This window comes from Pseudomonas caricapapayae (assembly GCF_001400735.1).
GTDB classification, from domain to species: domain Bacteria; phylum Pseudomonadota; class Gammaproteobacteria; order Pseudomonadales; family Pseudomonadaceae; genus Aquipseudomonas; species Aquipseudomonas caricapapayae.
Map to the genome: position 1 here is coordinate 1 of NZ_LJPW01000147.1, position 57,671 is coordinate 57,671.

Genomic DNA, 57,671 nt, shown 5'->3' on the forward strand with positions numbered 1-57,671 from the left:
GTATGTGGTCGTGCCCAAGACTTTTCTGCCACAGCAGGACACTGGGCAACTGATGGGTTTCGTGCGCGGTGACGACGGTCTTTCATTTTCGATCATGCAACCGAAGATGGAAATCTTCCGCCGCTCGATTCTGGCAGACCCTGCGGTGGAAAGCGTTGCCGGCTTTATCGGGGGCAGCGGTGGCACCAACAACGCATTCAAGATCGTGCGCCTGAAGCCTGTTGCCGAGCGCAAGCTGTCCGCTGAGAAAGTGGTCGAACGCCTGCGCAAGAACATGCCGCATGTGCCGGGCGGCCGTCTGTTCCTGGCTCCGGATCAGGACCTGCAACTGGGCGGTGGTCGCGAGCAGACCAGCTCGCAGTACCAATACATTGTGCAAAGCGCAGACCTGGGCAGCCTGCGACTGTGGTATCCGAAAATCGTCGCAGCGCTCAAATCGATACCGGAGCTGACCGCCATCGACGCCCGGGAAGGGCGTGGGGCGCAGCAGGTAACGCTGGTGGTTGACCGTGATACCGCCAAACGGCTGGGTATCGATATGAACATGGTTACGGCTGTGCTCAACAATGCCTACAGCCAGCGTCAGGTATCGACCATCTATGACAGCCTCAACCAGTACAAGGTGGTGATGGAGGTCAATCCCAAATACGCTCAGGATCCGGTGACGCTGGAACAGGTCCAGGTGATTACAGCCGACGGTCAGCGCGTACCGCTGTCGAGCATCGCTCATTACGAGCGAAGTCTGGCGAATGACCGGGTATCGCATGACGGCCAGTTCGCTGCCGAAAACATCTCTTTCGATCTGGCCGAAGGTGCCAGCCTGGATAAAGCAACGGTGGCGATCGAGCGCGCCATTGCCGCCATCGGGCTGCCGTCCGACATCATTTCAAAAATGGCCGGGACCGCCAACGCTTTTGCCTCCACCCAGAAAAGCCAGCCTTGGATGATTCTCGGGGCGCTGCTGGCGGTGTATCTGGTACTGGGGATTCTTTATGAAAGCTACATTCATCCTCTGACGATCCTGTCGACGCTGCCTTCGGCAGGCGTGGGCGCGCTGCTGACGATCTACATACTGGGTAGCGAATTCAGCCTGATTTCCCTCCTGGGGCTGTTTTTGTTGATTGGTGTGGTGAAGAAAAACGCAATCATGATGATCGATCTGGCCCTGCACCTTGAGCGCGATCAGGGGATGACGCCGCAAGAGTCGATCCGCAGCGCCTGTCTGCAACGTCTGCGCCCCATTCTGATGACAACGATGGCCGCCATTCTGGGTGCCTTACCGCTGCTTTTGAGCACAGCAGAAGGCGCTGAAATGCGCAAGCCGCTGGGCCTGACCATCATCGGCGGGCTGATCTTCAGCCAGGTCCTGACCCTCTACACCACCCCGGTGGTTTACCTTTATCTCGACCGTCTGCGCCATCGCTACAATAAATGGCGTGGCGTGCGCACCGATGCTGCTCTGGAGACTCCGCTATGACCGAACGCCTGGTTTTTACATCCCGCCCGACAGGGCTGATTCGTCCACTCGCGTTGGGACTCTGCATTGTGCTGCTGAGCGCCTGCGCCGTTGGTCCGGACTATCAGAAGCCGCCCATGGCCGCGCCTTCCCAGTTCAAGGCTGCCGCAGGCTGGCGCGCGGCCACACCAAGTGACGCGATGGCCAAGGGCGCATGGTGGGAGGTGTACAGGGACCCGCAACTGAATTCGCTGGTCGAGCGGCTTAATACCTCCAACCAGACCGTTGCCCAATACGATGCGCAGTACCGGCAGGCACAAGCGCTGGTGCGCAGTTCCAGAGGCGCATTTCTGCCGACACTGGACCTCACCACCGGCAAGACCCGCTCGGGGCAGGGCACCGGTACGTCGAACACCGGGACGGGTAACAGCGTCTCGGGGATCCGAAACAGCTATAACGCGCAGCTGGGTGTCAGTTGGGAAGCGGATGTATGGGGCAAATTGCGTCGTGGGCTGGAGGCCGACACTGCCAATGCGCAGGCGAGCCTTGCCGATCTGGCAGCGATGCGCCTTAGTCTGCAATCGGAGCTGGTGCAGAATTATCTGCAATTGCGGGTTATCGACGAACAAAAACGCTTGTTGGAATCCACTGTGGAGGCCTACCAGCGCTCACTGACGTTGACCCAGAATCAATACCGCGCCGGTATCTCCGGTAGTGACGCTGTCGCGCAGGCGCAGACACAGTTGAAAGGCACTCAGGCCGACCTGATCGATTTGGCCTGGCAGCGTGCGCAATTCGAAAATGCAATCGCCGTGCTGATGGGCATGGCTCCCGCAGACTTCAACCTGCCCGTCAGCACTTCGATTCCGCAACTGCCACAGGTCCCGCCAGGCCTGCCATCACAATTGCTCGAGCGCCGCCCGGACATTGCTGCGGCAGAGCGTTCGGTAATGGGTGCCAATGCCAACATCGGCGTTGCCAGGGCAGCCTACTATCCAGATTTCACGCTGAGCATGAGCGGGGGGTACAACAGCAGTACATTCGCCAACTGGATCAGCCTGCCCAACCGCTTCTGGTCGGTAGGGCCTCAACTCGCATTGACGCTGTTCGACGGTGGCAGGCGTTCGGCCGAGGTCGAACGCACCGAGGCGGTGTATGACCAGACTGTCGCCCAGTATCGGCAGACTGTGTTGAATGGTTTCCAGGAAGTCGAGAACTACCTCATTCAACTCAAGGTGTACGAGCAGGAGGCCGCTGTGCGCCAGGAAGCGCTGGTATCGGCTCGTGATTCGCTGCGTTTGACCAATAATCAATACAAGGCAGGGTTGATCGGCTATCTGGACGTCGTCAACGTACAGGCCACCGCGCTGAGCAACGAGCGCAGTGTGTTGAATGTACTGCAAAGCCGGTTGGTTGCCAGCGTTCAATTGATTGCTGCACTGGGCGGGGGCTGGAACGCCGACACCGGTCTGGCGCTCAGGGAGTAAAGGTTTCAAGCGGCCAGTGCAGTTTTCCCTCAGTGGGGCGTGATAAAAGAAAAACATAGCTAGTTGCCATCTTTTCGACCAAGTGCCGAGACATTTGCCAGCTATTGGGTACAATCACCCACGCAGTATCGGCATGGACGCGCTCATTGGGCTCCAGGTGCGTTTATGTTGATTGGCAGCTATACCCCCTCGCTCGTCGTGATCTCCGTTATCGTCGCAATTCTTGCTGCCTACACCGCTCTCGATCTGGTGGGCCGTATCATTTCGGCGAAAGGGCGCGCTGTTCATGTATGGATCGCTGGAGGAGCGCTGGCGATGGGCGTTGGCAGTTGGTCGACGCATTTTATCGGTATGCTGGCTTTCGTGCTGCCCATCGATCTCGGCTATGACGTGCCGCTGGTAATGCTGTCGCTGCTGATTGCAATCCTGTCGGCGGGTTTCGCCCTGTGGCTGGTCACCCAGCCGCAATTGCCTGCAGTGCAGCTAGGCCTGGGCGCTTTGTTGCTGGGCCTTGGCATCAGTGCCATGCATTACACCGGCATGGCGGCAATGCGCATGCAGCCGGGCATCGAATACACGCCATGGCTGGTCGCTTGCTCCCTGATCATCGGCATTGCAGCATCTGCTGCGGCATTGTGGATAGCATTCCGTCTTCGTCAGCAACGTTCCAGGATATACCTGACGCGCGCTTCAGCGGCGCTCATGCTGGGCATGGCCGTCATCGGCATGCATTACACCGGCATGGCGGCGGCCGGTTTCGTCGACGGCAGCGTTTGTGGTTCTCTGCCCGCAGGGCTGAGCAGCAATGGACTGGACAGAATCGTTGTGGTCGCCAGTCTGTCGATTCTGGGTATCGCGCTGCTTAGCTGTATTCTCGACTCTCACCTCGAAACGCGTACCGCTGTGTTGGCCAACTCCCTGACTGAAGCCAACCGGGAGCTTACCCATCTCGCTCTGCATGACAACCTGACCGGGCTGCCGAACCGCGCGCTGTTGACGGATCGCATCGAGCAGGCGATGAAGAAGGTCCGCGAGAACGGTGGATGTTTTGCGTTGATGTTCATGGACCTTGATGGCTTCAAGCCAGTCAATGACGCATTCGGTCACCACACGGGTGACCTGCTGTTACGCCAGGTCGCCTTGCGCCTTCGCCAGAATCTGCACCGGTACGATACTCTGGCAAGAGTCGGTGGTGATGAGTTTGTGCTTTTGGTCGAACTGCATGATCCCCAGGATGCAGTGACTGTCGCAACGCGTCAGGTCAACGAAATAGGCAATCCGTTTACCATAGGCGAGCATCAGTTGCAGATTTCGCTCAGTCTCGGCATCTGCATGTACCCCGGTAATGGCAGCTCTCAGCACGAGCTTCTGATCAATGCCGATGCCGCCATGTACCACACCAAGGCGGCTGGCAAGAACGGCTACAGTTTTTTCGATGCGTCGATGAACAGCAACGCACGTAATCAGTTACAAATGTCGCAGGACTTGCGCAAGGCTATCAAGCAACGGCAGTTCTGTATTTACTACCAGCCCAAGTTCGACGCATTGACGGGCCTGCCCTTGGGCGCAGAAGCCTTGTTGCGCTGGAATCATCCGGAACAAGGCGTTCTGGGTCCCGATCTGTTCATTGCCATGGCAGAGAAAACCGGCCTGATCATTCAGATCGGCGAGTGGGTGCTGGACGAGGCGTGCCGGCAGATGCGCGAGTGGTACACCCAGGGCTACCCGCACTGGCGCATTGCAGTCAACCTCTCGGCATTGCAGTTCTGCCATTCCGGGCTGGTCACTGCGGTGGCCGATACCCTGGCCAGGCATCAGCTTCCGGCGAACTGCCTGACTCTTGAAATCACCGAGACCACGGCCATGCATGATGCCGATGCCAGTCTGGCTGTCCTGCAGAAGCTTTCCGAAATGGGCGTGGATCTTTCGATTGACGACTTTGGCACCGGCTACTCCAGCCTGATGTACCTCAAGCGCCTGCCAGCCAATGAAATCAAGATTGATCGAGGTTTCGTGCGTGACCTGGAACATGACACCGATGATGCCGCAATCGTGTCGGCCATCGTGGCGGTAGGGCAGGCGTTGAACCTGCGGATTGTTGCTGAAGGGGTTGAGACCGCTGTTCAGCAGCGCTTTCTGACGCACCTTGGATGCCACTCGCTGCAAGGCTTCCTGCTCGGTTACCCTTTGCCTGCTCAGCAGTTTCTCGACGAAATCCGGGCTGCCGAAGCTAAAGCCGCAGCCAACCTTCCCGATACCGGACAACCGGCTTTCTGAAACGCATGGATGGCGCTGGACGATAAAGGCTGGCACGATCAGAAGTGTCTGGCTACCTTGCGTGTGGTAGCTGCACTTCGATGCTGGCTTCTGAGAAAAATCATGGAAAAAGTCCTCATTATCACGGGTGGCTCACGCGGAATAGGCGCCGCCACTGCGCGTCTGGCTGCGTCACAGGGCTATCGGATCTGTATCAATTATCTGTCCGATCATGGCGCAGCGGAAAAAACGGCCGGACAGGTCAGGGCGCTGGGGGCTCAGGCAATTACCCTGCAGGCCGATGTCAGCAACGAAGACGAGATCATGCGGCTGTTCTCCCGAGTCGATTCCGAACTCGGCCGGGTCACTCATCTGGTCAACAATGCGGGCACCCTGGCTCAGGCTTCGAGAGTCGAGGACATGTCGGAGTTTCGCATGCTCAAAATGATGATGACCAACGTGGTCGGGCCTATGTTGTGCAGCAAACATGCTTTGCTGCGCATGCTGCCCAGTCATGGAGGGCACGGTGGCAGCATCGTCAACGTGTCTTCCCTGGCCGCCCGGCTGGGTTCGGCGGGCGAATACGTGGACTACGCGGCATCCAAAGGCGCGCTGGACACGTTTACCATAGGGCTTTCCAAGGAAGTAGCCGGGGAGAACATTCGCGTCAACGCGGTTCGGCCAGGCTTCATCTTCACCGATTTCCACGCCTTGAGCGGCGACCCTTTCCGCGTCAGCAAGCTTGAAGGCGCATTGCCCATGGGCCGCGGAGGCACTGCCGAGGAAGTGGCTGAAGCGATTCTCTGGTTACTCTCGGACAATGCCTCATACGCTACGGGGACATTCATTGATCTGGCAGGCGGGCGCTGAAGGCGTTCACGGGTTGGCGGACACCTTCAGTTCCCCTTGCTGAGACGTTACCCGTTCACCGGTGGGGCGTCGGGTGGCGGGTCACCTATCGGCTTTTCATTGGGGGGTGGTGTTGTTGGGGGTGGTTCCTGCTCGGGCACAGGTTCGGGCAGGGCAGGGTCATCGATGTTCGGATCGGGTACTTCTACCGGATTGGGTAACGTCATGGTTGCAGCCTCCTTGTCGACCTTTTTTACGACCCGCCGAACTGACCGATGATTCAATTGATTTGCGTCACGCAGCGTCACGTAACGACGTCCTCATCGATCTCCCCATCGCTGCGCTCGGCATTTGGCGCATCTTCATATGTGCATCCAACAACCGCAAAACCTTTGAACTTTACCTTCGTTGACCGCTCGGAACCTAGGCAGCCGAATTCGACGAGCCTTCTGCATTTTTTTGCTCGTCCGCTGCCATACCGTCAATTTTTCCATTGCATGGAATGCACAGGAGCGTCCCTGGGGCGTGAGGAGTGATGCTCGATGAATGAACAGCCATACGGTCCGGATTCCCTGGCCACCGATGTCCCGCACCCAACCCTTCCGCTGTCACTGACCCAGGCGCTGCAATTGCCCCGCATCGTAATCGAAGACACGTTGCCGGTGATTGACGGTGGACTGTTTGCGGCCAAGGCGATCATCGGGCAACCGGTCACCGTGACCAGCAAGGTCTACGCCGACGGGCATGACAAGATGGCGGTAAACATTCGCTGGCGTGCTGCCGATGAAGAAACCTGGCACAGCGCGCCGATGCGTGAATTGGGCAATGACAGCTGGGTCGGTGAGTTCACCCCGACTTCTGTCAGCCGTTACGTGTTTCGCCTGGAAGCCTGGATTGATCAGTTCGGCAGCTACCGTTATGAGCTGGAGAAAAAGTTCGGAGCCGGCGTGCCTGTGGACCTGGAGCTGGAAGAAGGGCGCATTCATCTGGTACACGCAGCAGAACGTAGCAAGGACGAGCAGCGCCAGCAGATTGAAGGCCTGTTGGGCCAATTGGCGCAGGGCGATAAAGACGAGAAAGTTGCGTTGCTGTTGCACAGCGAGACCGCCAACCTGATGAAGCTGGCGGACAATCAGGCATTCCTGAGTCGTAGTGTGGAGTTTCCGCTGGACGTCGAGCGTGAGCTGGCGCAGTTCGCCAGCTGGTACGAGCTGTTTCCTCGCTCTATCACCGACGACCCGTCGCGCCATGGCACGTTCAACGATGTCCATTCGCGCCTGCCGATCATTCGCGACATGGGTTTCGACGTATTGTATTTCCCGCCAATTCACCCCATTGGTCGCGCGCATCGCAAGGGACCCAATAACTCCCTGACTGCCGGGCCGGATGATCCGGGCAGCCCATATGCAATCGGCAGCGAAGATGGAGGCCATGAGGCCATTCATCCGCAGCTGGGCAGTCGTGAGGATTTCCGTAATCTGGTGAAGGCTGCTGCCGACCACGGACTTGAAATTGCGCTGGATTTCGCCATTCAGTGTTCACAGGATCATCCGTGGCTCAAGCAGCATCCGGGCTGGTTCTCGTGGCGCCCGGACGGCACGATCCGTTACGCAGAAAACCCGCCGAAGAAGTATCAGGACATCGTCAATGTCGATTTCTACGCGCCAGATGCCATCCCCGGGCTGTGGCTGGAGTTGCGTGACATCGTTCTGGGCTGGGTCAGCGAAGGTGTGAAGATTTTTCGCGTCGACAACCCGCATACCAAGCCGTTGCCGTTCTGGCAGTGGATGATCGGCGAGGTGCGCAGTCAGCACCCCGAAGTGATGTTCCTTGCCGAAGCCTTCACCAAGCCTGCCATGATGGCGCGCCTAGGCAAGGTCGGTTACAGCCAGAGCTACACCTACTTCACCTGGCGCAATACCAAGGCAGAGTTGTCGGAGTACTTCACCCAGCTCAACGAAGTGCCTTGGCGTGATTGTTATCGCCCGAATTTTTTCGTCAATACACCAGACATCAACCCGCGCTTCCTGCATGAGTCCGGGCGTCCCGGATTTCTGATCCGTGCTGCGCTGGCGACTATGGGCTCCGGGCTGTGGGGCATGTATTCAGGATTCGAATTGTGTGAGGCAGCACCGATCCCCGGCAAGGAAGAGTACCTGGACTCCGAGAAGTATGAGATTCGCGTCCGGAACTATGCAGCACCGGGCAACATCATTGCCGAAATTGCCCAGCTCAATCGCATTCGCCGGCAGAACCCGGCACTGCAAACGCACCTGGGGCTGAAGTTGTACAACGCGTGGAATGACAACATTCTGTACTTTGGCAAGCGTTCGGCGGATGGCAGCAATTTCATTCTGATAGCTGTCAATCTGGACCCTTACAACGCACAGGAAGCCGATTTCGAGCTGCCGCTTTGGGAAATGGGCCTGCCGGATGACGCAGCGACTTCGGGTGAAGACCTGATGACCGGGCACCGCTGGACCTGGTACGGCAAGTATCAGCACACGCGTCTCGATCCATCACAACCGTTTGGAATCTGGCGTATCCAGGCTGCGCAATAACACTCCCAAGGAGTCAGTAATGGCCAAGAAGCCCGGTGACGCGACGTTTATCAAAGACCCGCTCTGGTACAAGGATGCGGTGATTTATCAGGTTCATGTGAAATCGTTTTTCGATTCCAACAATGATGGGATCGGTGATTTCGCTGGCCTGATCGAAAAGCTCGACTACATTGCTGCGCTGGGGGTCAACACCATCTGGCTGCTGCCGTTTTACCCGTCGCCACGCCGGGACGATGGCTACGACATCTCCGAGTACCGTGATGTGCACAGCGATTACGGCACGATGGCCGATGCCAAGCGCTTCATCGCTCAGGCGCACAAGCGAGGCTTGCGAGTCATCAGCGAGCTGGTCATCAATCACACGTCAGACCAGCATCCGTGGTTTCAGAAAGCGCGCAATGCCAAGCCCGGTTCCAAGGCACGGGATTTCTATGTCTGGTCAGATACGGACCAGAAGTACGATGGTACGCGGATCATCTTTCTTGATACCGAAACTTCCAACTGGACCTGGGACCCGGTTGCCGGTCAGTATTTCTGGCACCGCTTTTACTCCCACCAGCCAGACCTTAACTTCGATAACCCGCATGTGCTTGATGCCGTGCTCGAAGTCATGCGTTTCTGGCTGGATCTGGGCATCGATGGTTTGCGCCTGGACGCTATCCCGTACCTCATCGAGCGCGATGGCACCAATAACGAGAACCTCCCCGAGACCCATCAGGTGCTCAAGCGTATCCGGGCCGAAATCGACGCAAATTACCCGGACCGTATGCTGCTGGCTGAGGCCAACCAATGGCCTGAAGACACCCAGCTGTATTTCGGCGACAGTAAAGGTCCGGATGGCGACGAGTGTCACATGGCGTTTCACTTCCCGTTGATGCCACGCATGTACATGGCGCTGGCGCAGGAAGACCGCTTCCCGATCACCGATATTCTGCGCCAGACCCCGGAGATTCCGGAGAACTGCCAATGGGCGATTTTCCTGCGCAACCACGATGAACTGACCCTGGAAATGGTCACTGATCGTGAGCGCGATTATCTCTGGAACTACTATGCCGCCGACCGCCGCGCACGGATCAACCTGGGCATCCGTCGACGCCTCGCGCCGCTGGTTGATCGGGATCGGCGACGGGTTGAGTTGCTTAACAGCATGCTGTTGTCGATGCCCGGCACGCCGACGTTGTACTACGGCGACGAGATCGGCATGGGCGATAACATCTATCTCGGCGACCGCGACGGTGTTCGTACACCCATGCAGTGGTCGATCGATCGCAACGGTGGCTTTTCGCGGGCCGACCCGGCCAGCCTGGTGCTGCCACCGATCATGGACCCCATGTACGGCTTCCAGTCGGTCAATGTCGAAATCCAGGAGCGCGACCCACACTCGCTGCTGAACTGGAACCGACGCATGCTGGCTGTGCGTAAGCAGCAGAAAGCATTCGGCCGTGGCACGCTGAAGATGCTGTCGCCGTCGAACCGTCGCATTCTCGCCTATACCCGCGAGTACACGGCACCTGACGGTCACAGTGAAGTGGTGTTGTGTGTGGCCAACGTTTCCAGTGCCGCCCAGGCTGCAGAGCTTGAGCTGTCGGCTTACGCGGGCACAGTGCCGGTGGAAATGCTGGGCGGTAGTGCATTCCCGCCTATCGGCCAGTTGAGCTATCTGCTGACGCTTCCGCCGTATGGTTTTTATTGGTTTTTACTGGCTTCGGAGAATCAAATGCCCAGCTGGCACGTTGAACCTGCGCAAAGCATGCCGGACTTCCCGACCCTGGTGCTCAAGAAGCGTCTTGAGGAATTGCTCGAAGAGCCGCTGCGCAGCACTATGGAAAACACGTCACTGGCCGTCTATTTGCCCAAGCGCCGCTGGTTTGCGGGCAAGGACAAAGCCATCGAACAGGTCAACATCGCTTACGCAGTACGTTTCGGTGACGATGCGCATCCCGTATTGCTCAGCGAAGTAGAAGTGACTGCAGGTGGTCAGACTGACCGTTATCAGCTGCCGTTCGGGTTGCTGGCCGAAGACGACATCAGCAGTGCATTGCCACAGCAACTGGCGCTTGCCAGAGTGCGTCGCAGCCGTGACGTCGGACTGATCACTGACGCGTTTACCCTGGAAACCTTTATTCGCGCAGTGATTCAGGGCATGCAGGCGGATACGGTCATTCCGTGTGCCGACGGCGAGTTGCGTTTCGAACAGAGCTCGCAGCTTGCGCCACTTGCCCTGAGCAATGAGTCGGAAGTACGCTACCTGTCTGCCGAGCAGTCGAACAGTTCGGTGGTCGTTGGTGGGAGTCTGGTGCTCAAGCTGATTCGAAAAGTCAGCGCCGGCACGCATCCGGAACTGGAAATGGGCGCATTTCTTACCCATGCCGGTTTCAAGAATATCTCGCCGTTGCTCGGTTCTGTAGTGCGCGTCGGCAAGGATGGACAGCCGAACCTGCTGATGATTGCCCAAGGCTATCTGAGCAATCAGGGTGACGCCTGGGAATGGACGCAGAATAATCTGGAACGCGCCGTGCGTGATGAGTTGGCGCACGGCGTCTCCGGTCAGGAACAGCACTACAATGCGCTGCTGGAACTGGCGGATTTTTCCCGCAGTCTTGGTCAGCGCCTGGGTGAAATGCACCAGATTCTGGCATCGCCGACCGATAATGCGGATTTTGCCGTTGAAGTCACCAGCAGCCAGGACAGCAAAGCTTCTGCCGTCAGTGTCAACGCTCAGCTCGAGCGCGCCATGCAGCTGCTTGAACAGCGCAAGGGCGATCTGGACAAGGACGATCAGCAACTGGTCAGCGACTTGCTTGCGCAACGCAAACAGATTCGTCAGCGTGTCGATGGTCTGGCCAAGCGTTCGGCAGGTGGCCTGCGTATCCGCGTGCATGGTGACTTGCACCTGGGCCAGGTGCTGGTGGTCAAGGGCGATGCTTATCTGATCGATTTCGAGGGTGAGCCGGCTCGCGCACTTGAAGAGCGCCGTGCCAAGCACAGTCCGTTCAAGGATGTCAGCGGTGTTTTGCGCTCGTTCGACTACGCTGCCGCGATGGCGGTACGCAGCGCACAAAGCGTCGATACATCCCCGGAAGCTGCCGGTGCTCGCAAACGTGTCGCCGATACTTACCTTGCGCAGGCGCGGGAGGCCTTTATCGAAGGCTACCGCTCGGCAACTGCCGGGATCGCCCACAGCTGGAAAGATGCAAAAGGGGAGGACGCCGCACTGGAACTGTTCACCCTTGAAAAAGCTGCCTATGAAGTGATCTACGAAGCCGAGAATCGTCCAGCCTGGTTGGCCGTTCCCTTGCAAGGCTTGCGTGGATTGCTGCAACCGTCTGATGGAGAACCTGTATGAATGTGCCTGACAAAACCGGCACAGGTCGCCGCGCGATTCCCGCTGCCGTGGACCTGGACGCGCTGATCCGCGCTGAACACCGTGATCCGTTCTCGATCCTCGGGCCGCACGGTGATGGCGGCAGCGGGCAGTACGTTCGCGCCTATCTGCCTGCTGCGCTGAGTGTACGCCTGCTGGCCAAAGACGATGGTCGCGAGCTGGGCGAGATGGAAATGAGCGAGGTGCCGGGTTTTTTTGTCGGTCATCTTGAGCAGCCACAGCCCTATCTGTTGAAAATCAACTGGGCTGGCGGTGAACAGATCACCGAGGACCCCTACAGCTTTGGTCCACTGCTGGGCGAGATGGACCTTTACCTGTTTGCCGAGGGTAATCATCGCGATTTGAGCAGTTGCCTGGGCGCACAAGTCACCAGCGTCGATGGCGTGGACGGTGTGCGTTTTGCGGTCTGGGCGCCCAATGCGCGTCGTGTTTCGGTGGTCGGCAGCTTCAACAGTTGGGATGGTCGTCGCCATCCGATGCGCCTGCGTCACCCGACCGGCGTATGGGAAGTGTTCGTCCCGCGCCTGCAGCCAGGTGAGCTCTACAAGTACGAGATTCTCGGTGCTCACGGCATTCTGCCGCTTAAAAGCGACCCAATGGCCTTGGCCACCACATTGCCGCCCGATACCTCGTCGAAGATCTCTGCGCCGCTGCAATTCGAGTGGAACGACCAGGAGTGGCTGCAATCAAGGGCAGGGCGCCACGAAGTCACTGCACCGCTGTCGATCTATGAGCTGCACGCAGGCTCCTGGCAAATGGAGCAGGTCGACGACAACCAATGGCGGCAGTACAACTGGCGTGAACTGGCTGACCGCCTGATTCCTTACGTCAAGGAACTTGGCTTCACGCACATCGAGCTGATGCCGATCATGGAGCACCCGTTCGGTGGTTCATGGGGCTATCAGTTGCTGGCCCAGTTCGCGCCAACTGCGCGTTATGGTTCGCCGGAAGATTTCGCCTTCTTCGTCGATGCCTGTCACCGGGCTGAAATCGGCGTCATTCTCGACTGGGTTCCGGCGCATTTCCCGACCGATACCCATGGCCTGGCGCAGTTCGACGGTACTTGCCTGTACGAGTACGCCGACCCCAAGGAAGGCTTCCATCAGGACTGGAACACGCTGATCTACAACCTGGGACGCACCGAAGTTCATGGCTTCATGCTGGCCTCGGCACTGCATTGGCTCAAGCATTACCACATCGACGGGCTGCGCGTGGATGCTGTGGCGTCAATGCTGTATCGCGACTATTCGCGTAATGCGGGTGAGTGGGTGCCGAATCGCTTCGGCGGCCGCGAAAACCTCGAGGCCATCGACTTCCTGCGTCATTTGAACGACGTGGTCGCGCTGGAAGCCCCCGGGACCATGGTGATTGCCGAAGAGTCGACTGCATGGCCGGGTGTCAGCGAGCCGACCCAGCAGGGTGGGCTTGGCTTCAATTACAAATGGAACATGGGCTGGATGCATGACTCGCTGCAGTACATGGAAGAGGACCCGATCAACCGCGGGCATCACCATGGCAAGTTGAGCTTCAGCCTGGTGTATGCGTGGTCTGAGCGTTTTGTACTGCCTATTTCCCACGACGAAGTGGTGCACGGCAAACATTCGCTGATCGACAAGATGCCAGGCGATCGCTGGCAAAAATTTGCCAACCTGCGCGCCTACCTGTCCTTCATGTGGACGCACCCCGGCAAGAAGCTGCTGTTCATGGGCTGCGAATTCGGTCAATGGCGCGAGTGGAACCACGACAGGGAGCTGGACTGGTACTTGATGCAATATGCCGAGCACGTGGGTGTGAAGAAACTGGTCGGCGACCTGAACCGCCTTTATCGACAAGAGAAGGCGTTGCACGAGCGCGACGCAAACCCTGCCGGCTTCCAGTGGCTGGTCGGCGATGACAGTGGCAACAGCGTGTTTGCGTACCTGCGTTGGAGTAACGACGGCGAACCGCTGCTGGTGGTCGCCAACATGACCCCGGTGCCGCGCCTGGACTATCGTCTTGGACTGCCGATGCGAGGTGCCTGGACGGAGCTGCTGAACAGTGACGCGGAAACCTACGCGGGCTCTAACTTTGGCAATGGTGGCGAGGCCCTGACTGAAGCCGAGCCGGCGCATGGGATGGAGGATTCGCTGGTACTGAATCTGCCACCACTCGCGGTGCTGATCCTCAAACCGAAGAAACACTGATCAAGGCGCGTCTCTGCGCTGACGGTTGCGTTACCACGCCAGCCTGAACCCCAGGCTGGTGTTCACCCCCTGCGCTCCGTGGTCGTCCAGATCACCGAGGTAATCAGCGCTCCAGTGCAGACTGGCGTTGCTGCCCAATGTGGCTACCATCCCTGCGCCAATACTGCCCGTCGTTGATCGATGCTCGGTCCTTGTCTGCTCTGCATGATTGAAGGTCAGCGTGTCTTGGCCCTCAGTGGTGTGCCAGAGGTTGCCCCTCAGATAGGGCTCTATCGGTACGCTGCTCAATTGATAGCGGCCCTTGAAGCGCAAGCCGATGCGCCCTGTGCGGTAAGCCTGACTGTCGAACCCGAGTTGGGCAATGCCGTCATGCTGATCCTGCAGATTTACGCGCTGGTAGATGATCTGTACCTGAGGCTCTGCAACCCAGCGTTGTGAGAGCGCCAGCGAGTAACCTGCCTCGACAGACAGGCTCATGACGTGGCCTTCAGTGTCGACACCTATCGCCCTGACAGAGCGGCTACGGCCATCCAGGCGTGTGCTCATCGCTACTGCGTCGACGTAGCCGCCGCTCGGTGTGGTCAGCGTCCAATACGCGCCCAGGCTCTCGCCCTGCAGTTTCAGGCGCCCTGTCTGATAGTCGCTGAAACCTTCTGCAAAACCCTGCACCTTGCCCTCCAGACGGTTATGCGCGACGAACAGGCCAAGGCGCTGAGTCTGCCCGCTGTCCCGTTGCCAGGCATACAGGTCATGGCCTATCTGATAACCCTTGAATGAAGCGTCCAGGCCAGGGCTCACGTCTCCCGACCAACGTTGCCTGAAGTCGCTGCCGAACACGCGTGCCCAGCCAGCCGACGTCGTGCCGTTTTGCGTCAGCAAGGCTTGATCTCCCTGACGCTCATGAAAAGTGCCCAGTGAGCTCAAGGCCAGGACCGCAGCGGCAGGTGCCACGACGGAGTAATTGGCGACCTCGGGGCGGTACAGCGCGATGTTCGCGGCTCCGCGAACGGGTTCGGGCAGTGGCGGGGTTCCTATCGCCGGGACTGGCAGTGTGGCTGCTGGCGTGACAGGGGGCGGGGTGTCTGGTTCAGGGTTTGGAGGCGGGGGAGGCACAGGTTGCGGTGTCGGTGCCGGCTCGGGAACAGGAACAGGTACGGGCAGCGGCGTTGGCTGTGCAGGTTCTGGGACGGGCTCGACAGGGAGCGGCGCTGGGGTTGGCGGAGCAATCACCGCAGAGCGCAGAAACCAACTGTTCTCAGAGCCGGCAGTAGCGCCGCCCTTGAACAGGTAATACTGATAAGCGCCTGCAGACAGCGGATCTTGCAACGAGAAGGCTGTGTTGTCGCTGGCTGCACCGTTGATGGCTTGCACCACTTCGATGCCATTGCCACGGGTCAGGGCACCCAGCCCACCCGAGTTGCTGACGATCATACGTGTAGAACCACTGATACGACCCTGTGCCACCACCAGTCGGTCGCTGGCGGATGCATCATCGCCCAGCGCCGAGAGCAACAGCAGCCGCCCGTTCTGGCCGGTGTAATCGCCGGTTACGGTCAATGTGCCAGCGGTTGATGTTCCTGCATCGCTCAAGTCCAGCGTTCCGGCATTCTGCATTGAGGCAAGGAATCCAGCGCTGAAGGGGACAACGCTGCCCGAGGTCGAGATCAGCCTGCTGCTGGAGTCTATGTTCAGCACGCCGGTATTAGTCACACTGTCGCCGAGCACAAGCGTACCGGTCAGACCTAGCTGCGAGCCGTTGCTCACGTTGACTGTCTCCCAGTTGGCATAACGACCCGGCCGCGAAGATACGGTGTTGTCAAAGGTCAATACGTCGTTGCCTGGGCCACCGTCAAGCAGTGGGTTGGCGCTCAGGTAGTATTCGCTCAGGTTATACAGGCGAGCCGTGTCATTACCTTCGGCCATCAACACACTGTTGCGTACATAGCCTCCGGTAAGCCAGTTGAAGGTGTCATTGCCTGCGCTGGCACGGACTTCGCCGCGAATTTCGCCGCCGCTGAGGCTGATCTGGTCGTCGCCGCCACTGACACTGACGTTGCCGCCTACAATGCCGCCCGACAGCCTGATCGTATCCCTGCCAAAGCCGGTTACCAGGTTGTTGATGACAGTGCCGCCTGACATGTCGAACACATTATTGTCCAGTTTCATGTCTACGCGGCCGATGCTGCCACCGGTCATCACTGCTCGATCCCCGTCCTCGAAAGCGCGGGTGATGGTGCCTCCTGTCATCAGAAAGGTGTCCTGCCCATCGCCTTGAGCCAGCGAGCCCAGCGTGCCACCGGTCATGACAAAGTCGTCCGGGTCGTCGCCCTGGCTCAGGTCGCCGCTGATCTCGCCCGCCGACAACGTGAATTGGTCGACTCCGGCACCTTGCGAGATGTTGCCTAAAACACGGCCCGACTGCAGGTCGACGTTGTCCATTCCTGTACCGTAAGTGATGTTGCCGGAAACAATGCCTGTTCCGCTTGCCGGGAATACAAGCATGTGATCGCCGCTCAGGCCGATAAAAGACCCGCTGATACCGCTGTCGCAGACTTGAACACCGGATGATGCCGAGGAAGACAGCACACAGGCTCCGTCGGCACAGGACGGGATGATGGCCAGCATCACGACCGGCAGGACACTATGGGGACGGTAAAAATGAATACAGCGAATTTTCATGAAAGCTCTCCCGGCCAGATGGGCAGCAGGGAGGCAATCGAAACGGATCAAGGCGCCAGACTGCCACGCTCGGTGACGTCGCACCAACGCTGGCGACGGTCGGATTGCACACCTGTTTCAAGGCCTGCAGGATCAAGTCAAGAGGTCATTGATTGATGCGTCAAGAAGTTGACCGACCAATGGAAGGCTTTCAGTATTTTCTGCTAACTATTGGAACTACAAGATAAAAGCTTATGCAGTAAAGGCAGTGCTCATGCTGAATTTGGTTGATGAACGGCGCGGCGTGATAACCAGATTGTCAGGGCCAATGCGCAGACTGATAGCAACGCCGCGTAAAAGAAGATCCAGTCATAGCCCTGACCTGAAGCGATAGCGCCCATCACCGGACCTGCGATCGCCAGAGCCAGATCGAAGAACACGGCGTAGGCACTCAGTCCCGCACCGCGGCTGGGCGTCGGCACGCTTTTGATCGCTTCTACGCCCAGGGCGGGGTAGACCAGTGACAGGCCGACGCCGGTCAGCCCGGCACCTGCCAGAGCGATGCCGCTGCTGGGCGAAAGCCAGAGCATCAACAATCCACAGATTTCCACCGCCATGCAGAGCATGGCCGCGTGGTAGCCGCCGAGCCGGTTGATGGCACCGATGAACAGCAGGCGAGCAAGGATAAAGCACACGCCAAACACGCTCAGGCAATAGGCCGCGCCTTCCCAGCCACGGTTCAGATAAAACAGGGTGATGAACGTGGTAAGCGTACCGTAGCCGATAGAGGATAGCGTCAGTCCCAGACCGTAAGGCGCGATTCGACCGAACACCGACCAGTAGGGCAGGCGCTCACCGACAATGATCGGCACCGATGGTTTGTTGCGGATCAGCCACAGCGCCAGTCCTGCCATGGCGGTCAAGGCGACTCCCAGGCTGTTGAAGCCCACGGCATCAATGACAACTACGCCGAGTGGCGCACCAATCGCTATCGCACCATAGGAAGCTATACCATTCCACGAAATCGAGCGGGCAGTGTGTTCCGGGCCCAGCTTGCCGATGCACCAACTGATGGTGCCGACCCCGATCAGTCCTTGAGAGACCCCCAGAAACAGCCGCGCGACGATCAGAATCGACAGGCTCAGCGTGGCAACTTCCTGAAGCAGTGTTGCCAGCAGCGTCATGCTGCCGCTGATGACGATGCCCCAGAGTCCGAACACGATAGAGCGCTTGCTGCCCAGCGTATCGGTCGCCCGGCCGGCAAACGGTCGGCTGAGCAACGTCGCAAGGTATTGCGAGGCGATCGTGAGGCCCGCAATCAATGGGCTGAAACCCAACTGGTCATGAACATAACCGGGCAATACGGCAATGGGCAGGCCAATGCACAGGAACGCGATGAACGTGTAGAAGACGATGGAAACGATCTGCAAGGTGATCGTCATGGAACCGGAGTGTGCGGCAGGCATTGGGCTCTTCGCTGGCAGGCGGTGGGAGTGCCTCATCATGGCGTGCGCGGTGGATAAAAGAAAGCAGGCTAACGGTTTTACGTGGATGGGTTTATCAGGCAGTTGCTGTTAGGCGAAGTTGGTCATAGGATGACTGATCACAACACAATAATAAAAAGGTTCATCATGAAAAATACCTGGTTACTGGCTGCTGCAGTCGGTTGTTCAGTTGGCATGCCCGTCCAGGCAGCCACCTTCGCCTACATTTCCAGTCCCGTGGATGGACTCATTTCCCAATACCGCCTGGACGAGCAGAGCGGCGCGCTCAGTCTGGTCGAGCAGACAAGGGCCGGGGAGCAGGTCAATCCGATGGCCATCTCACCGGACGGCAAAGCTTTATTCGCAGCGTTGCGCTCCAAGCCTTATCAGGTGCTGAGTTTCAGCATCGAGCCTGCAACAGGGCATCTCAAGCCGTTGAGCCAGGCACCACTGGCCGAGAGTCTGGCTTACCTGTCTACCGATCGCAGCGGGCGCTTCCTGTTCGGTGCTTCCTACGGGGCCGACCTGCTCAGCGTCCAGCCTATCGATGCGCAGCACCGCCCAAGCGACAGCATCCAGACCTACAAGACCGGCATGCATGCGCATTCGGTACGCACCGACCCGAGTAACCACTTTGTATACGCGGGTAATCTGGGGGTTGATCGGGTACTGCAATACCGACTGGAGCCCAAGAACGGCAAGCTTGTCCCCATTGGTGAAGGCTACGTTGCCGTTCCGGACAATACCGGTCCGCGTCATCTTGCATTCTCGCCTGATGGCAGATTTCTGTATGTGGTCGGCGAAATGAGCGGTACTGTTACCGCCTTTGCGATCAACAAGAAGACCGGTGCGCTGCAGCAGACGAGCCAGGCAGACGGTATACCGAAGCATTTGAAACTGGCACCGGGGCAGGCGCGTGATGCACGTAACAATGATCTCAAGGACGACCCTACGCCACGTATCTGGGCTGCAGACATACGCATCACGCCCGACGGCAAATGGCTGTTCATCAGCGAGCGCACCACCAGCAGCGTATCTGTCTTCAAAGTCGATCCGGCCAGCGGCAAGGTAACATTCGCCGAAAACTACCCGGTTCAGGAAAAACAACCGCGTAATATCGCGGTGTCACCTGACGGTCGCTGGCTGTTGGTGAGCGGTGAAAAAAGCGACAAGGTCGGCAGTTACGCCATCGGCGCAAACGGTGCCCTGCAACGGGTCAGCGAGGCACCGTCGGGCAAAGGCGCACTGTGGATTGAAATGCTCAGCCAGCCGGGCCGGTAGCCGGTTTGAAAACAAAAAAGCCCTGTCGCAAGACAGGGCTTTTTGCTGGATCGGCCTGACAGGCTTAGAACGAAACGCCCTGGCTGCGCAGATAGTCATCGTACGTGCCGCTGAAGTCGATTACGCCGCTTGGGCTTAGTTCGATGATGCGGGTTGCCAGTGAGGACACGAACTCACGGTCGTGGCTGACGAAAATCAGCGTGCCCGGATAGTTCTCCAGCGCCAGGTTCAACGCTTCGATGGATTCCATGTCCAGGTGATTGGTCGGTTCGTCCATCACCAGCACGTTGGGCTTCTGCAGGATCAGCTTGCCGAACAGCATCCGGCCCTGTTCACCACCGGAAATCACCTTCACCGACTTGAGAATCTCGTCGTTGGAGAACAGCATGCGGCCCAAAGTGCCGCGCACCATTTGCTCGCCGCCTTGCGTCCACTGGCCCATCCAGTCGAAGAGGGTGGATTCATCTTCGAAATCGTGTGCGTGGTCCTGAGCGTAGTAACCGATTTCCGCTGACTCGGTCCATTTGACCGTGCCCGCATCCGGCTGCAATTCGTTGACCAGGGTGCGCAGCAAAGTGGTCTTGCCGATGCCGTTCGGACCAATGATGGCAACACGTTCGCCGGCTTCGACCTGGAAGCTGAAGTCCTTGAACAGGGTCTTGCCGTCGAAGCCTTTGGCCATACGGTCGACAATAACCGCCTGGCGGTGCAACTTCTTGGTCTGTTCGAAACGAATGAACGGGCTGACTCGGCTGGATGGCTTGACCTCGGCCAGCTGGATCTTGTCGATTGCCTTGGCTCGCGATGTAGCCTGCTTGGCTTTCGAGGCGTTGGCCGAGAAGCGGCTGACGAACGACTGCAGTTCGGAGATCTGCGCCTTCTTCTTTGCGTTGTCGGACAGCAGCTGCTCGCGGGACTGGGTCGCCACGGTCATGTACTCGTCATAGTTGCCCGGGAACAGGCGCAGCTCGCCGTAATCCAGGTCAGCCATGTGCGTGCACACACTGTTCAGGAAGTGACGGTCGTGGGAGATGATGATCATCAGGCTGTTGCGCTGGGTAAGAATGTTTTCCAGCCAGCGAATGGTGTTGATGTCCAGGTGGTTGGTCGGCTCGTCGAGCAACAGCACTTCCGGATCGGAGAACAGTGCCTGTGCCAGCAAGACACGCAGCTTCCAGCCAGGCGAAACTTCGCTCATCGGGCCGTTGTGCTGTTCGATGCCGATACCCAGGCCCAGCAGAAGCTCACCGGCGCGGGATTCGGCAGTGTAGCCGTCCATTTCCGCGAATTCGGTTTCCAGCTCGGCCACGGCCATGCCGTCGTCTTCGCTCATCTCCGGCAGCGAGTAGATACGGTCGCGCTCGGCCTTGACCTTCCACAGCTCCTCGTGCCCCATGATCACGGTATCGAGCACCGTGAATTCTTCGTAGGCGAACTGATCCTGGCGCAGCTTGCCCAGCCGCACGTTCGGCTCCAGCATCACCTGTCCACCCGAAGGCTCGAGGTCGCCACCGAGGATTTTCATGAAGGTGGACTTGCCGCAGCCGTTTGCGCCAATCAGGCCGTAACGGTTACCGGCACCAAACTTGACCGAGACGTTCTCGAACAAGGGTTTTGGGCCGAACTGCATCGTGATGTTAGCTGTGGAGATCAATTACTTTACCTATCAATAACTTGGGCAATAACAGGGGAGCGCTGGTGTCAGCGGGTGCCGTGTTCGGGACCCGACCGGAGCTGTTCAGCCTGCTCCGCCTGAGCATGAGCTGATCCAACGGGCATACGTCTACAGCAACGGCAGCCTGCCATGGCCGCGTTGCCGGGATATGAATGTGGGGGTTCATGCCAGACATTGGCGCGCATTGTCGCATAGGTCGGGCGGCAGTGACATGGTGAACGGTGCAGGATTCCCGAGTTTGCCGGGTCATCCGGCTGCAGACACCTTCAAAAAAAGTAAGTGAGCAGCAGAGACAGGTGCTGTTTCAAGGTCCGCTAAAGAGGAGAGAAACGCATTTTCAGAGCGTCGGAGATGACGGATTTTCACCGTTGAATAACGTTATCCCTGGCGGCACTGATTCTATGTCGAGCTTCATCAATACTCAATTTGGGGATGACTTCATGTGGAACTCTTGAGCGGTCGGACAAGTTGAAAACCTGAAATTTACTGCAGACTACGTGTTTCGACATAAGCTCTAACGAGGGGAGAATTCTTGATTCATAGTGCTGGTCCAGACCACAGGGCGAGCAGGCATCTGTCGACGATTCATAGAATCGGCCTGCAGACTGATTCATATCGAATCCCACCAGAAAGACACTCTCGAAGCCCAGGTGATAAGCCAACTGCAAGGCCAGATACATGACAGTGCGGGCGTCGAAGAAACCCAGCTCCAGGTTCTTGCTGAAGCCGATGTCTCTGCTTCTGTTACTCCATAACGACAGCTTCCTGACCAGTGCATCTTCTCGAGAACACAGCGCCGCAACGGTCGATAACCTCGGCGATTTCTTCAGCGCATAAGCGCGTCCCGAAGGCTGGGGAACGCAGGAAGTCAACTGGTCTTCCCAGAGGCCTACATTCTCGCTGCCGCGCATTGCGGCGGCGAACAGTTCAGGCTGCTGATTGGGAAAGTCCCTGTCTGAGCACACGTAGAACAATGGCTTGATGTTTGTCCCTGCGAACATCGAGAACGCACCGTTCATCGTGATCATGGGGATGTTCGAGAACTCCCGGATCGGGAAGTCCCTGGCAGATTTTCCTGAGCCTATAAGGAAAACCGGGCCTTTTCTGGTGCCCTTGCATTGCCTGAAATCAAGTACTCGCGTCGACTTCCGTGTGTGCGCGTCGACGGAGTTTCGATGATAGCGGGTGGCGTTGATAGAGTGACTAGTCATGACTACCCTATAAGCACTAGTGGCAAATTAGTTAGGACATTTTGCGCGCAATACTATTGGCTGGTGGCCATTAGTTCAATATCAAAGAGTCTCGAAAGCGTATCACACTGGAAACATCAAGCTACAGGTAAGTGGCTCAAATCTGAGAATTTACTCTTTTGCCTGCGGGTTTTCGGATGTAACGCACGATGTGTGGCACTATTTAATACTAATTGGCCACTATTATGGTCGTGATGAATGCTCCTGATATCGGGCAGTCAGCATTCAGCACTATTGAGAAAAGATCGAGATAGGTAGATAAGAATTTGTTGCAAGGCCCGGTTGCCACCGGGCCTCTTTTTCTGGTGAATGGTCGATGGTCAATCGGGTTTTCGTTCCTGTCTTTTCCTCTTGAACCAGTTCCCCAGCGCATGAAAAGGGTGAATGAACATCGCAATCGCTCCGAGCAGAAAGACGATGGAGACAAGGATCAGACCCAGGCCCTCGTGTGCAAACATAGTGATTGACTCCTGTTGTTCACTTTGTCGGTCCGGTGAAGACTAGTCGCTGAAACGTTTCACCTCATGAAGAAATGTTAATGAACTCTTCTGAACGTGCCGATCCGAGAAGCACTGGCGCGCTTGATCTGGCGGTGCTGGTTTCTCGAAGTGCCCGGATTTACTGGGCAAATAGCGATCACCAGAAAGGTTTTCCGTCAGGCGTGCCGGTGAGGGCGCACCCCGTCATTCACGTGGTGCGGAACTAGATGATGTCATGACGAGACTATAAGCACGCTCGCGTTTGGCAGGCAGTGCCTCTGATCGCGCATTTTCATCACCCTGGAGGTTCCTGACATGAAGTCCCTTTTTCGTCCAGTCTTGCTGCTGGCTGTTGCTTTACCCCTGTTACTGGCTGGCTGCGGAGACAAGGAGCCTGAGCAACGCACTGCGTTCACTCAATTCCTGCAAAGCCGCATCATCGACAAGCCGGGCGTGCATGTTCCCAAGCTGACGGATGAAGAAAAGAAAGCGTTTGGCGACTACACCTCGCACTATGCCGTCATCTCCGACTTTGGCGCGGGCATGGACGCTGCTGTACAGCCGCTTGCCGGCTTGATGCAGAAAGGCTCCTTTCGTTCGGTAAGCGATGTCATTCAGCGCCGCGCTGACCTGGCCGCCGTGCAGACAGGTCTTGATGAGGTCGGTGAGAAGTTGACCATCGAGCAGGGCAAGGCAGATGCTGCACATGCGAAACTCCAGCAACCCGATGACTTGAAAGCCGTTTACGACAAGGCCTATGACAGGACTGTCAGCGTACCGGCCAACACGTTTCGTGAAGTCTTGCCGCAGATAAAAGGCACGTTTTCGAGTGGCCTGAAGGTTGCCGATTATGTAGACGCCCACAAGTCGCAGATCGATATATCCGGCTCGGCGATAACGGTCAAAGACCCGGTCGTACAGACCGAACTCAACAAGCTGTTGCAAGAGTTGAACGAGCAGGGCAAAAACGCCCAGCAAGCTCAGGGTCGACTGCAATCGCTGATGACGGGACGCTGAGAATGAACTGACGGCCCGGCCTCGTTGCCGGGCCTGTCAGTGTGTCAGGTATGATCCGCGTGTCTGTCTACCTGACCCGGGACCTGCCTGTTTGATAATCAATCCTTCCTCATTGACGATTACCTTGCGTGACGCGGTGCCTGCGGACGCTGTCTGCCTGAGTGCGCTGGGCATTCAAGTGTTTCTCGACACCTACGCAACCCAGGGCATTCGGGAGCCCATCGCACGCGAGGCCCTCGACGCTTTTTCCCCTCAAGCGTTTGCCCGTTTACTTGCCGAACCGGCAACCCCCATCATCGTGGCCGAATCTCAGGGGCATCTGATTGGTTTTGCCCAGATAAAGCTAAGTGCCGATCACCCGATGCTGGGCGTACCGACAGCTGCCGAGTTGCAACGCCTCTATGTGCAGGAACGCTTTACTGGATGTGGAGCAGGGCGACGATTACTCGACGCCGCTGAGCAATTGGCGACTGCTGACCTGGCTTCGTCGCTCTGGGCCACGGTCTGGATTGGCAACCCACGCGCACTGGCTTTTTACCCTCGTCGAGGTTATGAAGTAAAAGGCTCGCCACACTATGTGTTTCAGGGTGAAACACATGAGAATCGGCTGTTTTCCAAACAGTTGATGGCGATTGACTAACGACAGATGTTGCCCTGCGACAAGGACACTGAATGCTGCGCATACTTGGCAAGACATCCTCGATCAATGTACGAAAGGTACTGTGGACGTGTGAAGAACTGCAGTTACCGTTCACTCAGGAAGATTGGGGGGCTGGCTTCAAACCCACCGACACTGTGGAGTTTATGGCGCTTAATCCGAACGCCATGGTGCCGGTCATCGTTGATGACGACTTCGTGCTTTGGGAGTCGAACAGCATTATCCGCTATCTGGCTACCCGCTATGATGGCAGCGACCTTTACCCGGTCGATTCACGCGCCAGGGCGCGGATCGATCAGTGGATCGACTGGCAAGGCTCAGACCTGAACAGATCATGGGCTTATGCCTTCATGTCGCTGGTCAGGCGCTCTACAGAACATCAGGACCCTGTGGCAGTGGCCACATCGTGCGCCCAGTGGGCCAGGCATATGCGCATACTCGATCGACAACTCGAAACGACAGGTGCCTATGTCAGCGGCGAGCAATTCACGCTGGCCGATGTTCCCATAGGGCTTTCGGTCAATCGCTGGTTCGAGACGCCGCTTGATCACCCTGATCTGCCTGCGGTCAATGCGTACTATGAGCGCCTGAGCCAGCGTCCCGGCTATCTTTTATATGGACGAAACGGAACTCCGTGACGCCTGACGAGGCGCGCGTTTATCCTTGCGCACCATTCTGATTATTGTTGCCTGTGAGGAGTCGTTGCAGTGGCCACCATTAAAATTACCGCGGGCGGATACGAGTTTCTGGCTGAAGCCAATCCGGATGCGCCGCAAACGGTGGAAGCGTTTCTCAAGTTGCTGCCGTACCGGCAGAAATTTATCCATGTACGCTGGAGCGGCGAGGGTTGCTGGGTACCGCTCGACGATTACCAGTTGAAGCTGGGTGACACGTTGATCGGTTTCGAGAACGCGACCAGTCATCCATCGGTTGGCGACATCCTTTTCTACCCAGGCGGTTATAGCGAAACGGAGATCATCCTGGCGTATGGCTCATGCTGTTTCGCCAGCAAGATGGGGCAGTTGGCAGGCAATCATTTTCTGACCATCACCCAAGGCAAGGAGAACCTGCGCAAACTGGGCGTGAAAACACTTTGGGAAGGCGCTCAGGAGGTGCTGTTCGAGCTGGCCTGAGCCTGCCGGTACTGAGCAATAGTCATTTGCCAGCATTTCTCGGAACTGCTGATCTTCGCCTGGGGTCTAGTCCACAATGCTTCCAGCTCCCGGAAGCCGACCTGGAGACAAGACCTTGAATATTTTCGAAGCATTGCGCGAAAGCCATGATCGTCAACGCGGCTACGCTGACGCACTGATTCAGACCAGCGGCGACAGCACCGAGCGAGAGAAAGCCTACAAACAGCTCAAGGACGAGCTCCAGGCGCACGAGACCGCCGAGGAACGTTTTTTCTATATCCCTCTGATGGCTCACGACAATGGCGTGGACCTGAGCCGTCATGCCATTTCCGAGCATCATGAAATGGACGAGATGATGGAAGAGCTCGATGAAACCGAGATGTCGAGCCCGGCCTGGCTGGCGACGGCGAAAAAACTGTCGGAAAAAGTGCACCATCATTTGAAGGAAGAGGAGCAGAAGTTCTTCCAGATGGCGGGCAAACTGCTCGATGAAAAGCAGAAACAAAGCCTGGCGGGTGAATACGTCAAGGAGTACGAGGAGCAACTGGCCGAGGGGTAACAAACCCGTGCAGTGCTAGAATCGGCTTTTTTTATCAGCGAAGGCACGACATGAAGTTTCTGTTTTTGACGAGCGCAACCGTGATTGCGGCAACAGTGCTGGCCGGGTGTGCAGCGCCGTCAGGTTCTGCACGTGCGGCGGGGCCGTTCAAGGTCCTGTCTAGCGCCAAGCAGGATGCCGCTGTAGCCCAGTGCATTCAGGTGACCTGGCAGAACGAAGCCATGTTCGGCACCTCTTCGGACGTGTTCCTGCATGATCTTTCCGGTGGCGGTTTCACTGTGTTTACCACTGAATCCCGGTATTTCGCAGACGTGCATGGCAAAGGTCCTGCCACCCTTGTCGAATTCTACGCTCCGCAAGGCGACTCTCAGGCGGCCTTGCGATCGGCAGCGATTGCGACCTGCCTCTGAGTAAGGCTGGTCGTCACATATCTACCTGACTGACTGCCGAGCCAACGCTCCCGCGTTGGCACGCAGTCCGTGATAGTTCGTGCCTCGTCCTTGCTGCGGCGCGGACAGATCTCGGCCATCGGGTCTGCATCCGTGCTGCGTTCCAGATTGCAGCGCTCGCACAAGAGTGGGGCCTTATCACTCATTTGTGACAAAGGGTAGCGCTGCGCTCGGGGTGTACTGTCACACAGCTATCACCGTCTTTGGCTCCAGCCTTTTGATTTGTCTCGGTATTTCAAGTCGATGTTTTTCGCCAGCCATGTATGGCACACTTTCTGCTGTCTATTCCGTTGTTACATACCAGAGTCCGCTATAGCGGAACAACTATACCTCGGCGGAGTTTATGTCATGCATCGCGGACCTTCCTTTGTGAAAGCTTGTGCATTTTTACTTGCAGCCTCATTCGCGCTGGCCAATACGGCTCAGGCTGCGGAAGGCAGCAAGCTGGATGCAGTGTTGAAACGTGGCAATCTGGTCGTGGGCACAGGCAGTACCAATGCCCCATGGCATTTTCAAGGCGCGGACGGCAAGTTGCAGGGGTTCGATATCGATATCGGCCGGATTATCGCCAAGGGCCTGTTCAATGACCCGTCCAAGGTCGAGTTCGTGGTGCAGTCCTCGGATGCTCGAATTCCCAATCTGCTGACCGACAAGGTCGATATCAGTTGCCAGTTCATCACCGTCACTGCCAGCCGTGCACAGCAGGTGGCGTTCACCTTGCCGTACTACCGCGAAGGCGTGGCGCTGCTGTTGCCTGCCAACAGCAAGTACAAGGAAATCGACGATTTGAAGGCCGCTGGTGACGATGTGACCGTTGCTGTGCTGCAAAACGTGTACGCCGAAGAACTGGTGCATCAGGCGCTGCCCAAAGCCAAGGTCGATCAGTACGACAGCGTCGACCTGATGTACCAGGCAATCAACTCGGGCCGCGCCGACACTGCTGCCACCGATCAGTCTTCGGTGAAGTACCTGATGGTGCAGAACCCCGGCCGCTACCGTTCGCCTGCCTTTGCCTGGAGCCCGCAAACCTATGCCTGCGCCGTCAAGCGTGGCGATCAGGACTGGTTGAACTTCGTCAATACTGCCCTGCATGAGGCGATGACAGGTGTCGAGTTCCCGGCCTATGCCGCGTCTTTCAAGCAATGGTTCGGGGTCGATCTGCCTGTGCCTGCGATCGGTTTTCCGATGGAATACAAATAAGTCCACTCTGACCTTCGAGGGCAGGGCAGGCCATCGGGCTTTCCCTGCCAGGTATGGGCACGCATGAATTATCAATTGAACTTTGATGCCGTATGGCGCGACTTCCCCAGCTTGCTGGCGGGATTGGGGCTTGGCCTGGAACTGGCGCTGATCTCGATCGTCATTGGCTGTGTCATCGGCTTGGCGAATGCATTTGCGCTGCTGTCACGCTACAAGGCTTTGCGAATCGTGGCGTCGGTTTACGTGACGGTAGTGCGTAACACGCCAATTCTGGTGTTGATCCTTTTGATCTATTTCGCCCTGCCCGGACTCGGCATTCGCCTGGACAAGCTGGCTTCGTTCATTGTTACGCTGTCGCTGTATGCAGGTGCCTATCTGACTGAGGTCTTCCGTGCCGGTTTGCTGAGCATCCACAAGGGCCAGCGCGAAGCCGGGCTGGCCATCGGCCTGGGGGAATGGCAGGTGAGGGCGTACATCGTCGTGCCAGTCATGTTGCGCAATGTGTTGCCGGCGCTCTCCAATAACTTCATTTCGCTGTTCAAGGACACCTCGCTGGCGGCCGCCATTGCGGTGCCGGAACTGACCTATTACGCGCGCAAAATCAACGTCGAAAGTTATCGGGTGATCGAAACCTGGCTGGTGACAACCGCACTGTATGTGGTGGCCTGCTATGTGATTGCCCTGCTTTTGCGCACCCTCGAACAACGTCTGGCGATTCGCCGCTAGGAGCCTGCAATGTATCAACCCCTTGGCTGGCTTCAGGAATTGTGGACGGCGCGAGAAGTGCTCTGGTCCGGCTTCCTGACCAGCATCCAGTGCTCGGCGCTGGCGATTGCTGCGGGAACGCTGATTGGCATGTTGGCCGGTCTGGTGCTGACCTACGGCGGATTCTTCGCACGATTGCCGATCCGGCTCTATGTGGATCTGATTCGCGGTACGCCGGTATTCGTGCTGGTGCTGGCCGTCTTTTACATGGTGCCGGCGCTGGGCTGGCAGATCAGCGCGTTTCAGGCCGGGGCAATCGGTTTGACGCTGTTCTGCGGCTCTCACGTTTCGGAAATCGTACGCGGCGCACTGCAGGCCATTCCCCGCGGCCAACTGGAGGCGGGAAAGGCTATCGGCCTGCGTTTCAACCAGTCACTGCGTTACGTGTTGTTGCCTCAGGCCATGCGCCAGATCCTGCCTACATGGGTCAACTCCTCGACCGAGATCGTCAAGGCGTCGACACTGCTGTCAGTGATCGGTGTGGCTGAACTGTTGTTGAGTACGCAGCAGGTGATCGCCCGTACGTTCATGACACTGGAGTTCTACCTTTTCGCCGGTTTTCTGTTCTTTCTCATCAACTACGCCATTGAACTTCTTGGGCGGCACATCGAAAAACGGGTGGCATTGCCATGACACAGACTCATACCGCAACCCCCGGCCCGGCGCTGCTCAGCATCGAAGGCCTGCATAAGTCCTACGGCGCAGTGGAGGTGCTCAAAGGCGTCGATTTGCGCATGCAGAAAGGCAACGTGGTGACGCTGATCGGTTCCAGCGGCTCTGGCAAGACCACCTTGCTGCGCTGCGTCAACCTGCTGGAAGATTTTCAGGGCGGGAATATCCGGCTTGAGGGCCAGGACATCGGTTACAGCGAGGTAGACGGCAAGCGCACCCGCCATCCGGAGCGAGTGATTGCACAGCACCGTGCAATGACCGGCATGGCGTTTCAGCAATTCAACCTGTTTCCGCACCTCAGCGCCTTGCAGAACGTGACGTTGGGACTGCTCAAAGTCAAGAAGATGCCCAGGGACCAGGCCATTGCCCTGGCCGAAAAGTGGCTGGACCGCGTCGGGCTTCTGGAGCGGCGCAATCACTTTCCTGGCCAGTTGTCCGGTGGTCAGCAGCAGCGGGTCGCGATTGCCCGCGCCATCGCCATGAACCCAAGCCTGATGCTGTTCGATGAGGTCACTTCGGCACTCGACCCGGAGTTGGTCGGCGAAGTGCTGGGCGTCATCAAGGACTTGGCCGAGGACGGTATGACCATGCTGCTGGTGACGCACGAAATGCGTTTTGCCTACGAGGTGTCGGACCAGATCGTGTTCATGAATCAGGGTCGCATTGAGGAGCAGGGGCCACCCAAAACCTTGTTCGAGCAGCCAAAATCGGCACGCTTGAGCGAGTTTCTGAAGAACATTCGTTTTTAACGTTTCACAACGTCCAATGCTTCAAGACAAGGAAAAACTCATGACTATTATCCGTTATGGCGCAGGCAGTACCGCAGGTGGCGGCCAACCGCGGCCATTCGCCCGAGCAGTCGAGGCCGACGGCTGGCTGCACGTTTCCGGCCAGGTGCCCGCGCAGGATGGCGAGATCATCGTCGGCGGCATCGTCGAGCAGACGCACCAGACCATGCATAACCTGATCGCAATCCTCAATGAAGCCGGTTACGCGCTTGAGGACGTGGTGCGTGTCGGCGTATGGCTGGAGGATCCGCGGGATTTCTGGAGTTTCAACAAGGTATTCGGCGAATACTTCAGCCCCGAGCATGCACCGGCACGCGCTTGCGTGCAGGCCAGCATGATGGTCGATTGCAAGGTTGAAATCGACTGCATAGCCTACAAGCGCAAATAACAGCTGCAGGCTTCAAGCCTCAAGTCAGTGGGCTTGAGGCTTTCATCAGGAATGATTCATGACTGAAGACACAATCAAGCGCCGGGCGCGTGGACTGGACCGGGCGTTCGATATTCTGGACTTTCTCAAGGAAAAGGCCAGGCCCATGCGCCCCAATGAAATTGCCAGCGGGATCGGCAGTCCCAAGTCGACGGTCTACGAGCTGGTGGCGTCATTACTGGAGCGGCGTATTCTGGAAACAGTCGGCAAGGACGGCCACGTCTACCTTGGCCGTCAATTGTATTTTCTCGGGCAGGCGCACTTGCGGCACTTCGATTTTACTCGCGAGGCAGAGGCCTGCCTGGGCGACATTGTCAGCCAGACGCGGGAAACCGCGCAGATGTGCCTGCTCAATGGCCGCAAATACACCGTCGCGCTGATGAAAGAGGGAGAGCGGCATTTCAGGATTTCTTCGGACATCGGTGAAAACGCGCCCATCCCGTGGACCGCTTCGGGGCGGCTGTTGCTCAGCCACCTGAGCGATCAACAGATCGTCGACCTGATCGATCCAGACGACTTCATCCTGCCAGGTGGCGAGCGTCTGCCACTGGAAACATTCCTCCGGGAAATCCGCAAGGCGGGCGAAGAGGGCTTTTTTTCCTTCGATAGCGTGGCCGATACCTTCACTCATTGTTTTGCCGCGCCGGTGAAAAACGAGCACGGTCAGTGCATCGCGACGTTGTGCATTGTTGCGCCGCGCGCCGACGCCAAGACCCATTACGACGACTATCGGCGGGTACTGATCGACAGCGCCAATGGCCTGGCCCGCCGAATCAACGAATAATTGCAGGAGATTACCGATGAGCATCGCCGTCATGGACAAGGGCACCGCACAACCGGGTGAAAGCCTGGTCAGTGATATCAGCCTGCCCGCACTGGTCATTCACCGCCAGGCACTGGATCACAATATTCGCTGGATGCAGCGCTTTGTCACCGACAGTGGTGCGGAGCTGGCACCACACGGCAAGACCAGCATGGTGCCGGCGCTGTTTCGGCGGCAACTGGACGCAGGCGCGTGGGGCATGACCCTCGCCACAGCGGTCCAGACCCAGGCCGCTTATGCGCATGGCGTACGGCGGGTATTGATGGCCAACCAGCTCGTCGGCGCGCCGAACATGGCCGTGATCGCCGAGCTGCTGGCTGATCCGATGTTCGAGTTTCACTGCATGGTCGATCATCCGGACAACGTCGCGGCATTGGGGGAGTTCTTTGCAGCACGCGGTTTGCGCCTGAATGTAATGATCGAATACGGCGTGCCCGGCGGGCGTTGTGGCTGTCGTACCGAAAAACAGGTGTTGGCATTGGCTGACGCTGTTCAGGCACAACCGGCACTGGCGTTGACGGGCATCGAGGGATACGAAGGTGTTATCCACGGCGACCACGCTATTGATGGCATCAAGGCGTTCGCGGCCTCCCTGGTACGCCTGGCTGTCGAGCTGCAGGACAAAGGTGCCTTCGCTCTGGACCGCCCGATCGTCACCGCCTCCGGCTCGGCGTGGTACGACCTGATTGCCGAAGCCTTTGACGCCCAGGCCGTTCGCGAGCGATTCCTCAGCGTGCTGCGACCCGGCAGTTATGTGGTGCATGACCACGGTATCTACAAGGACGCACAATGCTGCGTGCTGGATCGACGTGCCGAATTGAGCGAAGCGCTGCGTCCTGCGCTGGAGGTCTGGGCGCATGTACAGTCCATGCCGGAGCCGGGTTTTGCGGTGATCGCCATGGGCAAGCGCGATGTCGCTTACGATGCCGGACTACCCAACCCTCTGTTGCGTTACAAGGCGGGTGTGCTGCCTGCGTCAGGCGATGATGTCAGTGCCTGCAAGGTGACCGCCGTCATGGACCAGCACGCGTTCATGACGGTTGCACCCGGATGCGAGTTGAAGGTCGGCGATATCATCTCCTTTGGCACTTCACACCCGTGTCTGACTTTCGACAAGTGGCGTTCAGGTTGTCTGGTGGATAATGAAATGCGCGTGATCGAGCCTTTCAGCACCTATTTCTAGTCCAGGTATTTGCAGGAGTCATCATCACATGAGTCTTCCACGGGTCGCCCTTATCGGCGAATGCATGATTGAACTGCAGCAGCATGCCGACGGCAGCTTGCGGCAGAGCTTCGGCGGCGACACGCTCAATACCGCGGTCTATCTTGCCCGTCTGCTGGGTGAACGGGCCAAGGTGGACTACGTCACGGCGCTGGGTGATGACAGTTTCAGCGATGCGATGTGCCGGGTCTGGGCGGACGAGGGCATTGGACTGGGCAAAGTGCAACGCCTGCCAGGGCGCTTGCCGGGGCTTTACTGCATCCAGACCGATGCCAACGGTGAGCGCCGCTTTCTCTATTGGCGCAACGAAGCCGCCGTGCGTGACTGTTTCATGACCGCAGCCGCAGAGCCGATCCTCGCGGCGCTGGCCAGCTACGACGTGTTGTATTTCAGCGGCATTACTCTGGCAGTGCTTGGCGAGCAGGGACGGGCGCGATTGCTGGAGGCGCTTGGCCGTGCTCGCCAGCGCGGCGTCAGGGTGGCTTTTGACAATAACTACCGGCCCCGGTTGTGGGCCAGCGTGGAGCAGGCTCGCGAGGCTTATCAGGCGTGCCTGCAGCATGTGGATCTGGCCTTGCTCACCGAAGACGATGAACAGGCACTGTATGGCTACGCAGACAGTGAGCACATGCTGGCGGCCTATCGAGACCGCGGCATGGGTGAGGTGGTCGTCAAGCGCGGTGCGCAAAGCTGCCTTGTTGAGGCTGGCGGCGAACGGTTCGAAATCGCCTCGCAACAGGTCGAGCGTGTCGTCGATACCACCGCTGCGGGTGACTCGTTCAGCGCAGCCTATCTGGCCGCACGGCTCATGGGTGAACACCCGCGACAGGCGGCCGAAGCAGGGCATCGTCTGGCCAGCATCGTAATTCAGCACCCAGGCGCACTGGTGCCAAAATCAGTCATGCCAGTCTGATAGCACTTATCACAGAACATGCAGTTGATCGGCTAACACACTGACAGGAAAGCATTTCGCTGGAACCTGCACGCAATTCCGGCCACCATAGGCGACCTTTTGCCTGCAAGCCACCCGCCGGAGTCTGCGTGCCTGACGACCTTCCTTCTACGCTTCCCCATGACCTGGATGTCGATCTCGTGCCGCCCCGGCAACTGCCTTTTTTCAAGCGTCTGTTATCGCGCCTGATAGGCCGTGGCCTTACCGGTCTTGGCTCGCAACACACTCCGTCATGGTTTCAGGGGCACGCCGACGGCTACCTGAACGGGCACATCGAAGGCATGCGCGAAGGGTATGCCGACGGTTATCTGGATGGCCAGGAGCTGGGCCGTCAGGTGCTGGTCATCAACGATACCCGGCCAGCCCGGCATCGAGGTCCCAAGGTTGACGATCATCTGTTCGACGACTGGCGCCTGGCGCTCACGCCAGAACTGAAAAAGCGCATCAAAGCCGATGTCGCCGAAAAGCTTCCCGTACATGCTCAGCCCAGCACCGCGCAGTGGAGGATGATTTTCAGCGACACACCGTCCACCTCTGTCATTGCCGGGGCCGGTGCGGGCAAATCCACGTCGTTGGTGCTGCGCATTTTGCTGTTGCATCATTACCTGGGCTTCGAACTGAACGCGATGACGGTCGTGACCTTCACTCGCGAGTCGCGCAAGGACTTCATCGGCAAGTTGATTGATGTCATGGCTTTGTGGGGACATGTGCTGGGGCAGAAGCAGGCACGGGATCTGGTTCGCACCTTTCACTCGCGTATTCTGCCACTGGTGCGCAGCCTTCCGGGGTTCGAGCAAGTGCGGGCGTTCGAGAACCTGAGCAGTCAGCCATCCAGTCTGGAGGAGGTTGACAGCAATCCTTTCGACCTGCGGATCAACGATGCACAGCGTCAGCAACTCAATCTCTGCTATCGCGACCTGTACGTCAACAATCAGCGTTTTCGTGAGGTTATGGCACCGCTTTATCGCCATGCTTTGCAGCTCAAGGAACTGGATCGCGATCACCCTGACGTGCAGAAGCGCATTACGGTGACCGAGCTATCCTCGAAACGGGATGAAGAGTGGTGTGACACCATCGAGGACTTGTGGATTCGTGCCGGTGCCTGGCCTATAAAAGGCATTGAGCCTATGCGACAAGTCGTTGAAATAAATGGATTTCCATTCTGTTTTCATGGCTATATCGCTGAGCTGGATGCATGGGTCGTACTGGGCCTGGACGCCAGCGAAGACCAGCAACTCAAGCGACCCGGGGCCAAATTACCCATATGGGCTGAGGGGGTCATAAAGCGCACACTGTTTCAAGCTTTCTGCAGTAAGCCATTGATATGGATGGATAACTATCAATCTGCCGGCAAGATTTTACAGTCTCTGGCGGGGGACGCAGTGGCAGGGCCCGGGTTCGACTATCGGGTCAAGGGCGAGCTGGGCGCCGCACCACTGCTCGACTGTTTTGTGACAGCTGCGAGCTTCATCGAGAACCTGGGGCTGGATGTGCCGAGCGCCGTGGCCGAAATGAGCTTTGCCAGCGATGACCCGGACCGCTTCTTTTTCGAAGCGCTTAGTCTGTTCTGGAAAGCCTTCGAAACTCACCTGCTGGCCCAATCGCCACCCATCATGACTTATAACCGAATGTTTGCGTTGTTCGGTGAAACGTCACCCGATAACCTCAAGCACGTCAGCGATCAGATGCTCAGGCCTCTGGCGCATCTGATGATCGACGAGTTTCAGGATGTTTCGCCGCAGATCGTCTCATGGATACGGGCCAGCCTGCGCGAAATCAGGCGTCGTGGCCCGGCCCTGCATGTGGCACGAATCGCTCAGCACTCCTCGCTGCTGTGTGTCGGTGATGACTGGCAATCCATCTATGGCTGGCGCGGCAGCTCGCCGAAGTACTTCATGGAATTCACCAAAGAGTTCTCGTCTCCGGCGACCACGAAGGTCATGCTCAGCGACAACTTCCGCAGTCATCAGCATATTATCGACGCGGCTGAGCATGTCGTCCGTGCAGCGCCAGCGATCCCAGGCAAAAAGGCTCGTGCCAGTGGTGCGCCTCAGGAGCTGCTGCCGGTCAAAGTGCTGGATCGCGACGACGACGAACTTGCCGAGCGTGTAGCCGAGCATTACAACGACGGTGACTCAATCTTGCTGCTGTACCGCAAAGGCAGCGAGAAAGCACGCTTCCCGGAACGTCTGCAGTCATTGATTGATGCTGATACAGCGCTGGGCGCGCAAGGCCGTCGCATCAGGACGCTGACTTACCATAGCTCCAAAGGCTTGCAGGCGGATGCCGTATTTTTGTTGGGTGATTGCCAGCATCTGACCGTCTCGCCTTACAAGAATCAGGTTTACCGTTTGGCAGGGCTGGGTGACGCAAACGATCTTCAGCCATTCGATACCGCACAGAAGGATGAAGTCTTGCGCCTGGCGTATGTAGCCATTACTCGTTCGGCGAGGCATTGTTATTGGTATATCGATGAAAGCACAGGCGCAGGGGAAAGCGCTCAGATGCCCAAAGCGTCAGACAGGATCGCGCAGGACAAGCCTTTCTTCGAAGACTTGAGAAACAGGGTCCGCACAGGCTGAGGCTGTCATTTCAGGAAAAACCGGCGACCTGTTGATGAACATGGGAGCCGAACAGTTCCAGCTCATCCTCGATTGCCTCGATGATGCGCTCTACGTCTGCGGCATTCATGACGGTGGAGCAGGGCAGACCGGCAATGGCGACGACTGTTTCACCGCTGGCGCGGTCGAAAAGTCGCGCAATCATGCTGCCTGGCGCATCCATCGAAGCTTCAAAGCCCACCGGATGAAAGTGCCAGCGCATCAGTTGGCATGCATTGGGGAATGTGACTTTGTTCATGACAATGGCCCACCTGAATCAATCGAGCATTTCCCTTGCTCCAATGGGTAGGCAGACAGCCAGAATTCGTCCGGTAAAGCCATGATGACGAGGCGATAGATCCGTGCAAAGACTATCGATCGATCGGGTTGCTTTCCAGCAGGATCGCTGAGCGGTCTGACGAATACTGAAAATAGCACTTGCCAGCACCGATCTGGAAAAATTTTTTATGACGCAGCACAAAAAAATCAATTATATGACTTGCGTCATCAGAAGGTATTGATGGGCAGGTTTCATGCATGTGCCAAGGCTCTGTCGCAGGCCCCTGCAATGAACTGAATCTGCTTTGACGAGGATGGTTTTCATGCCCGGTCTGGGGCAAGCTGTCGCTATTGACCCGAGGAACTGCACATGCTGAGAAAATCCCTTGCTGCACTCATGTTGCTGGCCTCGACCGGCCATGCGGCAGAGACGGTCAATATCTACAACTGGACGGACTACATTGCCCCGGACACCCTGAAAAATTTCGAAGCCGCCACCGGTTTCAAGACAGCTTACGACACCTATGACACCAATGAGGCGCTGAATGCAAAACTGATCGCTGGCCATTCCGGCTACGATCTGGTTTTCCCGTCCATTCATTTCATGGGGCGACAGATCGAGAATGGTTTGCTGAAGACCCTCGACAAGCGCCAGTTGCCCAACTGGAAAAACCTCAACCCGGTCCTGCTCAAGGCGCTGGAGGGCAGTGATCCCGGCAATCAGCATGGTTTCCCGTACCTGTGGGGCAGTACCGGAATCGGCTATGACGTCGCCAGGGTCAAGGCGATTCTCGGCAAGGATGCGCCGCTCGACTCCTGGGATCTGGTTCTCAAACCGGAGAACATGAAAAAGCTTGCCCAGTGCGGTGTCGCCTTTCTGGACAGTGCACCGGCACTCATGCCCATCGCCCTGAATTACCTCGACTTGCCTGCGCACAGTGAGGCACCGGATGACTACAAGAAGGCCAAGGCATTGCTCGATGAGGTACGCCCATATGTGCGCAATTTCAGCTCTGCCGACTACATTGGCGATCTTGCTACAGGCAAAATCTGTGTGGCGGTGGGCTATTCCGGGGATATTTCACTGGCGCAGGAGCAGGCACAAAAAGGTGGCAACGCCGTCACAGTCAGCTACGTCGTTCCAAAAGAGGGCGCGCCGATGTGGTTCGACATGATAGCCATCCCGGCTGATGCTCCGGACACCAAGGCTGCCTACGCGTTCATGAACTACCTGTTGCGCCCTGAAGTGATCGCCAACATCACCAATACCGTGCATTACGCCAACGGCAACGAAAAGGCAGACGCGCTGATCAGCCCTGGTCTGTGGACAGATACCACGGTGTACCCGGACGCCGACATGTTGAGCCGTTTGTTCGTGATGTCTCAGGTCCCGGTCAATATCGAAGCATTGCGTCAGGGACTCTGGAAGGAGTTCAAAGCTGGCCGGTAAATGAGCAGGGAGCCCGACTGATCACGGGCTTCAGATGATATGAGCCTGATGCAGTTCGGTCAGTGCCTGAGCCTTCAGCCGGGCCAGTAGCGGATCACGGCGATCCCTCGGCGCTTGCAGTCCGACCGGCAGTTCGTGGGTAATCGTACCAGGACGGCTGCCCATCACCAGTACACGATCGCTCAAGTACAGCGCCTCATCGACATCATGGGTCACCAGCAGCAGGGTGATGGCATGACGTTCGGCCAGTTGCAGCAACAGGTCCTGCAGCTTCATGCGGGTAAACGCGTCCACTGCGCTGAACGGTTCATCCAGCAGCAATATCGTCGGATGAGAATACAGGCCGCGAGCGATGGCCACACGTTGCGCCATGCCCCCGGACAACGCCTTCGGCAGGGCGTCGGCAAAACCGGCCAGGCCCACTTCCTCGATCAACTGACCTACCCACTTGCGGTCGTATCCATCATCGTCGCTGAAGCCGATATTCTGTTCGACGGTCAGCCAGGGCATCAGACGTGGCTCCTGAAACACGAACGCGACTTCGCCCTGAATACGTTTCACCGAGCCATGAAACTCCTGCTCCAGCCCGGCGACGATTCTGAGCAGCGTGCTTTTACCGCAGCCGCTAGGGCCCAGCAGGCTGACTATTTCACCGGGTTGCAGTGACAGATCAATGTCATGCAGCACGGTATGGCCGGCAAACGCTTTGCGGTCTACGCGTATGTCCATCAATGAGTCCGGCATCTATCAACCCTCACGGCTTTGACCGGTGAATGTGTCCCGCCAGGCCAGAAAGCGTTTTTCCAGGCCCGCCAACAAGCCGTCGCTCAACTTGCCCAGTGTGGCCAGAACGATGATGGCCGCCAGCACGATGTCCGGGCGTGATGTTTCACGCCCGTCACTGAGCAGGTAGCCCAGGCCTTTGGTGGCGGCGATCAGCTCGGCAGCCACCAGAAACATCCATGACAGGCTCATGCCGCTGCGCAACCCGGTAAACAGGCCGGGCAGGGCGGCGGGCAGGAGAATGCGTCGGGTCAGGCGATAGCGGCTGAAGCCGTACATCTGGCCGACTTCCACCAGCTTTCGGTCGATACCTCGAATCGCGGCCACGCCATTGAGGTAGACAGGAAAAAATGCACCAATGGCAATCAGTACAACCTTGGATGTTTCGCCAATACCCAGCCACAGCAGCAGAAGCGGCACCCAGGCCAGACTGGGGATTGAGCGAAGTCCGGCGAACGTCGGCTCAAGGTACGCCTCCGCCTCACGGCTGAGCCCCACCCATGCGGCAAATCCCAGGGCCAGGCTTGCGCCGATTGCAAAGCCGCTGAGCACACGCAACAGACTGGCACTGATGTGTTTCCACAGTGCGCCATCCGCCAGATCACGCAGTGTCAGCACGATCTCGCTGGGGGCTGGCATCTGGTAAGACGGCAGCCAGCCGATGCGTACGACAACTTCCAGCAATAAAATGATTGCGGCAGGCACCACGAGACCTTTCAGTGGCGTTTTGTAGCGCTGCCAGAACGTGCGCTGCTGTTTGTCAGGCAAGGCTGCCTGCGCCGAAGCAGGCAAGGACTCGTTCCGGCTGGTCATGGGGCAGTGATCACGGTTTTGGAAAACTCGGGGGTGATCAACTGATCAATCACCTGCTCCACATTCACGCCTTTGCGCACCAGATCCTCGGACACCAGGATCGGTGCCGCAGACTTGGATGCCTGCACATCTTTCTCGCTCAACTGTGGGTTGCTCAGGTCTGTGCGGGTCAATTGCAGCCTGGCGACTTCGAGCGGCAAGCCTGACTCGGCAGCCAGCAACCTGGCCAGTTCGTCAGGGTTTTTCACGGCCCAGTCACGGGCTTTTTCATATGCGCTCAATACCGTCCTGATCGCCTGCGGATGCTCTTTGGCATAAGCTTCCGTGACGCTCAGTACGCCATAACTGTTGAAGTCCTTGTTACGGTAAAGCAGACGCGAGCCGGACTGGATTTCACTCGCGGCCATGTGCGGATCAAGCCCGGCCCAGGCGTCTACGTCACCTTTCTCAAGGGCTGTACGGCCATCGGGATGTTGCAGGTGCAGCAACTCGACATCGTCTTTTTTCAGTCCGGCCTTTTGCAGGGCGCGCAATGTGAACAGGTAAGGATCGGTGCCCTTGGTGGCGGCAATTTTCTTGCCTTTCAGCTCGCTAACCGATTGCAAAGGTGAGTCCTTACGCACGACCAGTGCCGTCCACTCCGCCCGGCTGTATACATACACCGACTTGATCGGGCTGCCGTTGGCTCTGGCCAGTACTGCGGATAAGCTGGCCGACGAAGCAAAGTCGACGCTGCCGCTGTTCAGGTATTCCAGCGAACGGTTACTGCCCTGGCTCAGTACCCAAGTGACTTTCGCATCTGGAAGCGCCTTTTCCAGCCAGCCGAAATGTTTGAGTGCCAGGCTGACTGGCGAATAATAGGCGTAATCCAGACGGACTTCGGCAGGTGCAGCTTCAGCGGCCTGTGCTGCGCCCTGCAGGCTCAATGCCAATGCGCAGGTGGCTGTCATCCAGCGAATCAGGGCTCGAGGCGTCTGCAACCGAAAAGAGATAAAGGGTTGTGGCATAGTGGGCGTCCAGATCAGGGATACAGGGCTGCCAGACTGGTTTGCATATTTCAAAAAAAACAGTCCGGAGAGCATGAAATTCACAAATGGAATATTGCATGCTCTGTGCCAAACACTTTGCAGCTTGAACGAGCGCGGTTTCGGGGGATTTCTCTGCTGGAATGATGTTGATCTGGCAGCAGCCTGTTAAATCGCTGTTGCTACAGCAACAGTCGGCTAATGACGCACCTTTCGACGATTTTCTGACAGATTTTCTGCTTGCCGAATGATTTTTTTCGCAAGGCCTGCAACAGAATCGTTTTTTGACACTCCTAATCGTCCACATTCTTAATTTCGAAACATGTGCGCACTAAGATTCGCGCGTGATCCATGAGCGTGCGCCGATCGCGCCTTCGTTCGACCGATCCGCAGAATTCCTGGGGCGAGCTGTACAAGCCTGCGTATTCGCACCAGCCAGATGGCTGATCCCTTTTCAATGCGCACCGGACTCAGAAAATAATGAATATGCCGAAAATGCCTGTTATTACCCGACTCCAGCGCCGCATCGCATGGTGCTTTTTTCCATCATTGCTGGTGGCTTCTGCACTGGCTCTGCTCACCATGGGCAAGGGCGTTCATGCCGAGCCCAAGAACGGCACACAGACGCTGGTGTTTCTTCGTCATGCGGAAAAGCCGGCCATGGGCCTGGGGCAACTGAACTGCCAGGGGCTCAACCGGGCCATCGAACTGTCGGAGGTCCTGCCGAGGGAGTTCGGCAAGGCCGACTTCATCTTCGCAGCCAATCCAAGCCGGCATGTGGAAGAGGGTGAGGGCGATCTGTCCTACAGCTACGTTCGTCCTCTGATGACAGTAGGGCCTAGCGCCATCAAGCTGGGACTGCCCGTCAACATCGACTTCGGCGCCAACGACACCAGCGATCTGGCCGACGAACTGATGCGCGACAAGTACCATAACTCGATCATCTACACCGCCTGGTCTCATGGCTACCTGCCGGAACTGATCAACAAGGTTGCTGAAGAAGCGTCCGGCAAGAGCACCAATTTGCTGGATGACTGGACGAATGATGATTTCGACTCAGTGGTCGTTGTCACCCTCAAGTGGGTCGACGGCAAGGCCACGCTGGATTACAAGAATCACAAGCAAGGCCTGAACAATGGCACTGTGGCGTGCCCCACGACAACCTGACGCTGGGCACGCACAGAGCTCATAAGCCTCAGCCGTTGAGCGACTTCATCGATTCCGCGCTGTAGCGCTCGCCTGACACGGCCCCTTGCGGCGGAAAAATCGCATCCAGTTGGGCCAGCTCATCGGTACTCAGCGTTAATGAAGCCGCTGACACGTTGCTTTCCAGATACTTGCGCTGCTTGGTCCCCGGGATGGGAATGATGTCATTGCCTTGAGCAAGTACCCAGGCCAGCGCCAATTGCGATGCGCTGACGCCCTTGGCCGTAGCCAGCGCTTTGACTTTTTCTACCAGCGCCAGATTGCGATTGAAGTTTTCGCCCTGAAAGCGTGGGCTGAAACGACGGTAATCATCGGCAGCAAAATCTTCCTGGGTGCGCAATGCCCCCGTCAGAAAGCCGCGGCCCAGCGGGCTGTAGGCCACGAAGGCGATACCCAGGCGCCGACAGGTAGCGAGCACATCATCGTGTTCCGGATCGCGCGACCAGAGCGAATACTCGCTTTGCACGGCTGCCAGCGGATGCACCTTGTGCGCTCTCTCAATGGTGGTTGCACGGGCCTCGCAGATGCCTATATGGCGAACCTTGCCCGCCTTGACCAGTTCAGCCATGGCACCAATGGTGTCCTCGATGGGCACGTTCGGATCGACACGGTGCTGATAGTAAAGATCGAGATAATCGGTATTCAGCCGTTTCAGGCTGGCGTCGATCGACTGGTGAATGTACGCCGGGCTGCCATTCACGCCACGCGCATGCGGGTCATCGCCACGCACGATACCGAACTTGCTGGCCAGATAAATACCGTTGCGCTTGCCCTCGAGCGCACGACCGAGCAAGGCCTCATTGGTGTGCGGACCATACATGTCAGCCGTGTCGAAAAAGGTGACACCCAACTCCAGTGCGCGGTGCAGCGTGGCGATGGATTCCTTCTCGTCGATGCCGGTGGTGTAGAAATCCGACATTCCCATGCAGCCCAGCCCGATGGCAGAAACCTGCGGACCGTGGTGACCCAATTGGCGCGTGATCACAATGAGTGCTCCTGAGCGTTGAAAGAGCCGTTGAGTCTCTACGCTTTGGCTGGCGCAATAAACCGGGAGTTTCTTATTTCACCGTTGTGAAAATCCGAATAATTGACGTCTACGAAGCGCAAGAGCGTGCGGCGTCAATCCGACAAACCGTACTAGTCACAAAATCCCCAATGGAGTACAAATGTACTCCATGAGCACATTATCTCCCCGTCGCAGCGCAATTCTTACCTTCATCCGCGATCGCATCGCGCAGCAAGGGCAATCGCCGAGCCTGGCGGAAATCTCCGAGGCTTTCGGTTTTGCTTCGCGCAGCGTGGCGCGCAAACATATTGTGGCCCTCACTGAGGCCGGTCTGATCGAAGTCGTACCCCATCAGGCGCGTGGTATCCGCCTGCTGAACAGTGAGCCTCGGCCTGAATTGCTGGAAATCCCGGTATTGGGGCGTGTGGCGGCAGGCGCGCCTATCGGGCCGGATCTCGATATACACACCACACTGCACCTGGATCGCAGCACGTTCACTCGTGTGCCTGACTACCTGCTGCGCGTGCAGGGCGATTCGATGATCGAGGACGGTATTCTCGATGGTGACCTGGTTGGCGTGCACCGTAACCCACAGGCCAGTGACGGGCAGATTGTCGTCGCCCGTCTGGACGGTGAAGTCACCATCAAGCGCCTGCAACGCCGCGCCGATCAGTTGCGCCTGTTGCCGCGCAACCCGGCCTACGAACCGATTGTTGTCACGCCTGATCAGGAATTCGCCATCGAGGGTGTGTTCTGCGGGCTGGTTCGCCGCGAATGATGGGCGCGGTGGTCAGCCTGGACGCCTTGCTGGATGAGCGCAGGGTCTGGAAAGGACGCCAGCAGGGCGCGCCGCAGTTCAGTCCGCACCCCAGTGGCCATGCGTTGCTGGACAGCGCCTTGCCCACCGGCGGCTGGCCTGCGGCGGCGCTGACGGAAATCCTCATCCTGGCCAATGGCAGTGGCGAATTACGCTTGCTGTGGCCAAGCCTGGCAAGATTGTCCGGCATGGGCGAGCGTATCGTGCTGGTTGCACCGCCCTATATTCCGTACCCGCAGGCCTGGCTGGCTGCGGGGGTCGACCTGCGCCAGCTTGTCGTCATCGAGGCCAGTGCTCGCGATGCCCTTTGGGCCGCCGAACAATGCCTGCGGTCTGGCAGTTGTGGCGCGGTCGTGTGCTGGCCTGGCCTGGTTGATGACCGCGCGCTGCGACGTTTGCAGGTCGCTGCTGAAACCGGTCAGACCCTGGCCTTTGCCTGTCGTCCGCAGCAGGCCGCCGCCAACCCTTCACCTGCAGCCCTGCGGATAGCTATCGATACCCGTCCTGCGCAACTGCGGGTGCTCAAGTGCCGGGGCGGACTTGCACCGCCTTTTCCCCTTCCATTCCCGACCGACGCTTGAGGTTCGTATGCTCTGGGCCTGTGTCTTGCTGCCGCAACTGGCGCTCGACGGCGTCATGCGTCGTTGCAGTGATCCCGATGAGCCTCTGGCGCTGATCAGCGGCAGTGCTCAACGTCGCGTGTTGCAAGCCGTCAACCCAGCGGCGCGCGCGCTGGGTTTGAAAGCCGGGCAGTCGCTGACAGCCGCGCAGGCTATGGTGTCGAAGTTCACCACGGTCGAGCATGATCCAGCCGACATTGAGCGCTTGCAGCAACTGCTCGCGGCCTGGGCGTACGGCTTCAGCTCCAATGTCAGCCTCAAATACCCTCGGGTACTGCTGATGGAAATCGAGTCCAGCCTCAAGCTGTTCGGCCCTTGGCCGGTATTCGAAGCGCGCCTGCGTGAAGAACTGACCGCGCAGGGCTTTCGGCATCGCATCGTGGTCGCGCCCAACCCGATAGCCGCACGAATGCTGGCCAACCTGCATGACGGGCTGAGCATTGATTGCCCGCATGACTTGCGCCGCCGCCTGGAGCTGATGCCGCTGGAACGCATCGGCCTGAGCCGCGAAGCCGCCACGGCCCTGACGCGCATGGGGCTGCGCTCTGTGCGGCAGGTGCTGGCCCTGCCGCGCGATACACTGGCGCGGCGGTTTCCGGCCAGCGTGCTACAGCATCTCGACACACTGCTCGGCGAGCGACCGGTGGCACTGGAGTACTACACACCGCCGGACTTCTTCGATATACGCATCGAGCTGAATTTCGACGTCGAGTCGCATCAGGCCCTGTTGTTTCCTCTAAAGCGGCTGATCGCCGATCTGGCTATGTTTCTGGCCGGACGTGACAGCGGTGTGCAGCGATTTTCCCTGCATCTGGAGCACGTGGACGGTCCGGAGACTGTGGTGCCAGTCGGGCTACTGAGTGCCGAGCGCGATGCGTCGATGCTGTTCGAACTGGCCCGCGGCAGGCTGGAGCAAATGCTGGTGACGTCGCCGGTACGTGCCGTGCGCTTGCTGGCGCAGGATTTGCCGGATTTTGTTCCGGCACACCGGCAGTTGTTCGATGAGCGCGTGCAACAGACCTTGCCCTGGGAGCAATTGCGCGAGCGCTTGCGGGCGCGTCTGGGCGACGAGTCGGTCAATGGCTTGCGTGCTCAGGCCGATCACCGCCCTGAATGCGCCTGGCAACCGCACAGCACAAGCAAACCGGTCTTGCCGGCCAAAGGTTGTACGCGCCCGGGCTGGCTGTTGCGAGAGCCCCAGCCGCTGCCGCTTCATGCAACGCGCATTGTGGCCGGGCCCGAGCGAATCGAATCAGGCTGGTGGGACGGCGCCGATGTACGTCGCGACTACTATCTGGTCGAAACCTCCAGCGGCCAGCGCGCCTGGGCCTATCGCAGCGTGGGCGAGCAGGGTGAACTGCTGCTGCATGGCTGGTTCGCATGACAAGCGAATACGCCGAGCTGCATTGCCTGTCCAACTTCAGTTTTCAGCGCGGCGCCTCAAGCGCCCGTGAGCTGTTCGAACGAGCCTCGCGCCATGGCTATCAGGCGCTGGCCATCACTGACGAGTGCACGCTGGCCGGTATCGTACGTGCGTGGCAGGCGTCCATCAGCACCGGCCTGCCGTTGATCATCGGCAGCGAAATGCACATCGAGAACGGGCCGAAAGCTGTGCTGCTGGTGGAAAGCCAGACAGGCTATGAGGCGCTGTGCAAATTGATCACGGTGGCACGCCGCAGAGCCAGAAAAGGTGAATACCGGTTGTTGCGTGAAGATTTCGAGCCTTCACCGGACGGTTTGCTGGCCATCTGGCTGCCGGACATCGAAGGCGACGCACAAGCCTGTCTGGCGCATGGACGCTGGTTGCGTGAGCGCTTTGCCGAGCGCCTCTGGCTCGGCGTGGAATTACATCGCGGCGCAGATGACGAGCAGCGTCTGGCCGACTTGCTGGCGCTGGCGCAATCGTTGGGTGTCCCGGCAGTTGCCAGCGGTGATGTACACATGCATGCGCGCGGTCGGCGTGCCCTGCAGGACACCATGACTGCTATTCGCCATCACACTACCGTGGCAGAGGCCGGGCACCTGTTGTTTGCCAACGGCGAGCGCCATTTACGGGCACTGAATGCGCTTGCCGAGCATTACCCGGACTGGCTGCTGGCCGAATCGGTGCGTATTGCCCGGCGCTGCACGTTCGATCTGGGCGATTTGAAATATGAATACCCGCACGAGCTGGTCCCCAAAGGCCAGACACCCACGTCGTGGCTGCGTGAATTGACCGAGCGCGGTGCCCGCAAACGCTGGCCGAACGGGCTGACGCCAGCCACCCGTGCGCAGGTCGAGAAGGAACTGGCGCTGATCGCGGAAAAGAAGTTCGACAGCTACTTTCTGACCGTGCATGACATCGTCGAGTTTGCCCGCAGCCAGCATATCCTTTGCCAGGGACGGGGCTCGGCGGCCAACTCGGCAGTGTGTTATGCGCTGGGGATCACCGAGCTGAACCCGGAACAGAGCAACCTGCTGTTCGAGCGCTTTATCTCCAGAGAGCGCAACGAGCCACCGGACATCGACGTGGATTTCGAGCACGACCGCCGCGAAGAAGTCATTCAGTACGTGTTCAGACGTTATGGTCGGGGCAGGGCGGCGCTGACCGCAGTGGCCAGCACGTATCACGGCTCGGGCGCGGTGCGTGATGTGGCCAAGGTGCTGGGTTTGCCGCCTGACCAGATCAACGCCCTGGCAGATGCCTTCAGCCGCTGGAGCGATTCGCTGCCGTCGCCCGAACGCCTGCGCGAATACGGCTTCGATGCCGACATGCCAATCCTCAAGCGCGTACTGGCCCTGACCGGCGAGCTGATCGGTTTTCCCCGGCATTTGTCACAACATCCGGGCGGCTTCGTGATTTCCGAACACCCGCTGGACACGCTGGTGCCGGTCGAGAACGCTGCGATGGCCGACCGCACGATCATCCAGTGGGACAAGGACGACCTGGACCTGGTCGGTCTGTTGAAAGTCGACATCCTTGCACTGGGCATGCTCAGCGCCTTGCGCCGCACGTTTGATCTGGTGCATTTGCACCGTGGTAAACGATGGACCCTGGCAAGTCTTCCGGGCGACGACCGGAAAACCTACGAAATGATCAGCCGCGCCGACACCATCGGCGTGTTCCAGATCGAGTCCCGCGCGCAGATGGCCATGCTGCCACGCCTCAGACCGGAAAAATTCTACGATCTGGTCATCGAAGTCGCCATTGTCCGGCCGGGGCCGATTCAGGGCGACATGGTTCATCCATACCTGCGCCGGCGTAATGGCGAGGAAGCGATTACCTATCCGCCTAAACTAAAAAGCGTCTTTGAGCGCACCTTGGGCGTGCCGCTGTTTCAGGAACAGGTCATGGAAGTGGCGATCATCGCTGCCGGTTACACGCCGGGCGAGGCGGACGAATTGCGCCGCGCGATGGCCGCGTGGAAACGTCACGGCGGGCTGGAGCCGCATCGCGAACGGCTGCGCACAGGCATGCTGGAAAATGATTACGACGTGGATTTTGCCGACCGGATTTTCGAACAGATCAAGGGTTTTGGCAGTTACGGTTTCCCCGAGTCCCACGCCGCCAGTTTCGCCTTGCTGACCTACGCCAGTTGCTGGCTCAAATGCCATGAACCGGCAGCGTTCACCTGCGCGCTGATCAACAGCTGGCCGATGGGGTTTTACAGCCCGGATCAATTGTTACAGGACGCACGTCGCCACCACATTGAAATCCGCCCGGTGGATGTGCGCTACAGCAACTGGGATTGTTCGCTGGAGCCGCTCGATCATCCCGACAGTACACTCAATCTGGCGATTCGCCTCGGGCTGCGCATGGTACGTGGCTTTCGCGAGGAGGATGCCCGACGCATTGAAACTGCGCGCTCGGAACGGTTGTTTACCGATGCCACAGACCTGACCTTGCGCGCCGATCTGGAGTCCCGTGCCGCTGAAGCGCTGGCCGACTCCGGTGCCTTGCGCGGGCTGATCGGCCATCGGCACCGGGCGCGCTGGGAAGTGGCAGGCGTGGAAGCCCAGCGCCCGTTGTTCAATGACTTGCCCAGCGAAGACACACAGGTAACGCTGCCGCTGCCGACGGTGGCCGAAGACCTGATGGCCGACTACGCCACGCTGGGCACCACCCTCGGCCCGCACCCGTTGGCCTTGCTGCGTCGGCAATTGGCTGCCAGACGCTTTCGCAGCTCACAAGACTTGCTGAGCCTGGAAAACGACCGAACCCTCAGCGTGGCGGGGCTGGTTATTGGTCGTCAACGACCGGGAACAGCCAGTGGCGTGACCTTTGTGACCCTTGAAGACGAGTTCGGTATGGTCAATGTCGTGGTCTGGCGCGACTTGGCCGAACGTCAGCGCAAGGTATTGGTGGGCTCGCAACTGCTGCAGGTTTTCGGGCGACTGGAATCGAAAAGTGGTGTGCGCCACTTGATCGCCCAGCGCCTGTACGACCTCACGCCGTTGCTGACCGGGCTGGATGTGCGCAGTCGGGATTTTCAATAATCGGGCCTGCAATTTGCAGGATAAATCTGCACATCCTGCCAACGAGAAGCCCTGAATGTACAAAGACTACCCAGCCGCCTACCAGGTCAGCAAAGGCGCAGCGCTGCAAGTGGACACGGCGTTTTACGAGCGCCTGCGTGCGAATGCGCAGCAGCGCACCCTCGTCGAGCAGTTCGAAGTACCCATTCGTACCGGACGGGCCTGGAAGGTCAAGGCCGGTCAGGTGTTTCGTGTCACCACACCGGTTGGCCCGCAGGTGGGCGATTTCAATGTCTGGAACGCCAACGACCCGCGAGAGCGCCTGTGGGCAGCGCGCACGCGCCAGCTACAGGGCGCGCATGTCAGCACTCATGACCGGCTGTGGTCGAACCTGCCGTTTTTGCGGCCAATGGTAACCATTACCGACGACAGCCTGGCCAGCTACGGGATCGACGAGCATGGCGGCCGCCTTCATGATTTGCTTGGCACGCGTTGTGACCCCTACGTCAACAAGATGCTGACCGGCGAAGACTTTCATCATCACTGTCATTCAAACCTGACCCGTGCCGTGCTGCCGCACGGGCTGACCGAATTCGACGTGCATGACGTGCTGAACATCTTCCAGTGCACCGGCCTCAATCATGACGACATGTACTTCATGAAGGCCTGTCCGGCGCAAAAGGGCGATTATCTGGAGTTTTTCGCTGAAATCGACCTGCTGTGTGCGTTGTCGACCTGCCCGGGCGGCGATCTGTCACTGCCGATGTGGGGGCCTGACGCGCAGGACCCGTTAAGCGTCTGCCGTCCGCTGGGTGTCGAAATCTACGACCTCGACGCCGCGTTGCTGGAGGGTTGGCAGCCTCCTGAGCGGGCGGCCTACAACGGGCTGCATGGCTTGCAGATTGCCAAGGCTGACTGGGAAAAATAACCGCTCAGGCCGCGCGAGCCATCCTGCGCAGCCCCCAGACCATCACCGCCCCCAGCCCGAGCATGGCCAGAAGCAATGCCGGATAAGCCACCCACCAGTGGAGCGGGGCGGTCATCATGCTGAATTCGGACATGCCACCGATCCCGGCAATCAGGTTCAAGGGCAGAAACACCACATTGATCAGCGTCAGTTTGCGCAGCAGGGTGTTGGTGCTGTTGTTGACCAGATTGCCACGTGCATCCATCAACCCGGCGAACACTGTGGAATAGATCTCGGCCTGTTTGTAACACTGGTCGTTCTCGATGATCATGTCATCGATCAACGCCAGGCAGGCAGTCGCGTACTGCTTGCCCTGCGCATGATTGCGCAGGCGGGTCAGAACCGCACCATTGCTGTGGATCGCATTGATGTAATACACCAGGCTTTCGCTGAGGTTGAACATCTGCAGCAAATGACGGTTTTCCAGTGAGGAGTTGAATTTCTGCTGCAATTCCCGGGCGACCATCTTGATGACTTTCAAATGGCCCAGATAGTGATGAATGTTGTTGAACAACAGCTCCAGAAGGATATCCAGCGGCTGGTTCAAAGGACGGTGAGCCCCCAGCGCGCTCAAAGGTTGCTCGTCATCACAGATCAGGACCAATTGGTCCCGACTGAGCAGCACACCAAAGGACGAAACGTCGAACGAGAAGCTGTTCTTGCCCGAGTAGTTTTCGGGGCGTTTCCAGATCAGAAACAAGGCATCAGGGTGAAACTCGATGCGCGAAATTTCATCGGGATCCAGCGCCGATGCCACGGCGTGCTCATCAAGGTGAAAGCGCTCCATCAATAACCTGCGTTCACCAGTGTCAGGCTTGCTGAACCAAAGCACCTGAGCCTTTTGCGGGTCACATGTCAGCAACCGGTTGCCATCGAGTGTCAGGCCCTGAATCATCGTTTCACCATTCTTTGCCGAGGCGTTTGAGCTCCAGACGGCGGACGAACTCTTCCAGCACCAGGCTGTACAGATCATCCTGCAGGTAAGCGTCTTCGATGCCGGCATCCAGGTTCGGATTGTCGTTGACCTCGATCACTACCACTTGATCGCCTGACTGTTTCAAGTCCACGCCATACAACCCGTCACCAATCAGGTTGGCAGTCTTGAGTGCCAGTTCGACTACGGCGCGTGGCGCTTCGTGCACCGCCAGCGTGCGGCATTCGCCAATCACCTCGGTGCCGATCGCCTTGTGGTTATAGATCTGCCAATGCCCCTTGGACATGAAGTACTGGCAGGCAAATATCGGTTTGCGATTGAGAATGCCGATGCGCCAGTCGTACTCGGTGTAGAAAAACTCCTGAGCCAGCAACAACACCGAGTGCTCGAACAGCTGGGTCGTTGCCGTGTGCATTTCCTCGGGTGTACTGACCTTGATCACACCTCTGGAAAAGCAGCCATCAGGGATCTTCAATACCAGCGGGAAGCCCAGACGTGTGGCCACGTGCTGCAGTTCTTCCGGGCGGTCCTTGTAGAGGATTTCCGTTCGCGGCATGCCCAGATCATGGCTTTTGAGCAGGTCGGTCAGGTACACCTTGTTGGTGCAGCGCAGGATCGAGGTGGAGTCATCCATGACCACCAGCCCCTCGCTTTCGGCCTTCTTGGCGAAGCGGTAGGTGTGGTTGTCAACGCTGGTGGTTTCGCGAATCAGCAGCGCGTCGTACTCGGCCAGCCGGGCGTAATCTTTCTTTTCGATCAGCTCGACATCGATGCCCAGGCGCTGGCCGACACGGATGAAATTGGTTAGCGCCTCGGTGTTGGACGGTGGCAGCTGTTCCTGCGGGTCATGCAGGATAGCCAGGTCATAGCGGGCCATGCGTCGGGAACTGGGTTGGCGCCAGACGTTGCGGCTGAAGCCTTCCAGCGCCGTGGCGAACTCATCCTGCTGATCCTCGCGCAGGCGCGGCAGAGCACCGGCCTTGATACCCGCAATGTGCCAATTGTCGCGTTTGCGAAACTCCACCATCAGGATCGGGCAGGGGAAGACTTCAAACAATTGACGGGCGAGATCCTTCAATGGCTCCAGTGTGGTCTGGCCGAAGTAAAGTGTCAGGGTAAACCCTTCGGTGTCGTCATAGGGATGATCCTCAAGTGCGGTCTCCAGCCACTTGTCCAGGTCATCGAGGGCCAGGCCGTAGAGTGACTTGCGGGTCAACTCGCTGATGGTCTTTACCGAAGGAATGACATTGTGCTGGCGCGCTTCGGCCAGCAGGGAACAGTAATAACCGTGGCCCAGGTATTTGTAGCTGCGGCACAGATTGATGACTTGCACACGCTTGCCTGCCTTGGTTTTCAGTGGCTTTTCCAGGTAATCCTGGGCGCTGATCAAGTCTTCGCTGGGGAAGTAAGATGCCCAGTCTTCAAGCCGTTCGACAATAATCACCCGTTGCCTCTGCGCTGCAAAAAGCGTTGTGGGGTCTGCACGTCTGGTTGTTGCTGAAAGCGCAAGTTGCGCAGATACTTCGTTCATCTTCACCTGTGCCGCTGACCTGTGTAATCGATCCGATGGGAAACACGTCCTTTCTATTAAGCATGTGCTTTTTGAAATGTCCCGTTTCGTTACACAACTTTTACGGCGGTGCAGATGGACTTTATATTTCGCGATGCAGTTGAAACCGATGTCGACGACTTGTTGCTTTTGGAGAACCAGTGCTTTGACGGCGACCGTCTGACCGCGCGCAGCTTTCACTGGATGATTCGCCGCGCCAATGCCAGCCTGATCGTCGCCGAGCAGGCCGGAAAGCTCACCGGCTACGCGCTGGTGCTGTTTCATCGGGGCACCTCGCTGGGGCGTTTGTATTCGCTGGCGATTGTCGATGCGGCGCGGGGCAAGGGGCTGGGCAAGGAGTTGTTGCAACGTGCCGAGCAGCAGGCCGTGGGCCGCGACTGCGCTTACCTGCGCCTTGAGGTGCGCCCTGATAACCACGCGGCTATCGGGCTGTACGAACGCAACGGTTACCGGCGCTTCGCTCAGGTCGACGACTATTACCAGGACCATGCCCCGGCGCTGCGTTACGAGAAGCGCATCGTCGAGCATGCTCGGCTGGATAGTCGTTCAGTGCCGTATTACCAGCAGACCCTGGAGTTCACTTGCGGTCCGGCCTGTCTGTTGATGGCGATGAAGGCTCTGCAACCTGTGCGTTTGATGGATCGCGCCGAAGAACTGCAGATCTGGCGCGAGGCGACCACGGTGTTCATGACCTCCGGCCATGGCGGATGCAGCCCTCAGGGGTTGGCGCTGGCTGCGCGGCGCAGGGGCTTTACCGTGAAGCTGCTGGTGTCGATTGCGGGCCCGCTGTTTCTGGGCGGCGTGCGCAGTGACCAAAAGAAACAGGTAATCCGCCTGGTGCACGAGCAGTTCTGTCATGAACTGCAGACCTGCGGCGTACAAACGCTGCCCAACCGCTCATTGAACCTGCCTCGCGTACTGGCAGAGGGTGGCAAGCCGCTGGTGCTGATCAGCAGCTATCGCCTGACACGCTCCAAGGCGCCGCACTGGGTGATGGTCACCGACTGCGACAGTGATTTTGTCTACCTGCACGACCCTGATATCGATCACAGCCTGCATCGCCAGGCTATAGACTGTCAGCACATGCCCGTGAGCCATGCCGATTTCAACCGCATGAGTTGTTTCGGTGCCGACAAACTGCGCGCCGCAGTGATTGTGTTTGCCGCACCCGTGAATGATCATGCGTGCGCTTTACACGCGGCCTCAGCAGCTCAACCACAGGATTGCGTACATTGATGAAGTCCGTTTTCAAGGTCTTTTTCGCACTGGCCATCGCCGCGAGCCTGTCGGCCTGCATAAGTGCTCCGGTTCCGCTGACGTCGAAGACCGCCGAGCAGTTGCGCCAGCGGCCTGCGGTGCGGTTCCTGCTGACCTTTGACGACGGCCCCAGTGCCTCGACGTTCTACAACCCGAGCATCACGGTGCTCGACAGCCTGGCCGACAACCCGTTGCAGCCGAACATCAAGGCCGTGTTCTTCGTGCAGACCGGCGCAACGGGCGCGGGCAACAGTGATCAAGGCAGAGCAATCATGCGTCGTCAGCATGAAGAAGGGCATCTGCTGGGCTTTCACACCGCTACGCCGCATCACACCAATCATCGGTCGTTGACGGATGAGGAACTGGAGCAGTCACTGACTCAAGGTTGCGCGATCATTACCGCGATCACCGGTGTGCCCACCAAGTTGTTGCGGCCGCCGTTCTGGAACTACGACAAACGCACCTTCAGCGCCTATCAGCGCCATGACCTGCATGTGTTGTTGACGGACCTGAGTGCCAATGACGGCAAGATCTGGGGCTATAACTTCAGCCTGCGACGCCGTTCGAACATGGTCAGCCAGCTCTCGCAGGTGCGTGAGCGCATTGCTGCCGGGGAGTTGCCTGTTGTGGACGGTGTGATTCCGGTGGTGGTGACCTTCCACGATTTGAACCGCTACACCGCGCGGCATGCTCGGGAGTACCTGCAGATTCTGATCGACAGTGCCCGTCAGACTGGCGTTCGGCTTGCCGACCAGCCGTTCTACGACGACAGCGCGCAGTTACAGCGTGCCGCTCTGGCCCGCACGGTCAAAGAGGCGGGCCAGCCGGTCAGCCTGCCGGGTGTCTGGAGCTGGATCTGGGACCACAACGCCCATTGACAACCGATCAAGCCAAGGTGTTCTTGCGCACATGACCACCTTGAACAATCATTGCCAGGTGCTCGCCCTGACCGACCAGGCAACTGATATCGCTCAGCGGGTCGCCATCCACCACCAGCAGATCAGCGATCGCACCGGCGGCGATGCAACCCAATTCGCCCTCACGCTGAAGTATCTGCGCCGCAACACTTGTTGCACTGCGCAGCGCCGCCAGATTGCCGAGCAGCTCGGCGCGAATCTTCAGTTCGTGGGTCTGGTACTCGTGCATTTCGCCCAGTAAATCCGAGCCGTAACCCATCGGGACGCCTGCTTCGGCAAACAGCAGCAGGGCATTGCGCCCGGCCTGTCGCACGTCTTCGATCTTGGCCACCGAGTCCGCTGGCAGGCCGAAGCGTTCGCCATACTCGGCAAGCATTTCATAGGTGACCTGAGTCGGCACCGCAAATGCGCCTTTTTCGGCCATCAGTCGGGCGGTGTCGGCATCCACCAGATTGCCGTGCTCGATGGTTCTTACGCCGCATTCGATGGCACGGCGAATCGCCCGAGCGGTGTAGGCATGCGCCATGACGTAGGTGTTCGCGGCAGCGGCCTCATCGACGATGGCGCGGATTTCAGCTTCGCTGTATTGGGTGTTGGCAATCGGGTCGGTTGGCGAAGAAACACCGCCCGAAGCCATGATCTTGATCTGGTTGGCGCCCTGTTGCAGCTCTTCGCGCACGGCCAGACGCACGTTGTCGACGCCATCCACCACCCGCGCGATGGCCCCGGCCCGGAAACAGCACGAGCAGGGCTCATTGAGCAGCAGTTCGCCCCGAGCGCGCATGTCGCCGTGGCCACCGGTCTGCGACAGTGCCTTGCCCGAAGCGAAGATCCTCGGCCCGGGAATAAGCCCCATCTGGATTGAACGCGCCAGCGCCCAGTCGGCACCGCCGGCATCGCGCACGGTGGTGAAACCGCGGTTGAGCATCGCCGCCAGAATCGGCAAGGCGCGGTACATGATGATTGCGTTGGGTTGCAGGGCATTCATGCCCAGGTTGGCGTTGGAAGCCAGCACATGCACATGGCAGTCGATCAGACCCGGCATCAGGGTTCTGCCGCCCAGATCCATGACCTCAGTGCCAGCCGGGGCCGGCTCACCTTCGGCACGCACGTCGACAATGCGTTCGCCCTCGATCACGACTTCCTGGCCGGAAATCAATTGCCCTTTTTGCAGGTCCAGCAGACGGCCGTTGCGCAGGATCAGGCGTGTAGGATCAGCAATACTCATTGGAAAGCTCCAGACAAGGGACGATGGGCAGCAGGCGCACGGTCGCGATACAGCAGCGCACCAATACCGCTGACGGCGGCAGCGAACATGATGTAGAACGCGGGTGCCAGGTTGCTGCCGGTCGAGGCAATCAGCCAGGTGATGGTGAAGGTGGCAAAGCCGCCGAAAATGGTGACGGCAAAGTTGTAGGCGACAGAGAGCCCGGTGGACAGCACGTGGGTGGGCAGCAACTCGCCGAAAGCCGCGAGGATCGAGCCGATGTAAGCGGAAATCAGCAGGCCGAGCACCAGTTCAAAGACCAGCAGCGAAAACAGCCCTGGCATCTGGTTGATGAACAGGAACATCGGATAGGCGCTGAAAAAGATGGCCATCGCCGAGCCAAGTAACCAGGGGCGATGCCCGCTGCGGTCTGCCAGGGCACCGACAATCGGTGTGGCGACGATCAGCACCGCGCCGCCCATCATGCCTGCGCTGAAGCCCATCCATGAAGGCAAGCCAATCACACGCTGGGCGTAGGAAGGAATGTAGAACAGGATCGCGTAAGTACAGACCGTCCAGAGCACGACCAGTGAAAAGCTTATCAGCGTCTGGCGCGGGTAGGTCCTGATGACTTCGCGAAGCGGGGATTCAACGGGGCTGGCCGCCTTGTAGGCCGGCGTCTCATCCACCCGGCTGCGAATATAGAAGCCGACCGGCCCGATCAGTGTGCCAATCAGAAATGGCACCCTCCAACCCCAGCTTTCTAGCTGCGCCTGGGTCAGGTAACTGGACAGAATGGCACCCAGCGCAGAGCCGAGCAGCACCGCGACGCCGATGCTGGCCTGAATCCAGCTGGAGTAGAAGGCTTTCTTGCCGGGCGGAGCATGCTCGGTCAGAAATGCGGTGGCACTGCCCATCTCGCCACCGGCAGAGAACCCTTGCAGCAGTCGCGCCAGAACAATCAGCAGCGGAGCCAGATAGCCAATTTGCGCGAAGCTGGGCGTCAGTCCGATGATCAGTGTCCCCAGCGCCATCAGCAGGATGGTCAGTGACAACGCCGCCTTGCGCCCGCGCTTGTCGCTGTAGATACCGAGCACAATGCCGCCCACCGGGCGCATGAAAAAGCCCACCCCGAAGGTCGCCAGCGCCAGCAGGTAAGAGGTCAGCTCGCTGCCGCTGGGGAAAAAGACCTTGGCGATGATCACCGAAAAGAAGCTGTAGACCGTGAAGTCGAACCATTCCAGGCCATTGCCGATCACCGTAGCGGTCACCGCGCGGCGTGCCTTTTGTTCATGGGTGCGTGAAGCAGAGGATCGTAATGTGCTCACTGAATAGGCTCCTGCATGCGATACACGCAGGGAGGCCCCCTGCAGTGGCTGCATTGATTAAGGGGCAGGGTTGATTTAAGTGCGGCTGAGTCAGGTCTTTTTGCCCGTTTCAGTCGAGATTAGGTGCTGGGCCGATTTTAAGAAAACGCTCATTGCGCAGGTTTGCATGCGCCAGATGCATGCAAGCGTCATAGGTGGGGTGTCAGCGTGGCTATTTCATCTGTCAACCATTTCTCGAACGCTCGCGCAGCGCGCCGGGGCGTCTTGCCACTGGGTGTCAGCAGGTAATAACCGCCTACTGCGCCGATGCTTTTTCGGCAGGCCGGCACCAGCGCACCGGATTGCACATGCCGGTCGATCATGGGCTGCCAGCCGAGCACGATGCCATGACCAGCGACCGCCAGGTCGACCAGCACCGGATACAGGTTGACGGTCATGCGCTTGCGGATCAGCGAGGCATCGACTCCCTGACGTCCGAACCAGTCTCCCCAGGACAGCCATTGACGTTGTCCGTCTTCCAGCATCAGCAGGCAGTGATCCAGCAACTCTGCTGGCTCCAGCAGCCGACCGTTCAGGTAGCCAGGCGAGCAATAGGCATTTACCGATTCGGCGAACAGCAGGCGGCTGTCGAGCCCCGTCGGCGAGCCTTCGCGCAGGAAATACAGCGCCAGATCGAATTCGGCGCGGATCAGCGAGTCCAGCCCATCGACCACGCGCAAGCGGATATCCACAGCCGGAAAGGCATCGCGATAGCGCCCCAGCAAAGGC

The 57,671-nt window shown here is 58.4% G+C and carries 47 protein-coding genes (1 of these 47 running past the window's edge); 32 read left to right on the forward strand and 15 right to left on the reverse strand.

Annotated features, from left to right (window positions below):
* From ALO80_RS21705 to ALO80_RS21720, 4 genes are all read left to right on the forward strand, one after another.
* Positions 1-1,477 (forward strand): efflux RND transporter permease subunit (locus tag ALO80_RS21705; protein ID WP_144434243.1); only part of this gene is annotated, 1,477 nt, incomplete at its 5' end.
* Positions 1,474-2,943 carry an efflux transporter outer membrane subunit gene (locus ALO80_RS21710; RefSeq protein ID WP_055010474.1) on the forward strand — a complete coding sequence of 490 codons (1,470 nt, stop codon included), beginning with the start codon at positions 1,474-1,476 and terminating at the stop codon, positions 2,941-2,943. The genes ALO80_RS21705 and ALO80_RS21710, both read left to right, overlap by 4 nt.
* 165 nt (positions 2,944-3,108) lie before the next feature.
* Positions 3,109-5,220 carry a putative bifunctional diguanylate cyclase/phosphodiesterase gene (locus tag ALO80_RS21715; RefSeq protein ID WP_055010475.1) on the forward strand — a complete coding sequence of 704 codons (2,112 nt, stop codon included), beginning with the start codon at positions 3,109-3,111 and terminating at the stop codon, positions 5,218-5,220.
* 102 nt (positions 5,221-5,322) lie between these two features.
* Positions 5,323-6,069: an SDR family oxidoreductase gene (locus ALO80_RS21720; RefSeq protein ID WP_055010548.1), complete on the forward strand. Its 747-nt coding sequence runs from the start codon at positions 5,323-5,325 to the stop codon at positions 6,067-6,069.
* A 47-nt stretch (positions 6,070-6,116) separates the two neighbouring features.
* Here ALO80_RS21720 and ALO80_RS31650 read toward each other — a convergent pair whose 3' ends face one another.
* The gene (locus ALO80_RS31650) at positions 6,117-6,275 is read right to left on the reverse strand and encodes a hypothetical protein (protein ID WP_083493363.1); all 159 of its coding nucleotides are present in this window, start codon (positions 6,273-6,275) and stop codon (positions 6,117-6,119) included.
* A 315-nt stretch (positions 6,276-6,590) separates the two neighbouring features.
* Here ALO80_RS31650 and ALO80_RS21725 point away from each other — a divergent pair, with 315 nt between their 5' ends.
* Genes ALO80_RS21725 through glgB form a run of 3 tightly spaced genes read left to right on the forward strand, consistent with a single transcriptional unit; the run spans position 6,591 to position 14,177 of the window.
* Entirely contained in the window at positions 6,591-8,609 is a 2,019-nt protein-coding gene (locus ALO80_RS21725; protein ID WP_055010476.1) for an alpha-1,4-glucan--maltose-1-phosphate maltosyltransferase, read from the forward strand.
* A 19-nt stretch (positions 8,610-8,628) separates the two neighbouring features.
* Entirely contained in the window at positions 8,629-11,955 is a 3,327-nt protein-coding gene (gene treS, locus ALO80_RS21730) for a maltose alpha-D-glucosyltransferase (protein WP_054988695.1), read from the forward strand.
* Entirely contained in the window at positions 11,952-14,177 is a 2,226-nt protein-coding gene (glgB, locus tag ALO80_RS21735; RefSeq protein ID WP_055010477.1) for a 1,4-alpha-glucan branching protein GlgB, read from the forward strand. Before treS ends, glgB begins: the two co-directional genes overlap by 4 nt.
* Before the next feature lie 30 nt (positions 14,178-14,207).
* On the opposite strand, the gene ALO80_RS21740 is transcribed toward glgB, so the two are convergent.
* Positions 14,208-16,856 (reverse strand): autotransporter family protein, encoded by a 2,649-nt coding sequence (locus tag ALO80_RS21740; protein ID WP_055010478.1) that lies wholly within the window; start codon positions 16,854-16,856, stop codon positions 14,208-14,210.
* A 251-nt stretch (positions 16,857-17,107) separates the two neighbouring features.
* Positions 17,108-18,301 (reverse strand): MFS transporter, encoded by a 1,194-nt coding sequence (locus tag ALO80_RS21745; protein ID WP_055010479.1) that lies wholly within the window; start codon positions 18,299-18,301, stop codon positions 17,108-17,110.
* 165 nt (positions 18,302-18,466) lie between these two features.
* Here ALO80_RS21745 and ALO80_RS21750 point away from each other — a divergent pair, with 165 nt between their 5' ends.
* On the forward strand, positions 18,467-19,600 hold the full coding sequence (locus tag ALO80_RS21750) for a lactonase family protein (protein WP_055010480.1): 1,134 nt from the start codon (positions 18,467-18,469) through the stop codon (positions 19,598-19,600).
* Positions 19,601-19,664: 64 nt separating this feature from the next.
* On the opposite strand, the gene ALO80_RS21755 is transcribed toward ALO80_RS21750, so the two are convergent.
* Entirely contained in the window at positions 19,665-21,254 is a 1,590-nt protein-coding gene (locus tag ALO80_RS21755; RefSeq protein ID WP_061447413.1) for an ABC-F family ATPase, read from the reverse strand.
* Between the two features lie 383 nt (positions 21,255-21,637).
* Entirely contained in the window at positions 21,638-22,486 is an 849-nt protein-coding gene (locus ALO80_RS21760; protein ID WP_055010481.1) for a hypothetical protein, read from the reverse strand.
* An 833-nt stretch (positions 22,487-23,319) separates the two neighbouring features.
* On the opposite strand from ALO80_RS21760, the gene ALO80_RS21765 reads away from it, so the two are divergent.
* The 15 genes from ALO80_RS21765 (at position 23,320) to ALO80_RS21835 (ending at position 36,251) form a co-directional block, all read left to right on the forward strand.
* Positions 23,320-24,021: a DUF3053 domain-containing protein gene (locus ALO80_RS21765; RefSeq protein ID WP_055010482.1), complete on the forward strand. Its 702-nt coding sequence runs from the start codon at positions 23,320-23,322 to the stop codon at positions 24,019-24,021.
* A gap of 94 nt (positions 24,022-24,115) precedes the next feature.
* The gene (locus tag ALO80_RS21770) at positions 24,116-24,661 is read left to right on the forward strand and encodes a GNAT family N-acetyltransferase (protein WP_055010549.1); all 546 of its coding nucleotides are present in this window, start codon (positions 24,116-24,118) and stop codon (positions 24,659-24,661) included.
* 32 nt (positions 24,662-24,693) lie between these two features.
* The gene (locus ALO80_RS21775; RefSeq protein WP_055010483.1) at positions 24,694-25,317 is read left to right on the forward strand and encodes a glutathione S-transferase family protein; all 624 of its coding nucleotides are present in this window, start codon (positions 24,694-24,696) and stop codon (positions 25,315-25,317) included.
* A gap of 69 nt (positions 25,318-25,386) precedes the next feature.
* The gene (locus ALO80_RS21780; protein WP_055010484.1) at positions 25,387-25,812 is read left to right on the forward strand and encodes a DUF3830 family protein; all 426 of its coding nucleotides are present in this window, start codon (positions 25,387-25,389) and stop codon (positions 25,810-25,812) included.
* A gap of 115 nt (positions 25,813-25,927) precedes the next feature.
* Complete coding sequence (locus tag ALO80_RS21785) at positions 25,928-26,371, forward strand: hemerythrin domain-containing protein (protein WP_044344658.1); 444 nt, start codon at positions 25,928-25,930, stop codon at positions 26,369-26,371.
* A 50-nt stretch (positions 26,372-26,421) separates the two neighbouring features.
* Positions 26,422-26,781: a hypothetical protein gene (locus ALO80_RS32115; protein WP_055010485.1), complete on the forward strand. Its 360-nt coding sequence runs from the start codon at positions 26,422-26,424 to the stop codon at positions 26,779-26,781.
* Between the two features lie 387 nt (positions 26,782-27,168).
* Entirely contained in the window at positions 27,169-28,020 is an 852-nt protein-coding gene (locus ALO80_RS21795; protein WP_055010486.1) for a transporter substrate-binding domain-containing protein, read from the forward strand.
* Between the two features lie 63 nt (positions 28,021-28,083).
* On the forward strand, positions 28,084-28,746 hold the full coding sequence (locus tag ALO80_RS21800) for an amino acid ABC transporter permease (protein ID WP_055010487.1): 663 nt from the start codon (positions 28,084-28,086) through the stop codon (positions 28,744-28,746).
* Between the two features lie 9 nt (positions 28,747-28,755).
* A complete protein-coding gene (locus ALO80_RS21805; RefSeq protein ID WP_055010488.1) occupies positions 28,756-29,418 on the forward strand; it encodes an amino acid ABC transporter permease in 663 nt (220 codons plus the stop codon).
* Positions 29,415-30,206, forward strand: a complete 792-nt coding sequence (locus tag ALO80_RS21810) for an amino acid ABC transporter ATP-binding protein (protein WP_055010489.1) — start codon at positions 29,415-29,417, stop codon at positions 30,204-30,206. Before ALO80_RS21805 ends, ALO80_RS21810 begins: the two co-directional genes overlap by 4 nt.
* A 40-nt stretch (positions 30,207-30,246) precedes the next feature.
* Entirely contained in the window at positions 30,247-30,633 is a 387-nt protein-coding gene (locus ALO80_RS21815; protein ID WP_055010490.1) for a RidA family protein, read from the forward strand.
* Between the two features lie 58 nt (positions 30,634-30,691).
* Positions 30,692-31,456, forward strand: a complete 765-nt coding sequence (locus ALO80_RS21820) for an IclR family transcriptional regulator (protein WP_054984133.1) — start codon at positions 30,692-30,694, stop codon at positions 31,454-31,456.
* 16 nt (positions 31,457-31,472) lie between these two features.
* On the forward strand, positions 31,473-32,678 hold the full coding sequence (locus ALO80_RS21825) for an amino acid deaminase (protein ID WP_055010491.1): 1,206 nt from the start codon (positions 31,473-31,475) through the stop codon (positions 32,676-32,678).
* Positions 32,679-32,706: 28 nt separating this feature from the next.
* A complete protein-coding gene (gene kdgK / locus ALO80_RS21830; RefSeq protein WP_055010492.1) occupies positions 32,707-33,630 on the forward strand; it encodes a 2-dehydro-3-deoxygluconokinase in 924 nt (307 codons plus the stop codon).
* A gap of 128 nt (positions 33,631-33,758) precedes the next feature.
* Positions 33,759-36,251, forward strand: coding sequence for a UvrD-helicase domain-containing protein (locus tag ALO80_RS21835; protein WP_055010493.1), 2,493 nt, complete (start codon positions 33,759-33,761; stop codon positions 36,249-36,251).
* A gap of 10 nt (positions 36,252-36,261) precedes the next feature.
* On the opposite strand, the gene ALO80_RS21840 is transcribed toward ALO80_RS21835, so the two are convergent.
* The gene (locus tag ALO80_RS21840) at positions 36,262-36,528 is read right to left on the reverse strand and encodes a DUF1652 domain-containing protein (protein WP_055010494.1); all 267 of its coding nucleotides are present in this window, start codon (positions 36,526-36,528) and stop codon (positions 36,262-36,264) included.
* A gap of 390 nt (positions 36,529-36,918) precedes the next feature.
* Between ALO80_RS21840 and ALO80_RS21845 the strand changes: the two genes are divergently transcribed.
* Positions 36,919-37,998, forward strand: a complete 1,080-nt coding sequence (locus ALO80_RS21845) for a polyamine ABC transporter substrate-binding protein (RefSeq protein WP_055010495.1) — start codon at positions 36,919-36,921, stop codon at positions 37,996-37,998.
* Between the two features lie 30 nt (positions 37,999-38,028).
* On the opposite strand, the gene ALO80_RS21850 is transcribed toward ALO80_RS21845, so the two are convergent.
* The 3 genes from ALO80_RS21850 to ALO80_RS21860 are packed head-to-tail and all read right to left on the reverse strand — an operon-like array spanning position 38,029 to position 40,601.
* Complete coding sequence (locus ALO80_RS21850) at positions 38,029-38,742, reverse strand: ABC transporter ATP-binding protein (RefSeq protein ID WP_055010496.1); 714 nt, start codon at positions 38,740-38,742, stop codon at positions 38,029-38,031.
* 3 nt (positions 38,743-38,745) lie between these two features.
* Positions 38,746-39,594: an ABC transporter permease gene (locus tag ALO80_RS21855; RefSeq protein ID WP_055010497.1), complete on the reverse strand. Its 849-nt coding sequence runs from the start codon at positions 39,592-39,594 to the stop codon at positions 38,746-38,748.
* Positions 39,591-40,601, reverse strand: coding sequence for an aliphatic sulfonate ABC transporter substrate-binding protein (locus ALO80_RS21860; protein WP_055010498.1), 1,011 nt, complete (start codon positions 40,599-40,601; stop codon positions 39,591-39,593). Before ALO80_RS21860 ends, ALO80_RS21855 begins: the two co-directional genes overlap by 4 nt.
* A gap of 498 nt (positions 40,602-41,099) precedes the next feature.
* On the opposite strand from ALO80_RS21860, the gene ALO80_RS21865 reads away from it, so the two are divergent.
* Entirely contained in the window at positions 41,100-41,786 is a 687-nt protein-coding gene (locus ALO80_RS21865; protein ID WP_055010499.1) for a hypothetical protein, read from the forward strand.
* Between the two features lie 28 nt (positions 41,787-41,814).
* On the opposite strand, the gene ALO80_RS21870 is transcribed toward ALO80_RS21865, so the two are convergent.
* A complete protein-coding gene (locus ALO80_RS21870; RefSeq protein ID WP_055010500.1) occupies positions 41,815-42,810 on the reverse strand; it encodes an aldo/keto reductase in 996 nt (331 codons plus the stop codon).
* Positions 42,811-42,991: 181 nt separating this feature from the next.
* On the opposite strand from ALO80_RS21870, the gene lexA reads away from it, so the two are divergent.
* From lexA to ALO80_RS21895, 5 genes are read left to right on the forward strand one after another with little or no spacing between them, the layout of a single operon-like run.
* Positions 42,992-43,609 (forward strand): transcriptional repressor LexA, encoded by a 618-nt coding sequence (gene lexA / locus ALO80_RS21875; RefSeq protein WP_055010501.1) that lies wholly within the window; start codon positions 42,992-42,994, stop codon positions 43,607-43,609.
* Entirely contained in the window at positions 43,609-44,229 is a 621-nt protein-coding gene (gene imuA / locus ALO80_RS21880; protein ID WP_055010550.1) for a translesion DNA synthesis-associated protein ImuA, read from the forward strand. Before lexA ends, imuA begins: the two co-directional genes overlap by 1 nt.
* A gap of 7 nt (positions 44,230-44,236) precedes the next feature.
* Positions 44,237-45,652, forward strand: coding sequence for a Y-family DNA polymerase (locus tag ALO80_RS21885; protein WP_055010502.1), 1,416 nt, complete (start codon positions 44,237-44,239; stop codon positions 45,650-45,652).
* A complete protein-coding gene (locus ALO80_RS21890) occupies positions 45,649-48,744 on the forward strand; it encodes an error-prone DNA polymerase (protein WP_055010503.1) in 3,096 nt (1,031 codons plus the stop codon). The genes ALO80_RS21885 and ALO80_RS21890 overlap by 4 nt, the downstream gene beginning before the upstream one ends.
* 55 nt (positions 48,745-48,799) lie before the next feature.
* Complete coding sequence (locus ALO80_RS21895) at positions 48,800-49,651, forward strand: urea carboxylase-associated family protein (RefSeq protein WP_055010504.1); 852 nt, start codon at positions 48,800-48,802, stop codon at positions 49,649-49,651.
* A gap of 4 nt (positions 49,652-49,655) precedes the next feature.
* Here ALO80_RS21895 and ALO80_RS21900 read toward each other — a convergent pair whose 3' ends face one another.
* Both ALO80_RS21900 and ALO80_RS21905 read right to left on the reverse strand, forming a co-directional pair.
* Complete coding sequence (locus ALO80_RS21900) at positions 49,656-50,585, reverse strand: magnesium transporter CorA family protein (RefSeq protein ID WP_055010505.1); 930 nt, start codon at positions 50,583-50,585, stop codon at positions 49,656-49,658.
* A gap of 4 nt (positions 50,586-50,589) precedes the next feature.
* Entirely contained in the window at positions 50,590-52,155 is a 1,566-nt protein-coding gene (locus ALO80_RS21905; RefSeq protein ID WP_055010506.1) for a RimK family protein, read from the reverse strand.
* 114 nt (positions 52,156-52,269) lie between these two features.
* Between ALO80_RS21905 and ALO80_RS21910 the strand changes: the two genes are divergently transcribed.
* Together ALO80_RS21910 and ALO80_RS21915 are read left to right on the forward strand one after the other, a co-directional pair.
* A complete protein-coding gene (locus tag ALO80_RS21910) occupies positions 52,270-53,430 on the forward strand; it encodes a GNAT family N-acetyltransferase/peptidase C39 family protein (protein WP_055010507.1) in 1,161 nt (386 codons plus the stop codon).
* On the forward strand, positions 53,430-54,329 hold the full coding sequence (locus ALO80_RS21915) for a polysaccharide deacetylase family protein (RefSeq protein ID WP_055010508.1): 900 nt from the start codon (positions 53,430-53,432) through the stop codon (positions 54,327-54,329). Before ALO80_RS21910 ends, ALO80_RS21915 begins: the two co-directional genes overlap by 1 nt.
* A gap of 7 nt (positions 54,330-54,336) precedes the next feature.
* Here the strand turns inward: ALO80_RS21915 and ALO80_RS21920 are convergent, their stop codons facing one another.
* The 3 genes from ALO80_RS21920 to ALO80_RS21930 form a co-directional block, all read right to left on the reverse strand.
* Entirely contained in the window at positions 54,337-55,596 is a 1,260-nt protein-coding gene (locus ALO80_RS21920; RefSeq protein WP_055010509.1) for a metal-dependent hydrolase family protein, read from the reverse strand.
* Positions 55,593-56,903, reverse strand: coding sequence for an MFS transporter (locus ALO80_RS21925; protein WP_055010510.1), 1,311 nt, complete (start codon positions 56,901-56,903; stop codon positions 55,593-55,595). The genes ALO80_RS21920 and ALO80_RS21925 overlap by 4 nt, the downstream gene beginning before the upstream one ends.
* A 188-nt stretch (positions 56,904-57,091) precedes the next feature.
* Positions 57,092-57,671, reverse strand: the 3' portion of a protein-coding gene (locus ALO80_RS21930) for a LysR substrate-binding domain-containing protein (protein ID WP_055010511.1). It continues 332 nt past the right edge of the window; only the last 580 of its 912 coding nucleotides appear in the window; its start codon lies beyond the right edge, outside the window; its stop codon occupies positions 57,092-57,094.

Excerpts from the sequence above, each read along its gene's own strand:
- ALO80_RS21710 (WP_055010474.1), top strand. The coding sequence starts at position 1,474 with ATGACCGAACGCCTGGTTTTTACATCCCGCCCGACAGGGCTGATTCGT.
- ALO80_RS21715 (WP_055010475.1), top strand. The coding sequence starts at position 3,109 with ATGTTGATTGGCAGCTATACCCCCTCGCTCGTCGTGATCTCCGTTATC.
- ALO80_RS21720 (WP_055010548.1), top strand. The coding sequence starts at position 5,323 with ATGGAAAAAGTCCTCATTATCACGGGTGGCTCACGCGGAATAGGCGCC.
- ALO80_RS31650 (WP_083493363.1), bottom strand. The coding sequence starts at position 6,275 with ATGACGTTACCCAATCCGGTAGAAGTACCCGATCCGAACATCGATGAC.
- ALO80_RS21725 (WP_055010476.1), top strand. The coding sequence starts at position 6,591 with ATGAATGAACAGCCATACGGTCCGGATTCCCTGGCCACCGATGTCCCG.
- treS (WP_054988695.1), top strand. The coding sequence starts at position 8,629 with ATGGCCAAGAAGCCCGGTGACGCGACGTTTATCAAAGACCCGCTCTGG.
- glgB (WP_055010477.1), top strand. The coding sequence starts at position 11,952 with ATGAATGTGCCTGACAAAACCGGCACAGGTCGCCGCGCGATTCCCGCT.
- ALO80_RS21740 (WP_055010478.1), bottom strand. The coding sequence starts at position 16,856 with ATGAAAATTCGCTGTATTCATTTTTACCGTCCCCATAGTGTCCTGCCG.
- ALO80_RS21745 (WP_055010479.1), bottom strand. The coding sequence starts at position 18,301 with ATGCCTGCCGCACACTCCGGTTCCATGACGATCACCTTGCAGATCGTT.
- ALO80_RS21750 (WP_055010480.1), top strand. The coding sequence starts at position 18,467 with ATGAAAAATACCTGGTTACTGGCTGCTGCAGTCGGTTGTTCAGTTGGC.
- ALO80_RS21760 (WP_055010481.1), bottom strand. The coding sequence starts at position 22,486 with ATGACTAGTCACTCTATCAACGCCACCCGCTATCATCGAAACTCCGTC.
- ALO80_RS21765 (WP_055010482.1), top strand. The coding sequence starts at position 23,320 with ATGAAGTCCCTTTTTCGTCCAGTCTTGCTGCTGGCTGTTGCTTTACCC.
- ALO80_RS21775 (WP_055010483.1), top strand. The coding sequence starts at position 24,694 with ATGCTGCGCATACTTGGCAAGACATCCTCGATCAATGTACGAAAGGTA.
- ALO80_RS32115 (WP_055010485.1), top strand. The coding sequence starts at position 26,422 with ATGAAGTTTCTGTTTTTGACGAGCGCAACCGTGATTGCGGCAACAGTG.
- ALO80_RS21795 (WP_055010486.1), top strand. The coding sequence starts at position 27,169 with ATGCATCGCGGACCTTCCTTTGTGAAAGCTTGTGCATTTTTACTTGCA.
- ALO80_RS21800 (WP_055010487.1), top strand. The coding sequence starts at position 28,084 with ATGAATTATCAATTGAACTTTGATGCCGTATGGCGCGACTTCCCCAGC.
- ALO80_RS21805 (WP_055010488.1), top strand. The coding sequence starts at position 28,756 with ATGTATCAACCCCTTGGCTGGCTTCAGGAATTGTGGACGGCGCGAGAA.
- ALO80_RS21810 (WP_055010489.1), top strand. The coding sequence starts at position 29,415 with ATGACACAGACTCATACCGCAACCCCCGGCCCGGCGCTGCTCAGCATC.
- ALO80_RS21815 (WP_055010490.1), top strand. The coding sequence starts at position 30,247 with ATGACTATTATCCGTTATGGCGCAGGCAGTACCGCAGGTGGCGGCCAA.
- ALO80_RS21820 (WP_054984133.1), top strand. The coding sequence starts at position 30,692 with ATGACTGAAGACACAATCAAGCGCCGGGCGCGTGGACTGGACCGGGCG.
- ALO80_RS21825 (WP_055010491.1), top strand. The coding sequence starts at position 31,473 with ATGAGCATCGCCGTCATGGACAAGGGCACCGCACAACCGGGTGAAAGC.
- kdgK (WP_055010492.1), top strand. The coding sequence starts at position 32,707 with ATGAGTCTTCCACGGGTCGCCCTTATCGGCGAATGCATGATTGAACTG.
- ALO80_RS21840 (WP_055010494.1), bottom strand. The coding sequence starts at position 36,528 with ATGAACAAAGTCACATTCCCCAATGCATGCCAACTGATGCGCTGGCAC.
- ALO80_RS21845 (WP_055010495.1), top strand. The coding sequence starts at position 36,919 with ATGCTGAGAAAATCCCTTGCTGCACTCATGTTGCTGGCCTCGACCGGC.
- ALO80_RS21850 (WP_055010496.1), bottom strand. The coding sequence starts at position 38,742 with ATGCCGGACTCATTGATGGACATACGCGTAGACCGCAAAGCGTTTGCC.
- ALO80_RS21855 (WP_055010497.1), bottom strand. The coding sequence starts at position 39,594 with ATGACCAGCCGGAACGAGTCCTTGCCTGCTTCGGCGCAGGCAGCCTTG.
- ALO80_RS21860 (WP_055010498.1), bottom strand. The coding sequence starts at position 40,601 with ATGCCACAACCCTTTATCTCTTTTCGGTTGCAGACGCCTCGAGCCCTG.
- ALO80_RS21865 (WP_055010499.1), top strand. The coding sequence starts at position 41,100 with ATGAATATGCCGAAAATGCCTGTTATTACCCGACTCCAGCGCCGCATC.
- lexA (WP_055010501.1), top strand. The coding sequence starts at position 42,992 with ATGTACTCCATGAGCACATTATCTCCCCGTCGCAGCGCAATTCTTACC.
- imuA (WP_055010550.1), top strand. The coding sequence starts at position 43,609 with ATGGGCGCGGTGGTCAGCCTGGACGCCTTGCTGGATGAGCGCAGGGTC.
- ALO80_RS21885 (WP_055010502.1), top strand. The coding sequence starts at position 44,237 with ATGCTCTGGGCCTGTGTCTTGCTGCCGCAACTGGCGCTCGACGGCGTC.
- ALO80_RS21890 (WP_055010503.1), top strand. The coding sequence starts at position 45,649 with ATGACAAGCGAATACGCCGAGCTGCATTGCCTGTCCAACTTCAGTTTT.
- ALO80_RS21895 (WP_055010504.1), top strand. The coding sequence starts at position 48,800 with ATGTACAAAGACTACCCAGCCGCCTACCAGGTCAGCAAAGGCGCAGCG.
- ALO80_RS21900 (WP_055010505.1), bottom strand. The coding sequence starts at position 50,585 with ATGATTCAGGGCCTGACACTCGATGGCAACCGGTTGCTGACATGTGAC.
- ALO80_RS21905 (WP_055010506.1), bottom strand. The coding sequence starts at position 52,155 with ATGAACGAAGTATCTGCGCAACTTGCGCTTTCAGCAACAACCAGACGT.
- ALO80_RS21910 (WP_055010507.1), top strand. The coding sequence starts at position 52,270 with ATGGACTTTATATTTCGCGATGCAGTTGAAACCGATGTCGACGACTTG.
- ALO80_RS21915 (WP_055010508.1), top strand. The coding sequence starts at position 53,430 with ATGAAGTCCGTTTTCAAGGTCTTTTTCGCACTGGCCATCGCCGCGAGC.
- ALO80_RS21920 (WP_055010509.1), bottom strand. The coding sequence starts at position 55,596 with ATGAGTATTGCTGATCCTACACGCCTGATCCTGCGCAACGGCCGTCTG.